This is a genomic window from Bacteroides sp. An51A (assembly GCF_002161565.1).
GTDB lineage: Bacteria > Bacteroidota > Bacteroidia > Bacteroidales > Bacteroidaceae > Phocaeicola > Phocaeicola intestinalis.
In genome coordinates this window covers 1-57,671 of the sequence record NZ_NFIC01000011.1, presented here as the reverse complement: position 1 = coordinate 57,671, position 57,671 = coordinate 1, and the positions used below count along the sequence as shown (strand labels likewise).

Annotated in this window: 42 protein-coding genes (1 of these 42 running past the window's edge); 33 read left to right on the top strand and 9 right to left on the bottom strand. The window is 47.4% G+C overall.

The annotated features are described in order from the left end of the window. Positions 1-2,112: the 5' portion of an alpha-galactosidase gene (locus B5G04_RS17345; RefSeq protein ID WP_087398186.1), read on the bottom strand. 105 nt of this gene lie to the left of the window's left edge; 2,112 of the gene's 2,217 nt are visible here — the first part of the coding sequence; it begins with the start codon at positions 2,110-2,112; its stop codon lies beyond the left edge, outside the window. 151 nt (positions 2,113-2,263) lie between these two features. On the opposite strand from B5G04_RS17345, the gene B5G04_RS17340 reads away from it, so the two are divergent. The 3 genes from B5G04_RS17340 (at position 2,264) to B5G04_RS17330 (ending at position 7,013) form a co-directional block, all read left to right on the top strand. Then, the gene (locus tag B5G04_RS17340) at positions 2,264-3,061 is read left to right on the top strand and encodes a M48 family metallopeptidase (protein WP_087398191.1); all 798 of its coding nucleotides are present in this window, start codon (positions 2,264-2,266) and stop codon (positions 3,059-3,061) included. Positions 3,062-3,179: 118 nt separating this feature from the next. Continuing rightward, entirely contained in the window at positions 3,180-5,981 is a 2,802-nt protein-coding gene (locus B5G04_RS17335) for a glycoside hydrolase family 2 TIM barrel-domain containing protein (RefSeq protein WP_087398185.1), read from the top strand. Positions 5,982-6,125: 144 nt separating this feature from the next. After that, positions 6,126-7,013: a helix-turn-helix domain-containing protein gene (locus B5G04_RS17330; protein WP_087209479.1), complete on the top strand. Its 888-nt coding sequence runs from the start codon at positions 6,126-6,128 to the stop codon at positions 7,011-7,013. Here B5G04_RS17330 and B5G04_RS17325 read toward each other — a convergent pair. After that, a complete protein-coding gene (locus B5G04_RS17325; RefSeq protein ID WP_158100129.1) occupies positions 6,967-7,224 on the bottom strand; it encodes a hypothetical protein in 258 nt (85 codons plus the stop codon). The genes B5G04_RS17330 and B5G04_RS17325 overlap by 47 nt on opposite strands. A gap of 333 nt (positions 7,225-7,557) precedes the next feature. On the opposite strand from B5G04_RS17325, the gene B5G04_RS17320 reads away from it, so the two are divergent. The 6 genes from B5G04_RS17320 (at position 7,558) to B5G04_RS17295 (ending at position 18,331) form a co-directional block, all read left to right on the top strand. Beyond that, positions 7,558-8,886 (top strand): beta-mannosidase, encoded by a 1,329-nt coding sequence (locus B5G04_RS17320; RefSeq protein WP_087398183.1) that lies wholly within the window; start codon positions 7,558-7,560, stop codon positions 8,884-8,886. Between the two features lie 154 nt (positions 8,887-9,040). After that, positions 9,041-12,286: a TonB-dependent receptor gene (locus B5G04_RS17315; RefSeq protein WP_087398182.1), complete on the top strand. Its 3,246-nt coding sequence runs from the start codon at positions 9,041-9,043 to the stop codon at positions 12,284-12,286. Positions 12,287-12,300: 14 nt separating this feature from the next. Then, the gene (locus B5G04_RS17310; RefSeq protein ID WP_087398181.1) at positions 12,301-14,070 is read left to right on the top strand and encodes a RagB/SusD family nutrient uptake outer membrane protein; all 1,770 of its coding nucleotides are present in this window, start codon (positions 12,301-12,303) and stop codon (positions 14,068-14,070) included. A 29-nt stretch (positions 14,071-14,099) separates the two neighbouring features. Continuing rightward, entirely contained in the window at positions 14,100-14,939 is an 840-nt protein-coding gene (locus tag B5G04_RS17305; RefSeq protein WP_087398180.1) for a hypothetical protein, read from the top strand. A gap of 167 nt (positions 14,940-15,106) precedes the next feature. Continuing rightward, positions 15,107-16,855, top strand: a complete 1,749-nt coding sequence (locus B5G04_RS17300; protein ID WP_087398179.1) for a DUF6057 family protein — start codon at positions 15,107-15,109, stop codon at positions 16,853-16,855. A 6-nt stretch (positions 16,856-16,861) separates the two neighbouring features. Beyond that, the gene (locus B5G04_RS17295) at positions 16,862-18,331 is read left to right on the top strand and encodes a PD40 domain-containing protein (protein ID WP_087398178.1); all 1,470 of its coding nucleotides are present in this window, start codon (positions 16,862-16,864) and stop codon (positions 18,329-18,331) included. A 324-nt stretch (positions 18,332-18,655) separates the two neighbouring features. On the opposite strand, the gene ccsA is transcribed toward B5G04_RS17295, so the two are convergent. Together ccsA and B5G04_RS17285 are read right to left on the bottom strand one after the other, a co-directional pair. Further along, a complete protein-coding gene (ccsA, locus tag B5G04_RS20040) occupies positions 18,656-19,792 on the bottom strand; it encodes a cytochrome c biogenesis protein CcsA (protein WP_239414140.1) in 1,137 nt (378 codons plus the stop codon). A gap of 113 nt (positions 19,793-19,905) precedes the next feature. Next, positions 19,906-21,039, bottom strand: coding sequence for a hypothetical protein (locus tag B5G04_RS17285; protein ID WP_087398176.1), 1,134 nt, complete (start codon positions 21,037-21,039; stop codon positions 19,906-19,908). Positions 21,040-21,227: 188 nt separating this feature from the next. Here B5G04_RS17285 and B5G04_RS17280 point away from each other — a divergent pair, with 188 nt between their 5' ends. The 9 genes from B5G04_RS17280 (at position 21,228) to B5G04_RS17240 (ending at position 32,809) form a co-directional block, all read left to right on the top strand. Next, positions 21,228-22,331, top strand: a complete 1,104-nt coding sequence (locus tag B5G04_RS17280) for a glycosyl hydrolase (RefSeq protein WP_087398175.1) — start codon at positions 21,228-21,230, stop codon at positions 22,329-22,331. Positions 22,332-22,464: 133 nt separating this feature from the next. Beyond that, positions 22,465-23,631 (top strand): glycoside hydrolase family 130 protein, encoded by a 1,167-nt coding sequence (locus tag B5G04_RS17275; protein ID WP_087398174.1) that lies wholly within the window; start codon positions 22,465-22,467, stop codon positions 23,629-23,631. Between the two features lie 161 nt (positions 23,632-23,792). Beyond that, positions 23,793-25,175 carry an MFS transporter gene (locus B5G04_RS17270; RefSeq protein ID WP_087398173.1) on the top strand — a complete coding sequence of 461 codons (1,383 nt, stop codon included), beginning with the start codon at positions 23,793-23,795 and terminating at the stop codon, positions 25,173-25,175. A gap of 105 nt (positions 25,176-25,280) precedes the next feature. Next, positions 25,281-26,471: an AGE family epimerase/isomerase gene (locus B5G04_RS17265; protein ID WP_087398172.1), complete on the top strand. Its 1,191-nt coding sequence runs from the start codon at positions 25,281-25,283 to the stop codon at positions 26,469-26,471. A 214-nt stretch (positions 26,472-26,685) separates the two neighbouring features. After that, a complete protein-coding gene (locus tag B5G04_RS17260; RefSeq protein ID WP_087398171.1) occupies positions 26,686-27,507 on the top strand; it encodes an alpha/beta hydrolase in 822 nt (273 codons plus the stop codon). 93 nt (positions 27,508-27,600) lie between these two features. Next, positions 27,601-28,212 carry a TetR/AcrR family transcriptional regulator gene (locus B5G04_RS17255; protein ID WP_087398170.1) on the top strand — a complete coding sequence of 204 codons (612 nt, stop codon included), beginning with the start codon at positions 27,601-27,603 and terminating at the stop codon, positions 28,210-28,212. A gap of 199 nt (positions 28,213-28,411) precedes the next feature. Further along, the gene (locus B5G04_RS17250; protein ID WP_022039070.1) at positions 28,412-29,233 is read left to right on the top strand and encodes a class I SAM-dependent methyltransferase; all 822 of its coding nucleotides are present in this window, start codon (positions 28,412-28,414) and stop codon (positions 29,231-29,233) included. A gap of 6 nt (positions 29,234-29,239) precedes the next feature. Further along, positions 29,240-31,042: an ABC transporter ATP-binding protein gene (locus B5G04_RS17245; RefSeq protein WP_087398169.1), complete on the top strand. Its 1,803-nt coding sequence runs from the start codon at positions 29,240-29,242 to the stop codon at positions 31,040-31,042. A 15-nt stretch (positions 31,043-31,057) separates the two neighbouring features. Beyond that, positions 31,058-32,809, top strand: a complete 1,752-nt coding sequence (locus tag B5G04_RS17240; protein WP_087398168.1) for an ABC transporter ATP-binding protein — start codon at positions 31,058-31,060, stop codon at positions 32,807-32,809. 145 nt (positions 32,810-32,954) lie between these two features. On the opposite strand, the gene B5G04_RS17235 is transcribed toward B5G04_RS17240, so the two are convergent. Next, entirely contained in the window at positions 32,955-33,782 is an 828-nt protein-coding gene (locus tag B5G04_RS17235) for a hypothetical protein (RefSeq protein WP_087398167.1), read from the bottom strand. Positions 33,783-34,014: 232 nt separating this feature from the next. Between B5G04_RS17235 and B5G04_RS17230 the strand changes: the two genes are divergently transcribed. Together B5G04_RS17230 and B5G04_RS17225 are read left to right on the top strand one after the other, a co-directional pair. Beyond that, complete coding sequence (locus B5G04_RS17230) at positions 34,015-35,313, top strand: L-serine ammonia-lyase, iron-sulfur-dependent, subunit alpha (RefSeq protein WP_162612733.1); 1,299 nt, start codon at positions 34,015-34,017, stop codon at positions 35,311-35,313. Between the two features lie 109 nt (positions 35,314-35,422). Next, positions 35,423-36,061, top strand: a complete 639-nt coding sequence (locus B5G04_RS17225) for an ATP-binding protein (RefSeq protein ID WP_022039064.1) — start codon at positions 35,423-35,425, stop codon at positions 36,059-36,061. Between the two features lie 150 nt (positions 36,062-36,211). On the opposite strand, the gene B5G04_RS17220 is transcribed toward B5G04_RS17225, so the two are convergent. From B5G04_RS17220 to B5G04_RS17210, 3 genes are all read right to left on the bottom strand, one after another. Then, positions 36,212-37,144: a transposase family protein gene (locus B5G04_RS17220; RefSeq protein WP_087395870.1), complete on the bottom strand. Its 933-nt coding sequence runs from the start codon at positions 37,142-37,144 to the stop codon at positions 36,212-36,214. A gap of 133 nt (positions 37,145-37,277) precedes the next feature. Further along, the gene (locus B5G04_RS17215) at positions 37,278-39,860 is read right to left on the bottom strand and encodes a putative LPS assembly protein LptD (protein ID WP_225226311.1); all 2,583 of its coding nucleotides are present in this window, start codon (positions 39,858-39,860) and stop codon (positions 37,278-37,280) included. 259 nt (positions 39,861-40,119) lie between these two features. Next, positions 40,120-40,656 carry an HDIG domain-containing metalloprotein gene (locus tag B5G04_RS17210; protein WP_022039656.1) on the bottom strand — a complete coding sequence of 179 codons (537 nt, stop codon included), beginning with the start codon at positions 40,654-40,656 and terminating at the stop codon, positions 40,120-40,122. A 56-nt stretch (positions 40,657-40,712) separates the two neighbouring features. Here B5G04_RS17210 and B5G04_RS17205 point away from each other — a divergent pair, with 56 nt between their 5' ends. The 7 genes from B5G04_RS17205 to rny all read left to right on the top strand — a co-directional run bounded on the left by B5G04_RS17205 (position 40,713) and on the right by rny (position 48,391). Continuing rightward, positions 40,713-41,888, top strand: coding sequence for a DUF1343 domain-containing protein (locus B5G04_RS17205; protein WP_087398189.1), 1,176 nt, complete (start codon positions 40,713-40,715; stop codon positions 41,886-41,888). Between the two features lie 131 nt (positions 41,889-42,019). After that, the gene (locus tag B5G04_RS17200; RefSeq protein WP_022039658.1) at positions 42,020-42,901 is read left to right on the top strand and encodes an EamA family transporter; all 882 of its coding nucleotides are present in this window, start codon (positions 42,020-42,022) and stop codon (positions 42,899-42,901) included. A 56-nt stretch (positions 42,902-42,957) separates the two neighbouring features. Continuing rightward, positions 42,958-44,577 (top strand): AAA family ATPase, encoded by a 1,620-nt coding sequence (locus B5G04_RS17195; RefSeq protein ID WP_087251073.1) that lies wholly within the window; start codon positions 42,958-42,960, stop codon positions 44,575-44,577. Then, the gene (locus B5G04_RS17190; protein ID WP_087210054.1) at positions 44,513-45,892 is read left to right on the top strand and encodes a VWA domain-containing protein; all 1,380 of its coding nucleotides are present in this window, start codon (positions 44,513-44,515) and stop codon (positions 45,890-45,892) included. Before B5G04_RS17195 ends, B5G04_RS17190 begins: the two co-directional genes overlap by 65 nt. Before the next feature lie 230 nt (positions 45,893-46,122). Then, positions 46,123-46,416, top strand: coding sequence for a hypothetical protein (locus B5G04_RS17185; protein WP_022039661.1), 294 nt, complete (start codon positions 46,123-46,125; stop codon positions 46,414-46,416). Between the two features lie 19 nt (positions 46,417-46,435). Then, positions 46,436-46,738, top strand: coding sequence for a cell division protein ZapA (locus B5G04_RS17180; protein WP_022039662.1), 303 nt, complete (start codon positions 46,436-46,438; stop codon positions 46,736-46,738). A gap of 114 nt (positions 46,739-46,852) precedes the next feature. After that, positions 46,853-48,391 (top strand): ribonuclease Y, encoded by a 1,539-nt coding sequence (gene rny / locus B5G04_RS17175; protein ID WP_022039663.1) that lies wholly within the window; start codon positions 46,853-46,855, stop codon positions 48,389-48,391. 154 nt (positions 48,392-48,545) lie between these two features. On the opposite strand, the gene B5G04_RS17170 is transcribed toward rny, so the two are convergent. Further along, entirely contained in the window at positions 48,546-49,382 is an 837-nt protein-coding gene (locus B5G04_RS17170; protein WP_087398166.1) for a patatin family protein, read from the bottom strand. A 178-nt stretch (positions 49,383-49,560) separates the two neighbouring features. Here B5G04_RS17170 and B5G04_RS17165 point away from each other — a divergent pair, with 178 nt between their 5' ends. The 6 genes from B5G04_RS17165 to B5G04_RS17140 all read left to right on the top strand — a co-directional run. Further along, positions 49,561-50,949 carry an aminopeptidase P family protein gene (locus tag B5G04_RS17165; RefSeq protein WP_022039665.1) on the top strand — a complete coding sequence of 463 codons (1,389 nt, stop codon included), beginning with the start codon at positions 49,561-49,563 and terminating at the stop codon, positions 50,947-50,949. A 107-nt stretch (positions 50,950-51,056) separates the two neighbouring features. After that, complete coding sequence (locus B5G04_RS17160; RefSeq protein ID WP_022039666.1) at positions 51,057-52,253, top strand: C1 family peptidase; 1,197 nt, start codon at positions 51,057-51,059, stop codon at positions 52,251-52,253. A gap of 178 nt (positions 52,254-52,431) precedes the next feature. Continuing rightward, the gene (gene recJ, locus B5G04_RS17155) at positions 52,432-54,156 is read left to right on the top strand and encodes a single-stranded-DNA-specific exonuclease RecJ (RefSeq protein WP_022039667.1); all 1,725 of its coding nucleotides are present in this window, start codon (positions 52,432-52,434) and stop codon (positions 54,154-54,156) included. Next, positions 54,153-56,057: an ATP-dependent DNA helicase RecQ gene (locus B5G04_RS17150; protein WP_087398165.1), complete on the top strand. Its 1,905-nt coding sequence runs from the start codon at positions 54,153-54,155 to the stop codon at positions 56,055-56,057. The genes recJ and B5G04_RS17150 overlap by 4 nt, the downstream gene beginning before the upstream one ends. 164 nt (positions 56,058-56,221) lie before the next feature. Continuing rightward, on the top strand, positions 56,222-57,262 hold the full coding sequence (locus B5G04_RS17145) for a choloylglycine hydrolase family protein (protein WP_239414141.1): 1,041 nt from the start codon (positions 56,222-56,224) through the stop codon (positions 57,260-57,262). 230 nt (positions 57,263-57,492) lie between these two features. After that, the coding region (locus B5G04_RS17140; protein ID WP_143270485.1) for a transposase at positions 57,493-57,671 on the top strand (179 nt) is incomplete at its 3' end.

Below are 57,671 nucleotides of genomic sequence, written 5' to 3'. Positions count from 1 at the left end.
CTTGCCCGAATACGCTTTCCCTTCGAACGGGAGAGGCTCGTTATCGATACGGTTCAACTCTTTGACCCAATACATCTTTGCCGGGTCGAGCCCTGCCATGCGCACACGTGGCAAATGCTGGTTATAAAACGTTTCCATCTTCCACCAATAGAATACCGCCTTGTCTTTCTCGGGCGAAGTGTACATCAGAGACGCCACCCCCAAGCGGTCGTAGGGAGAAACCAGACGGTAGATGTCCCCGAACTGCACTACGGGACGAATCATCTTGTAATCGGCTATTGCCTTCCGGCAAATCTCCTTCTCCTCCTCGGTCATGTTCTTTGGCTGGATTTCCATGCCCAGACGCCCGCTCATCGCCACATCGATACGGTACTTGATAGGAACGGTACGGAAGACCTGATGATTGGGAGCCGAACTGATGTGGGACGCCATGGCAATCGCCGGGAAGAAATACGAGGTGCCCCATTGCATGTAAATGCGCTGGAGGGCATCGGTATTGTCGCTCACCCAGAACTCGTCGAACCAAGGCAAGTACCCCCAGTTGGCACGTCCTCCGCCGCTGGCACAAGCCTGGATAGTAAGGTCAGGATATTTGGCACGGATACGGTTGCATACACTCTCGAAGCCACGATGATACTCGATGTACATGTGGCTTTGGTTGTCAGCGGTCAGGTAATTCGAACCGTGGTTCATAATCGCCATATTGGCGTCCCACTTGATATACTCGATTTCGGGATACTTGCTCATCAGGTCATCCACCACGCCGAACACGAAATCCTGCACTTCGGGATTGCCGAGGTCAAGCACCACCTGCGTTCCGCCACGTCCCAATACCGGGTCGCGCTGGGGGGCTTTCACTATCCATTCGGGATGCTTCTCGTAGAGTTCGCTCGTAGTATTCGACATTTCCGGTTCTATCCAGATACCGAATCCCACATGATGTTTCTTCGCATCACGGAGCAATCCCTCAATGCCTTCAGGAAGCTTACGGGTATCTACCACCCAGTCGCCCAACGAAGAATTATCGGTATTGCGCTGGTACTTGCCTCCGAACCATCCGTCATCCATCACAAACAATTCGCCGCCCATTGATTCGATGTCCGCCATCATCTGTTCCATGCCTTGCTGGTTGATGTCGAAGTAAACGCCTTCCCAGCTATTGAGCAGGATTTTGCGAGGCTTGTCTCCATGCGCCAGCTTATAAGTGCGTCCCCAGCGGTGGAAGTTCCGACTGGCTCCGCTCAACCCTTCGTCCGAATAAGTAAGGGCAAGCACTGGAGTCTTGAACGTCTCGCCTTTCTGCAAATGATACATGGAATTATCTTCATTGATACCGGCAAAGAACTGGTGGTATTCGCTATCATCGGTGTCAATACGGAGCTTGTAATTTCCTGTATAGCAAAGTGCCGCACCGATTGTACGTCCCTCATTCTCCTGCGGACGGCCGTCGAGCGAGAACATCACTTCGGCATGTGCCGTATGCGAATTGCGCACCCCGTCCTTGTTCTTTATCACTTTCATGCCCGGCTCCAACGGTTCCTGAACCAAACGCCCTTCGTTCGCCCACGAACCATACAGGCTGGAGAGCCATACATTGCCCCTGCGGATGGGCAGGTAAGCCGAAGCGAACTGGTTGAGCACTACGGGTTTCTTTTCTTCGTTCGTTATTTCGGTCCAGGTCTCAATGATGTCCACATCCTGATAAGCCCGGTAACATACGTTGACATAAAATGGATACACCTTATCTTTCAAGCGGACAGAAACTTCCTTTGTCTTATCCCCATCGGTCGTAGCCACGCTTTCCACCACCAGCTGGGTTGACATATTCCCGTCGGCATGGCATACCGAGAGTGCCGTTTCTGCCGGAGTATTCATTCCATACACCGGATAAGCGGCATGATTGCACGTACGCACCGCATCAATCTGTTTCAGGTCCGCATCACCCAGCTTCGTACCATAATATACATATTTCAATTCTCCCCCTTGCGGTGCGTCAATCACCAGCGAAGTTTCGGGAGTAGAGAGTCGCACAAGTTGCTCTTGCGCCCATACACCGGAAGCGAAAAGCGAAGCTCCGGCAACTAATAAGACTTTAGCTTTCATGTTTTTCATGATGAGTTGTTTTAAATGATATCGATGCAAAAATAGGCATATTCCACCAATGCGAATGATACTGTTTTATCTTTTTCATTACAGATAGTGCGGATTATTACAGAAAATGCTATATATTTGCTGAAAGAAACCTTAAAACGAATTACGGATGATGAAACAACTGCATTTCACCTTGCTCTTGCTTGCCGCCCTCCTGCTGGCAGGCTGCTCTACCGTCCCCCTGACCGGACGGAAGCAAATGCTTTTGGTATCGGATAGCGAAGTGCTGTCCTCCAGTCTTACCCAATACAACGACTATATCAAGTCGGCTAAGAAATCAGCCAATGCCGCACAAACCGCCATGGTGGTACGGGTAGGGAAAAAGATAGCCTCCGCCACCGAAGCCTACCTGCGCGCGAACGGCATGGCATCGGAAATCCAGAACTTCGCGTGGGAATTCAATCTCATACAAGACCCGCAAGTGAACGCCTTCTGCATGCCGGGCGGCAAGATTGTAGTTTATGAAGGACTGATGAAGCTGGTCTCGTCCGATGACGAACTGGCGGTAGTGGTAGGACATGAAGTGGCACATGCAGTAGCAAAGCATAGCAATGAACGCCTGAGCCAACAAGTAATGGCGCAATATGGCGCAAATATCCTCAATTCGCTGGTAAGCGACAAGAGTGCTGCAGTGCAAAAGGTTGCAGGCACGGTTTACGGCATCGGCGCACAATACGGCATGATGCTTCCCTTCTCGCGCAAACACGAATCGGAAGCAGACTATATGGGGCTGGTATTCATGACCATGGCTGGATACAATCCCGATGTAGCCGTTGGATTCTGGCAAAAGATGTCGGCAGGAAGCGGAGGGTCTGTACCCGAGTTTATGAGCACACACCCCAGCGATGCCACCCGTATCGCCGATATCCGGAAAGAACTGCCGGGCATCAAGGCGAAATATGGCAAATGATGAACATTTACTATTTGACAATTTACAATTTACGATTTACGATTTATCCCCTAATCCTATTTTGTACATTGCAAATAGAAATGAAATAAATTGTAAATCGTAAATTGCTAAATTGTAAATGAAACAACTCTTTCTTTCACTCGCAACCATGCTTTGCGCTTTGTGCGCACAAGCACAAGAGAGAGCCTTCCTTCCCCTGTCGGGCATCTGGGAAAGTTCGTTAGGCACTTGCCGGCTTCCGGGCACCACCGATGAAAACAAATTAGGCAATCCGGCACAGGCACCTTACGTTACCACCCAACTGACCCGGCTCCATTCGTATAGCGGACAAGTCACCTACGAGCGCGACTTTACCTTGCCCGAAGGATTTGCCGGAAAAAAACTCCGCCTGATTATGGAACGCACCAAGCCCAGCACGCTTTGGATAGACGGAGACAGCATCGGAAGCTTCTCACACCTCTATGCCCCTCATTGTTATGAACTTCCTTCCCTGAAACCAGGCAAGCACCATATTGTCCTGCGTATAGACAATTCTGAAACATCAGTACCGAAAGAAATACAAAGTTCACATGCTTGGACCGATGCCACACAAACCAACTGGAACGGTATCTTAGGCAAATTCGGGATAGAAGCCTACGATACACCTTATATAAATAAGGTACAAGTCTACCCATCTGTATCTGAAAAATGCGCCCGCATAACATTGGAGGTATGGTCCGACTATCCCTGTTCAGCAATTGTCAGTATCCAAGGAAAAGCATGGAATACCCCTACTACACACGTGCTTCCCACCTTCGAGAAAAACATAACCTTGCAACAGGGTGCCAATTCGTTTACCTTTACACTTGGCATGGGAGAGTCTCCGCTGCTATGGAGCGAATTTCATCCTGCCTTGTATGGACTGGACATTGCACTTAACAACGGGCACTCACACGACCAGCAACACATAGATTTCGGAATGCGTGAATTCGGTACAGAAAACACGCAATTTGTTTTAAACGACAAGAAAATATTGCTTCGCGGCAAACACGATGCCTGCGTCTTCCCTCTTACCGGATATGCACCAATGGATGTGGAAACATGGCGCAACATATTCCGTATAGCCAAACGATATGGCATCAATCACTACCGGTGCCATTCGTACACTCCTCCGGAAGCAGCCTTGAAAGCAGCCGATATAGAAGGTATCTATTTCCAAGTGGAACTTCCACTTTGGGGAGCCATACAGCGTAACAATATATCGTTGAACACATTCCTGAAACGAGAAGGCAACATGATATTGGACTGGCTGGGCAATCATCCTTCGTTCATGATGCTGGGACTAGGCAATGAGCTGCACGGAGACATTGACGTAATGCGCGAGTGGCTTGACGAGTTCCGCCGGAAAGACCTACGGCACTTGTATTGTTTCGGTTCGAACAACAATCTGGGTTGGCAAGGTCCGCAAGATGGAGAAGACTTTTTCGTAACGTGCCGGATAGGCGGAGGCGAAGGATATTCGACTCATGTACGCTCTTCCTTCGCATACGTGGATGCAGAAAAGGGAGGCATCCTGAACAACACCCGTCCCAATACAACCGCCAATTATGCACAAGCCATTGCCCGGTGTCCCCGTCCCGTAGTGGGACACGAGACCTGCCAGTTCCAGATTTATCCCGACTTCCAGCAGATTCCGAAATACAGAGGCGTGCTGTATCCATACAATCTGGAAATATTCCGTAACCGGCTGAAAGAAAATCACCTATACGACCAAGCCGAAGCTTTCCATCGTGCTACGGGACATTTCTCTGTGGCATGTTACAAAGCCGATATCGAATATGCCCTGCGCACACCCGGCTTCGGAGGTTTCCAAATGCTCGACCTGCAGGATTACCCCGGACAAGGCTCGGCACTGGTAGGCATACTTGACGCCTTTATGGAAAGCAAAGGCATTATAGACCCCGAAACCTTCTACGGATTCTGTGCACCGGTCGTACCGCTTGCCCGGCTCACCGATTTCTGCTGGCTGAATACCCAACCTTTACACATTGGTATCTCCCTTTCCAACTACGAAGAAAATGATTGGTCGACTCCCATTCATTGGCAACTGGTTTCTGATGACGGAGAATGGGAAAAACAAGGAACGATTACCTGTTCCGTTCCCCAAGGCGAACTAAAAGAAGCCGGTGACATCAATTTATCACTAAACGGACTGAAAAAGCCTCAGCGCCTCACCTTAAACCTTCGGACAGGTACTTACCACAATTATTACCATCTTTGGGTTTACCCCGATGAGCAGGAAAGTACAGAAGGAGTTTACGTCGATTCCCTACTTAACAAGCAGGTGAAAGCCAAGCTGGCAAAGGGAGAAACCGTACTCTTGCTTCCCCGCCACAAGGACATCGGGAAACAAAGCGTAGGAGGCATGTTCACACCCGATTATTGGAACTATGCCATGTTCAAGACCATATCGGAAAATGCAGGCAAAGAGGTTTCGCCGGGTACGATGTCGATATTGACAAATCCCGCACATCCCTTATTCCGCCACTTCCCTACCGAAGAACATAGTGACTGGCAATGGTGGAGCATCACCCGGAATTCGCGTCCGATGATACTGAACCACACAGACAAGGCATACCGCCCCGTAGTGCAAGTCATTGATAACATCGAACGGAACCACAAACTGGGTATCGTCTTCGAGTTCCGCATCGGAAAAGGAAAGCTTCTGGTATGCACCACCGACCTCAATGCCATTAAAGGCACACCCGAAGGGAACCAGTTCCGCACTGCCCTGCTCCGCTATGCAAAATCGGCACAATTCCAGCCCGACACCGTATTGACATGGGAAGAACTGGTCCGACTTTTCACCGAAAACATCGTCCAACGAGATATACAAGGAGTAAAGAATCAATCAGACTATAGTTCGAATGTGCTAATGTGAGAATGTGCTAATGTGAGAATGTGCTAATGTGAGAATGCATTGGCTCATTAGCAAATTAACACATTGTCACATTAACGAATTAACACATTGTCACATTAACGAATTAATGCATTGGCTCATTAGCAAATTAATAAATTTAAGACCATGATAGTAAAAGACAAAAACGTTATCCGCGAAATTACTCCTCTTTCGGAAAAAGACTGCTTCTACATTGCCGACCGAAGGAAAAGCGAATTCACTTATCCGATGCATTGCCACAAGGAATTCGAACTGAACTTCGTAATCAATGCCCCCGGAGTACAACGTATCGTAGGCGACTCTGCAGAAATCATCGGCGAATACGACCTGGTACTCATCACCAGTCCAGATTTGGAGCATGTATGGGAACAACATGATTGCAAAAGCAAGGACGTTCGGGAAATCACCATCCAGTTCTCACCCCAATTCATGAAAACTTTACTCAGCACCAATCAATTCGACCGCGTCATGAAAATGTTCGACAAGGCACAAAACGGACTGAGTTTCCCCATGCAAGCCATTATGAAAGTCTATGCCCTGATAGACGAACTGCCCGACACGAAAGGTTTCTATGCCGTAACTCGCTTCCTTACCCTTTTATATGAACTTTCCATGTTCACCGAAGAAGCACGCGTGCTATCCAGTTCTTCGTTCGCGAAAATCCAACAACACTCAGACAGTCGCCGAGTGCAGAAAGTACAAGACTATATCAACCAGCATTACAAAGAAGAAATCCGGCTGAACCAACTGGCAGATATGGTCGGAATGACCGAAGTATCGTTCAGCCGCTTCTTTAAACTCCGCACGGGCAAAAATCTGTCCGATTACATCATTGACATCCGTCTGGGACATGCCACACGCATGCTGGTAGACTCCACCATGAGCATCGCAGAAATCTGTTACGAATCAGGATTCAACAACCTTTCCAATTTCAACCGCATCTTCAAAAAGAAAAAACTGGCATCCCCTAAAGACTTCCGGGATAATTACAAGAAAAAACGGATTCTGATATAGAACTGTTTTGCATGTACCGTATGCCGATTGGAAAGAGTTGTTGAGAAGCTGTTTTGAATTTCTCCAAAAAGTTTTTCTTGGCTTGATGTATCCGTTTTCGTGTGTGCTTTGGGCGATTTTTTGGTCCTTTCCGCTCCTGTTCTTCGTCAGATAGCCCGCTATCTTCCTCATCACAGAAGCAAAAATGCCTCAAAAACTCATCCCAAATCATCGCACGATAAATTCAAAACAGCTTCTGAAAGGCTTCACCGTACTTCACATTCCAGTCCTCTTAAAATCCTAAGGTACAAGGACTGCAGTCCTACCCTATATAGGACTGTAGTCCTATTCCAATGGGACAGCAGTCCTGACTCGCTAGGACTCTTTACGCAATAAATTGCCTCCGCCCGTCAATCATTTCTATTCGCCTGCGCAAAGCATCTTTCCCTGTTATCCACCACTTCTATTTCATCAAAAATATCATCTTTTTATAGAATCGGATAAAATAGTATCAATTTCGTATTTCCGTATAGGCTATATTTGCAAAAAACAAATCTAATAGCTTATGTGGAAACAAATAATTTTATCCGTTTTAATTTTACCAGCGTTCCTCATCGGTTGTACATCCACACCGAAAGAGGTGTCTTCACCATTTATTCAAGTCAAGAACGGACAGTTCATCCGTAACGGACAACCTTATTATTATATAGGAGCCAACTTCTGGTACGGTGCCATCCTTGCCTCGGAAGGAACGGGAGGCAACCGCGAACGCCTGCACGGGGAACTCGACTCCCTGAAAGCCATCGGCGTGGACAACCTACGCATCTTAGTCGGATCGGACGGAAAGCGAGGCGTCCCCACCAAAGTGGAACCGACCCTGCAAGAAGCTTCGGGCATCTATAATGATACTATTCTGGCAGGATTAGACTACTTATTGGCAGAAATGGAAAAGCGTGACATGGTGGCGGTGCTCTATCTGAACAATTCTTGGGAATGGAGCGGAGGATACAGCCAGTACCTCGCTTGGGCAAGAGGAGACAAGGCTCCCGTGCCTGCCGTAGACGGATGGCCCGCCTTCATGAACTATGTAAAAGAGTTCGTGGTATCAGACAGCGCACAAGCATTGTTTGCCAATCACGTGAAATACATCCTCACCCGTACCAACCGGTACACCCACCGGAAATATACAGACGACCCGACCATCATGTCGTGGCAAATCGGGAACGAACCCCGTGCTTTCGCTTCCGACTCTATCCATAAAGCAGCCTTCGCCAAGTGGATGAGCAAGACTTCTTCCCTTATCCGCTCGCTTGACCCGAACCATCTTATTTCTACAGGAAGCGAAGGCAAACACGGATGTGAAGAAGACATTGCCCTCTTCGAGAAAGTCCATGCCGATACAAACATCGACTACATGAACATCCACATCTGGCCCTACAATTGGGGCTGGGCACCGAAGGACAGCCTTCAAGAGAATTTAGAAAAAGCCTGCACGAACACGCAAGCCTATATCAACGAACATCTGAATATAGCAAAAAAGTATCAGAAGCCGCTTGTACTGGAAGAGTTCGGCTATCCGCGTGACAGTTTTCAATTTGGTAAAAACATATCAACCCATGCCCGTGACGGGTATTACAAGTGTATCTTTGATTTAATAGTTAAACACGCAACCCATCAAAGCCTGTTGGCTGGTTGCAACTTCTGGGGCTGGGGCGGTTTAGCCGTTCCCTCCTCGGAACATGTTTTCTGGCAGTCCGGAGACGATTATACAGGCGACCCCGCCCAGGAAGAGCAAGGATTGAACTCGGTTTTCGCATCCGACTCCAGTACGATAAGCCTTATCCGCGAGGTTAACAAGAAGCTAACCCACAACCCGGAAAGCATTTCGAAATAACTATTGCAAATGTGTATCAGGATTGATAAAAAAGTATTAGCTTATCATATCATTCCCGATTAACTTTGCGAACGATAACGGTACAACATAGTTACCGGCACCCGCCGGTACTATATAAAGTAACCTTAAATATTAACAATTTATTCAAGCTATTATGAACAAGCATGCAAGAAGAACTGCACTCGTTGCAGGTATGTGTTTGTCCTTGACATGGATAAACAGTCCGCAAGCGTTGGCTGCCTCAAGTGACTTCTATGCCGCCCAACAGACCAAGTCGATTTCGGGCGTAGTAGTAGACGCAAGCGGCATACCTGTCATCGGAGCGAATGTACTTGAAAAAGGTACAACGAATGGTGTGATTACAGACCTGGACGGAAACTTCACATTGAATGTAAATCCGGGGGCTACATTGGTTATCTCTTTCATTGGCTATGTCAGCCAAGAAATTGTAGTAGGAGAGCAAAACACGTACAACATTACATTGAAAGAAGACACGGAAGTGCTGGATGAAGTCGTTGTAGTCGGTTACGGTGTACAAAAGAAGAAGCTGGTAACCGGAGCAACGGTTGAAGTAAAAGGTGAAGACATCGCCAAAAGAAACACCATCAGTGCCTTAGGAGCTTTACAAAACCAAAGTCCGGGTGTCAATATCCAAGCTGTTTCCGGTAAGCCGGGCGACAGTTACAAAATCAGCATCCGTGGTGCAGGTACCAACAGCTCTACCAACCCGCTTTACATCATCGACGGTGTGGCAGGCGGCGACATCAACTCGTTGAACCCAGCCGATATTGAACGTATCGACGTATTGAAAGACGCCGCATCTTGTGCCATCTACGGTGCACGTGCAGCCAACGGTGTAATTATGGTCACTACCAAACAAGGTAAAGAAGGCAAGGTGAGCATTGCCTACGACGGTAACGTCGGATGGCAAAGCATTTACAAGAAACCGGACCTGCTGACCGCCAAAGAATATATGGCAGTGCAAGACCAAGTTGCGTTCAACAACGGAGGCACTCCGTATGATTGGTCGAGATTCATCGATGCCGATTTACTGGAAGCCTATCGGAACGGAAGCAATCCGGGTACGAACTGGCTCGACCAGATTACAAACGATGGCGCCATTACCACCTCCCATTCATTGAACATCGCTGGCGGTTCGGAATTGTCTAAGTTTTCTACCGGATTCGGTTATCAATACCAAGACGGTGTTATCGGAAATATCGCTAAATCGGACTACCGCCGTTTCACTTTCCGTTTAAATTCTGAACACATTATCCTGAAAAACGATGACCATGACATCATCAAGTTCGGCCAGAACCTATATTACCAGCACGCACAGACTCAAGGTATCCAAATAGGTGACCAATACAACAACGCCATCTCGACCATGCTTCGTGCCAATCCGTGTGTTCCGGTATACAACGAAAACGGAGATTATTATATGTACGATGATTTAAGAAACTCAGGTACAGAAGGTTGGTTTGCATTCAATTCTTACACCAGCAATCCGGTAGCCCAAATCATGAATACCCAAAGCGGTAACAACAAGAGCAAGAATTTCAATCTGAATGCGGTAGCTTATTTCGAGATACAGCCTATCAAGAACTTGATTTACCGTTCACAAGCATTCTACAAACAGAATTCCAGTCTTTGGAAAGGCTATACCGCCGAATACCACTTGAATGACCAAGGCGATGCGGCAGACCAAAGTTCTTTATCGGAAAACATGACCATCGGATGGAACTGGGGTGTCACCAATACATTGAATTATAAGTTCGACATCAAAGATACACACAACTTTGATGTATTGTTTGGTACCGAATACTCACGCGAAGGTAACAACATGCAAGAAACTCTGGAAGCGACAGCCCGTGGAAACGTATTCACCGACTTCGGACATGCTTACTTCGATAATTTTACCGGACGTACGGGTGTAGCTACCGTAGGCGGTTATCCGGCAGATGACCATTCTATCATGTCATATTTCGGACGTATCAACTATGATTATCATGAAAAGTATATGCTTTCCGTTATCATGCGTGGAGATGGTTCTTCCAACTTTGCACCCGGACATCGTTGGGGCTTCTTCCCATCAGTATCTGCCGGTTGGGTCATCACCAACGAAAAGTTCATGGAGAAAACGACGAATTGGCTCGATTTCTTGAAACTGCGTGCAAGCTGGGGACAAAACGGTAACGAAAATATCGGAGCCTATATGTATTCTGCAACTTATTCTTTCGGTGATTTAGGACAATATCCATTCGGTAGCGATAAGGGTTCAGCAACTCAAGGCGGTTATCCGACCCGTCTTTCCAATTCTGATTTGACATGGGAAACCTCCGAACAAACCAATATCGGTATCGATGCCCGTTTCTTAAGAGGAAGATTGAGCTTTACATTTGATTGGTATAACAAGAAAACCAAAGACCTGCTTATTCAAGTTCCGGTTTCTTCTATCAACGGATTTACCACTCAAGCTGCCAATGCAGGTAGTGTAGAAAACAAAGGTATTGAGCTTTCATTGGGTTGGAACGACCAAGCCGGAGATGATTTTACATACGGAGCAAGCATCAACATGTCATACAACAAAAACGAAGTAACCGAAGTGAACAACGGTTCCAGATTTGTAGAAGGCGGTAGCGACAACTTGGCACAGAATACCGGTTTCATGGCACGCATGCAGGTAGGACATCCTATCGGTTATTTTTACGGATATAAAACTGAAGGTGTCATGCAAAACCTGAACGATGTACAAGCATATCTGGACAAGAATTGTGGCGGAAACGCAGCCAATTCATTGCAGGGAACTTCTATCAAACCGGGTGACTTGAAATTTGTAGACGTAAACGGCGATGGTGTCATCAATACAGATGATAAAACCGATTTGGGAAATCCGCACCCCGATGTAACGGTCGGCTTGAACCTGAATGCCGCTTATAAAGGATTTGACATCTCTATCTCGGCATACGGAGCATTCGGCCAACAAGTAATGCGTTCTTACCGTAAATTCACAGACGGTCAATATGAAAACTACACCTCTGAAGTGTACGAATACTGGCACGGAGAAGGCACTTCCAACCGTTATCCTCTGCTGTCACCCGGAAATGTAGGAGTAAACTGGCAAAGCATCTCTGATATTTATGTAGAAGATGCCGATTATGTACGACTGCAGAACCTGACCATCGGATATGACCTCAAGAGAATCTGGAAGACCTGTCCGTTGCAACAACTCCGCGTATACTTCAGTGCGCAGAACCTGTTTACCATCAGCGGATATAAAGGAATGGATCCCGAAAACGGTATGGCTTTACACAGTGAAGAACCGTGGGTAACCGGCGTTGATGTAGGCAACTATCCGCAACCCAGAACTTATATGGTAGGCGTTAATGTTAAATTTTAATGAGAAAGAATACAATGAAAAAATTTATTAATATATTAGCTACAGCAGCCATTGCCTTAGGGGGAGTCACTTCGTGTACCCTTGACGCAATCAACTATGTGGAAAAGACACCAGAGAATTTTCCCATTACCTCAACGGATGCTTCCCAGGCACTTGCCGGTATCTATCAAAACCTGAGCCAAGTTTGTGCTAACCCGCAAATGTCTTTCTTCTATTTGTCAACCTTGGCAAGTGACGACAACTTGGGCGGAGGCGGTACAAACGATAAGCTGATGCAAGCCATGGACTTGCTGCTGAACTATCAGAACGACATGACCCACCAGTTCTGGACCGACCGCTACCAAGGAATCAACCGCGCCAATGCATTGCTTTCGGGCGTAGAGAATATGCAATTGGAGGATGCGGAAAGACAACAGGTAATCGGCGAAGCCAAATTCTTGCGAGGCTTTTTCTATTACGAACTGGCTTCGCAATACGGAAGAGTGCCTTTGGTACTGACTACAGAAGTGGCAGAACCGACCCAACCTACTGCCGCAGAATTATGGGGACAAATCCTAATGGACCTTCGCGACGCGGCAGAAAACATGCCTTCCACCCGCAAATCAGACGGGCATGTCGATAAATTTACGGCAGAAGCCATGTTGGGACGTGCCTGGTTATTCTACACCGGCATGTATGGAAACGGCGATGATTTAGCAGCCTTGACCAGCACTACTTACAATCCGCTTACGGAAGTAGCTTTGCCGGACGGTTCTACCTTGACCAAACAGGATGTTATCGGATACATTGACGACTGCGTAAACAATTCCGGTTATTCTTTGGTACCTGATTACCGTAACTTGTGGGCTTATACCAACCGTTGCACGGTAGAGGATTATGACTATACCAAAGGACAAGAACTGAAATGGGTGGAAGACGACGCGGCTGTCAATCCGGAATCCATGTTTGCCATCAAGTTCAACAAGCTGGCAAGCTGGCAAACCACCATCGGTTATGCCAACGGTTATGCCCTGCATTTCGGTATCCGCGGCGGACAAGACTATGCCAATACATTCCCCTTCGGTCAAGGTTGGGGAGCAGGACCGGTAGCTCCTAATCTGGTCAACGACTGGAACGCAGCCGAATCCGGAGATATGCGTCGGGATGCTTCTGTACAAAATGTGAATGATTTGCCTAACTATACATTTGGCGGTGGAAGCTGGGCCGACTTTGTTCAAGAAACTGACTATTACGCCAAAAAGCAAGCTCCTATTTCCGCACGATACACCGACGGCACTGGCGCTACCCAATATGCTCCTGTATTCGAATACGTGATGTATGGCGAAAACGGTTGGCAGAACGACAACCTGATGCAAACCGGTAACATTCACGATTTGGTTCTGATACGCTTTGCCGACGTTTTACTGATGCAATCCGAATTGAAAGAAGATGTAGGAGGAATCAACCAAGTACGCGGCCGTTCCGGACTTGCGCCAATAGGTTCTTACTCATTAGAAGCTTTACAGAAGGAACGCCGTTGGGAATTGGCATTCGAAGGTGTACGCTGGAACGACATACGCCGTTGGCACATCGCAGCCGCAGCACTCGAAAAGCAAACTAACCAGCCGGTCTACTACTTAGGAACCCCCAGCACCAATACCGCACACAATGGAGGCTATGCAGCACGTTACAATGCTACAGCAGGCTTCTTTAAGATACCTGAAACTGAAATTTCATTGGCTAATGGCGGCTTAACCCAAAACGAAGGGTGGACAGACGCAAGCAGCGAATACGGAACCTGGTAATCATCTAACAATAACTAAAGAATTAGAATATGAAAAAAATACTATTTGCGTTACCTCTCTTGCTTGCCATGCTGCTCGCTGCATGTGACGCATCAACCGATGACATTCAACCGGAAGCAAGCGTAACGGTTGAAGAATTGACCAACAGTTTCCAACTTGTACCCAAAAGTACGGGAAACAACAACATTACGGTACAATTATCTCCCGTACACTACGTAAAAGTGTACCGGGCAGACAACGATGCACTTTTGGCTGAAGGGACCAACCCATCTTTCCAAGTAACACCGCCGACTACGGATTTAGGCGTGTACATCACCACCATCAATCATGACGGCAGCATTACGAAATCTGATACAAAAAACATAACCATAACCGAATATACCGACTTGCCCGCTATATTCGAACAAGTATTCGGACTGGAGAATGGAGTATATGGCACTACAACCTGGACCTGGGATGACACAAAAGAGCGTTATTGGGGAAATGGAAGCTGGGGAAGCGATACCGCACCTGCCTGGTGGGGAGCGCCCAAAGACGCCGACATTGATGAGCAAGCCGAAGGGAAAGGCATGCCACAAGACGGAAGCGGAGCTTGGTTCACATTGAGTCTGAACGGTGTAGAAACCAGCCGCGGTGAAACCGGAAGTGTAAACGTCACCGATGCTGCTGCCGTAGTAGGTTGGAGCATAGGCACCATGACTTTCTCAGGCACTGTACCTTTGCTTGGCGTACTGCCTAATGACGGAAACCAACGCTGCTATACCTACCAAATTATCCAAGCGGATGGAGAACATCTAGTATTGGCAGCCCAATCTATCGGCACCAATACAGAAGGCTGGTTCTTCTGCTTCAAACGGATTGAAAGATAAACGCTCATACTAAGGTTACATTAATATTCTACTTAAAGAGACTGAATTGGAAATTCTAACAAAACCCTTTCAGTCTCTTTTTGTTCAAGAAACTTATTGATAATACAAGGAAGATGCGTATCTTTGAAGTGTTATAAAAAACGACCGACCTTTTTTAACGAGAAACTATGTGGAAGAACGACCGATTTATAGTTAAAACATGCTTTATAATCCTGGCACTGCTATTTTGGAAAGGATATTATGCTTTCCATATCACTTATCAAGAACAGTTCCAGCTTTTCCTGCTCACCTCTGATTACTGGATTGACAAATGCCTTCATCCGGGAGGCATCTGCGAATATGCGGCTGAGTTCCTGACCCAACTCTTTCGCAACCAATGGGCAGGCGCAATTATTCTTACCTGCGTATTGCTATGCGTACAGGCATTGACATACAAGCTAATGCCTGCCACCCGAAGAAAAGACTGGTTGTATTTATCCTACTTGCCTGCCATTCTCTCATGGTGCTTCCTGTGCGATGAAAACAATATGCTGGCAGGCATCATTGCATTAGTGACCACCTTAGCCATAGCACTCATTCCCCGCTCTATACAGAATGCGCCGTTACGTTGGGGATGCATCATACTGCTGACACCTTTTGTTTATTGGATAGCCGGAGGAATCCATTGGCTCTTTGCTGTATTGACCCTTATTCAGGAACTTTTACTTTGGAAGCCCTATAAAAAAGCGGTACGTATAGCTGGAAGCCTGTTGTTTTTATGCATCGCTTTCCTATGCCCGTACATCACCTCTTTTTATCTGCAATACCCCGTTATCCGCCTGATGACCGGCATCGGTTATTACCGCTATCCGACAGGAATCCCGCTTAACGGCATACTGGCTTGTGCCTCGGTATGCCTGGCTTTACTCTTATCTATCTGCCTCCCTCCGATAAAAGAAAAACGGAAACGAATTGCAAAAGGAATGCAAATTGCCGCATTAGGCATCTTAGGCTGGCTCGGCATTTATTACGCTTGCGACTGGCAAAAAGAAAAAGTAATGTCTTACGACCATTATACATACACCCGGCAATGGGACAAAATCATCAGAATGGCAGAAAAGGAAACACCATCCACCCCGCTTGAGGTAGTATGCCTGAACCTTGCATTAGGAAAAACCGGCCAATTGGGTGAACGCATGTTCCAATTCTATCAAAACGGGACGGGAGGTCTGCTTCCCGACTTTATACGTGATTTCAATTCTCCGCTGATTGTAAACGAAGTCTATTACCATTTAGGAATGATCAATACTTCCCAACGGTTCACCTTCGAAGCCATGGAAGCTATTCCGTCTTTCCAGAAAAGCGCACGCTGCTATCAAAGGCTTGCCGAAACCAACATCATTAACGGCGATTATGCCGTTGCCGAAAAATACTTAAAAGCCTTACAACACACCTTATTTTATAAAGAATGGGCAAACGATGCCTTGTCTTACCTGCATGACGAAAAGAAAATCAACGCCCATCCCGAATGGGGACGTTTGCGTTCTTACCTTTATAAAGAAGATTTCCTGTTCGACGAAAGTCAAAAAGACATTATTTTAGGAATCTTGCTGAACAGCAATCCAAATAACCGGATGGCGTTCGAATACCTCTTGGCATACGAGTTGCTAAATAAAGACATCAATGCATTCTTACGGTATTATCCGTTAGGAAAAGACATGGGATACACCCAAATTCCACGCAGCTATCAGGAAGCCTTGTCGTATGTATGGACACAGCAACACAGTTCGTTCAAAGGAATGCCTTGGAGCATCTCGCCTGTCGTACAACAAGAAATCACCGAATTCGCAAGAGCTTACGTACATAATCCATCGAACGAATCATTCTTCAAGCAACATTTCGAACACACTTATTGGTATTACCTATTATTCAGATAAACAGATATGAAACAGATAATTACACAATTTGCATTCGGAGTCGGCTTCCTTCTTCTGACAGCATGTACCGAAAAAGTGACCTCTCCTCAACCGGTTAACGGATATCCGCCCATCTATCCGGATTATACCGAAGTGACCATTCCGGCGACTATCGCTCCCATGAACTTCTCAATAACCGATAAAACCTACGAAAAAGCGGATGTAATCGTAAAAGGGACACAAGGGAAAGCACTCCATGTAAACGGGAAAACCATTTCTTTCGATGAAGACGAATGGCATCAACTGGCAGAACAAAACAAAGGAGACAGCCTGATGTTCACCGTATCGCTCAAAAAAGGCGGAAAATGGTTTCAATACCGCAGCTTCCCGATGTATGTCAGCGAATATCCGATTGATTACGGCGTGGCTTACCGCCTGATAGCGCCCGGATATGAAGTATACAGCAAAATGGGAATCTACCAACGAAACCTGTCTAATTTCGAAGAAAAAGCCGTAATAGAAAATACACTGGTACCCGGTATGTGCGTTAATTGCCATACCATGAACCAGACACAACCCGAGAAGCTGAGCCTGCACGTGCGCGGCATGAACGGAGGCACCCTTTTTGCCCAAAACGAAAGCATAGAAATGCTGGACACGAAAACCGACTCAACCTTATCAGCCTGCGTTTACCCATATTGGCATCCTTCAGGCAAATACATCGCTTATTCGACCAACAATACCCGGCAAGGTTTCCACGCCGTGAAAGAAGAACGCATCGAGGTCATGGACAACGCATCGGATATTGTCATTTACCATCCGGAAACACACAGACTATTGCTTCAGCCCGCCCTGCAAAGCCCAAACGCATTCGAGACGTTTCCTGCCTTTTCGCCAGACGGAAAAAACCTCTACTTCTGTAGTGCGGAGGCAAAATCCATGCCGGAAGAATACAAAAACGTAAAATACAGTTTATGCCGTGTTTCCTTCAATCCTGAGACCGGACATACCAGCGAGAAAGTGGATACATTGGTTTCATCGAGCCAAACCGGAAAAAGCGTTTCGTTTCCCCGCCCTTCTTACGACGGACGTTACCTGATGTTCACCCTATCCGATTACGGGAATTTCTCTATTTGGCACAAAGAAGCCGACTTGTATTTGCTTGACTTAAAAACCGGAGAATACCGTCCGATAAAAGAAGCAAACAGCACTGATACGGAAAGTTTTCATAACTGGAGCAGCAACTCACGCTGGTTTGTCTTCAGTTCCCGGCGGGATAACGGGCTTTACACTTATCTCTATTTCGCAAGCATTGACGAAAAAGGGAATATCACTAAACCGTTCATGCTGCCACAACAAAACCCGCTTGATTATTATACCGATTTGGTCTATTCCTACAACGTACCCGACTTCATCAGTAGTCCTATCCAGCTCAATGTAAACGAGCTAAGAAGTAAAATTACCCAACCGGAACGCATCAAGCTGAAAGCCCAATAAGAGGAATAAGTACTGTTCATAATTAGCTTATATGATAACATTCACTACAGAGGGCACAGAGTAACACGGAGGAAAATGTTTAAAACCATCTGTCACACCGGCGTGACAGGTAGCATCATTGCAAGACACAGCCGGTTGCGGAAGCCTGCGGATATAGGTGCGGCGGCAAACGCATATAGGCTCATCCGCTGTAAGATTATTAATCTTCAGGCTGCAAGATTATTAATCTTACAAGCGGAAGATTAATAATCTTACACCAAACGAAGCTATCTGCGTTGAAGCAAGAAGATAATACAAATAAACGATTAAGTATAGTAAATCGCCTCAACGATATACATGAAGACTTGCTCCTTGAGCCGAAGGAAGATAGTTTACTCCCCACCAACACATCTGCAGCAAGATAAAAGAAATCAATAAAACCGACAAAGCCAAACGCTTTTTTGAAACATATCCGCGGCGCAGATGGATATATCCCAAATATGAGAACCATGCAACCGCAGCCCAAGTCTCTTTCGGGTCCCACGTCCAATAATGTCCCCAAGCCTCTTTCGCCCACACGGCTCCGGTCAACATCCCTAATGTCATCCATGCCACACCCATATAGACCAATTTATCACAAAGCCTCATCGTACCAACATCGTTTTCACACTTTTTCGAACACAAAAGATACAGCCCTGTCAGCGCAGAAGCCCCCAACAAGATATAGGCTAACACATAAAAAAACACATGCGGAATGAACCACGGGCTCCGCAACACCGGAGGCAAAGCATCACCCGACAACTTCGGAATAACAATATCCGAACAAGCAAACACCGCTACAAGCAATCCTCCGACAGCCGCTATGCATACAGATTTCCAACGTATGTTTTCACGCCACCCCGTAAAAGAGAAAAACAACAAAACCAATCCTCCCAATGCCATGACTCCCATACCTATATATACAAAAGGCAGCCAAGGGTCAAATAGAAGTTCAAATATAGAAACACCTGTTGCATCTCCCTTATTTTTATCAAAGCCTATCTGATAAATCTTCCATCCCATCACATCCGCCGGTTGGTTTACCTCTACCCTTTTATTGGGCATTCCATCCTCACAAGGATAAACATTCACTTCCGAGACAATACGGTCCGAGGGCAATTCACCTGCTTCCAAACGCTTCAACTCGATAGCAAAAGGGAGCTCACGCAGATGTCCTGAGCTGTCAACGCCTTCCCGTTTTTGTTCGCCAACCCCAATAACCATCGTCAAGCTTTGCCGGGCGACGCTGCCCAAAGAAGCACACACCAATATGATAAACAACCCGAAATGACAACAAAAAAGGAAAAACTTCCGTTTATGCAACAAAGCACCAACCTGACGCAAAGAGACCCAACCTAAAATGCACGCCATCCATCCGTATGCAATTGAAAAAGGGATAAACAATTGCATCCCATTTTCAGATACTTTCCCTACTAATCCCATCCATATAGTCAACCCGACCACACAAGCCAAGCAAGACAACGCGGAGGCATATCCTGTAAGTTTGGGAAGAAACGGACTCCGCTTACACCTTTTATATACTGAGGGAAATTTTCTTAATTTTTTTGCCTGCATATACAAATGCCTTCCATTTCAACCAACAATTCGGTCCGGCAAATATCCGTGACAAGATAAACAGCAGGAACATCCGGAAATTCCGCCTCTACTATCGAACGGATTTCCTCATAAAATGCCTTATCTTTGATATAAACCCGCAAGTTGCACAAATCAAGCGAAACCGCAGGGCACGCATGCCGTTTCAGATTCTCTTTTGAAATCAGGTAACGGATGTTTTCTATCGTTTGCCGTGCCTGCTGTTGCGGAGACAAAGCATTCGTGCTTTTCTCTCCCCGTATCGAAGCGGTTCCCGATATGAAACAATACCAATCACCCGCAAACTCCACCAGCTTGGCCCGCTCAAACTTAGGCGTAGTTTTCAACGCATTCCGGTTCGAATCAACCAGTACTTCCGAAGAATAAGCATGCGCGGCTATTTGCAACGGATTGTTTAACGCATAAATTCCCCCTTCTTTCCCGACCTTGTTCTTCAATGCAATACCCCCCACAATGATACCATTGAAATGCGCTCCGATACCTGTTGCCGCAGGATAGCCATAACACCATTGCACATCTTGATAGAACAAAGAACGGGCATCGTTATACGCCTGATAATTTTGTATCGTTTCCCGATATCCGGTAATACTTCCTATATAATTCCATTGGCGCACAATATCGCTGACTTCAAAACCTAATTCATAAAGCAGGCGCTGGAGTTTATCAAATATTTCTTTGCTCTGAATGGATACAGCCTGTGTGAAATCAGAAGAAGGAATCCCTTCTATTTCTACCAACACTTGTGTATCATCTTCTATACATTGATAATGGATAGAATCATAAACCCCGCTTATCCGCCTTGCGGCATCCTCCACCTCATAGACTTCTACGCAAAGAGACGCAGAAGAAACCAATAATTCGGGTACTAATGTAACCAGTACGCTCCTGCCAACTTCTTCATACACAACATCTTTAATACATTGTAAGATAAAAGGATACCCATCATTCGGGCAAGAAGCAAAAAAGACCAATCCGGAAATCTTATTTTTTCGAGTTTCTGCCAACAAGGCATGCACCGCCGATTTTACATCAGACAAAGGAATGGCAGTCTGTAAATAATAAATATGTGATACCATAAAACAACTTTCTCTAAAAAAGACTATTCAAATCTCGCACAAAAATACGATTTTTATCTATATACAAAAGACTTTTCTTGCCCCGCTTTCGAAAAATGAAGAAACGTACACATATATGCTAAAATCGTATTATTAAATGGCACCAAAGTTTGCTACCTTTGCATCAGTAAACAATCAAACTAAATATTATGAAAATACCCCAATTAATCATTTCAACATTTCTTATTGGAACTTGCATCACCGCTTGCAGTTCACAACAAAAAGAAACACCTAAACCGACGCGCACACCCGAAGCGCTCGCGATGCTCCAGACACTGAAGACACTTCCCGAGCAAGGTGTGTTTATGTTCGGACATCACGATGATCCCGTGTATGGCATCCGCTGGGACGGAGATGAAAACCGCAGCGACGTGAAAAGCGTGTGTGGCGACTATCCCGCCATGATGTCGTTCGACTTGGGACATATCGAACTGAACGATAGCGTCAATCTCGATAAAGTATCGTTCGAACGCATCCGACGTGAAGTGGTAGCACAATACGAAAGGGGCGGTATGTCCTCCTTCAGCTGGCACCTCGATAATCCGCAGACCGGAAAAGACACATGGGATGTATCCGATTCTACCGTTGTGCGTTCCGTTTTGCCCGGAGGAGCCAACCATGAGAAATTCATCACATGGCTGGACCGTGCCGCCGATTACATGAACTCCATCCGCACAGCAGACGGCACCAAAGTGCCCGTCCTCTTCCGTCCGTGGCACGAACATACCGGAAGCTGGTTCTGGTGGGGACAGAAACTCTGCTCTACCGAAGAATATAAAGCATTGTGGAGCATGACTTACAACCGCATGAAAGAAAAAGGTGCCGACCAGTTGCTTTGGGCATATTCGCCCGGCATTGAGCCGAACGACACGACCGAATACCTGGAACGCTATCCGGGAGACAGCATCGTCGACCTCATCGGCGTAGATGCCTACCAGTTCGAAAGAGCCGCCTACGAACAGGCACTCGACAAATCACTGCGGATAATGACCCAGATAGGCAAGTCGCACAATAAAGCCATTGCCGTTACCGAGACCGGATACGAGACCATTCCCGATTCTACATGGTGGACCGGAACACTGATGCCTATTATCCAGAAATATCCCATCAGTTACGTACTGGTATGGCGCAATGCCCGCGAAAAGGAAAACCACTTTTATGCACCTTATCCGGGACAAGTATCGGAACAGGACTTCGTGAAGTTCTACAACGACCCGAAAACTCTTTTTGCCGGAGATATGAAAAGTAACTAATTTAAATTGAACACAGAGACACAAAGACACAGAGAATTAAAGCAAACTTTGTGAACTTTGTATGCTCAAAATAAAATGCTGTGCCTTCGTGCCTCTGTGTTCATTTCCATAATAACCATAAACAACCACGAATATGACCTCATTTGAAGAAAAAGTAAAAGACCTCATTGCCCGTCACGAGGCACTCATCACACGTAAGAACGAACCTGTAGCTGAAAGCAATGGCGTGTACACACGCTATAAATACCCCGTCTTGACCGCAGCGCATACCCCTATCTTCTGGCGTTACGACCTTGACGAGAAAACCAATCCTTACCTGATGGAACGCATCGGCATGAACGCCGTGCTTAACTCGGGAGCGATTAAATGGAACGGGAAATACCTGCTCGTAGCCCGCGTGGAAGGTGCTGACCGCAAATCGTTCTTCGCCGTAGCGGAAAGCCCCAACGGGGTAGACAACTTCCGCTTCTGGGATTACCCTGTAACCATGCCCGATGACGTTATCCCCGCCACCAACATCTACGACATGCGACTCACGGCTCACGAAGACGGCTGGATATATGGTATCTTCTGTGCCGAACGCCATGACAACAATGCTCCGGCAGGCGACCTCTCTTCTGCTACAGCCACTGCAGGCATCGCCCGCACCAAAGACTTGAAGACATGGGAACGCCTGCCCGACCTGAAATCGAAGAGCCAGCAGCGTAACGTGGTGCTTCATCCCGAATTTGTCAACGGCAAATACGCCCTCTACACCCGTCCGCAAGACGGATTCATCGATGCCGGAAGCGGAGGAGGAATCGGCTGGGCACTGATTGACGACATCACGCATGCCGAAGTGAAGGAAGAGAAAATCATCGACCTCCGCTACTACCACACCATCAAGGAAGTGAAGAACGGCGAGGGACCGCACCCTATCAAGAGTCCGAAAGGCTGGCTGCATTTGGCTCACGGCGTACGCGGATGTGCTGCCGGGCTGCGCTACGTATTATATATGTATATGACTTCTTTGGAAGACCCGAGCGAACTTATCGCTTCGCCGGGCGGCTACTTCATGGCTCCCGAAGGTGAAGAACGCATCGGCGATGTATCAAATGTATTGTTCACCAACGGCTGGATTGCCGATGACGACGGCACGGTGTACATCTATTACGCTTCTTCTGACACGCGGATGCACGTTGCGGTATCTACCATCGACAAGTTGGTAGACTACTGCATGAACACGCCTCAAGACGGCTTGACTACTACCGCTTCGGTAGAAACGCTGAAACGGCTCATTGACAAGAACCTTGGGAAATGAATAAGACATTGAACACAGAGGCACAGAGACACGGAGGAATTGTCAATTCTCAATTTGAAAAACTCTGTGTCTTCGTGTCTCTGTGTTCCATTTCATTTTTTCACAAACCAATCATAAATTCCCTCTGTGGTGAACCCGATAATTAAAACATAAAGAAAACCATGATAAAACTCAAAGAAAAAATCGGATACGGGCTGGGCGACATGGCTTCCTCGATGTTCTGGAAGCTGTTCGGAGCCTACCTGATGATTTTCTATACCGATGTATTCGGACTTCCGGCAGCCATGGTGGGCACAATGTTCCTCGTCACCCGTGTGTGGGACTCGGTATTCGACCCTGTCATCGGCATCATCGCCGACCGTACGTCGAGCCGTTGGGGAAAGTTCCGCCCCTACCTGCTCTTTCTTGCCGTCCCGTTCGGACTTATCGGCATACTGACTTTCTATACACCTCCTTTTGGCGAAGCGGGTAAATTAGTCTACGCCTACATCACCTATTCGCTGATGATGATGGTCTATTCGGGCATCAACGTGCCCTACGCTTCGCTCTTAGGCGTCATGAGCCCCAACCCGAAAGAACGCGGCACGCTTTCTACTTTCCGCATGATGTTCGCCTACATCGGAAGTTTCATCGCCCTGCTGCTGTTCATGCCCATGGCAAACGCTTTCAGCGGACACAGTACGGACATAGCCGCCCAACAACATGGCTGGCTGATGGCTGTAATGGTCATTGCGGCAATGTGCGTCTTGCTTTTCTTCGGCTGCTTCTCGTGGACCAAAGAACGGGTAAAACCTATCAAGGAAGCGAAAAGCTCATTGAAGGATGACATACACGACCTCTTCCATAACCGCCCGTGGTGGATTCTGTTCGGAGCCGGAATCGCCTCGCTGGTGTTCAATTCCATCCGCGACGGAGCGGCGGTGTACTACTTCAAATATTACATCGTGGAATCAGACTTCCACGTCATCAGGCTTTTCGGGATGTCGTTCGTGCTGAGCGGACTCTTCCTCTCTGTAGGCCAGGCTGCCAATATCATCGGCGTAGTCTTGGCGGCTCCGGTCAGCAACAAGATAGGCAAGAAAAACACCTTTGCCATCGCCATGCTCCTTGCCACCGCACTCAGCATCATCTTCTATTGGTTCGACAAAAGCGACCTCGTATGGATATTCGTCTTCCAATGCCTCATCAGTATCTGTGCCGGAAGCATCTTCCCGCTCCTGTGGTCGATGTATGCCGACTGTGCCGATTATTCCGAACTGTGTAGCGGAAACCGTGCCACAGGACTTATCTTCAGTGCCTCGTCGATGAGCCAGAAGTTCGGCTGGGCAATCGGCACGGCAGTAACGGGCTGGCTGCTCTCCTACTTCGGATTCCAAGCCAATGCCGAACAGAGTGCCGAGACCATCCACGGCATCAAACTGTTCCTCAGCTGGTTGCCCGGGGCTGCAGCATTCGTCTCAATGCTCTTCGTCATCGGTTATCCGCTGGGCGAACAGAAGATGAAAGAAATCATCGGCAAGCTGAACGAGAAACGGAAATCCTAACTTTCATTCTCACCACAGATTACACAGATTTTTTAATTGGATAGGAAGCTGATAAAATCTAAATTGAAAATCTGTGTAATCTGTGGTGAAAAAAAACGATACACCATGAATCAACTTATCAACCAGCTCCGGAACGAAATGCACTCCGAGCTTGAAAACAACATCCTTCCGTTTTGGATGAACAAAATGGAAGATAACGAAGAAGGCGGCTTCTACGGACAAATCACCGGCGAAGACGAATTGAAACCTGAAGCATCGAAAGGCGCGATACTGAACGCACGCATCCTGTGGACGTTCTCGTCTGCCTACCGCCTGCTGAAGAAACCCGAATACTTAGAAACAGCTACCCGTGCCAAACGCTATCTGATAGACCGGTTCTACGACCCGCAGTACGGCGGCATTTACTGGGAACTGGACTATAAAGGCAATCCGCTCGATACGAAAAAACAAATCTATGCCATCGGGTTTGCCATTTACGGACTGAGTGAATACGCCCGTGCTACAGGTGATGAAGAAGCCTTGGCGTATGCCCAACAATTATTTGATGTCATCGAACAACACAGCTTCGATTCCGAACAAAACGGATATGTGGAAGCATTGACCCGCGACTGGCAACCCATCGAAGACATGCGCCTGAGCGACAAGGACGAAAACGAAAAGAAAACGATGAACACGCACCTGCACATCCTGGAACCTTACACCAACCTCTACCGCGTATGGAAGGACGAACAGCTGGAACGACAACTACGGAACCTGATTGAAGTATTCATCACCCGCATCCTCGACCCACAGACCGGACACCTCAACCTGTTCTTCGAAGAAGACTGGACCAACAAATACCGCATCTATTCGTACGGTCACGACATCGAAGCCTCATGGCTTATCCACGAAGCGGCATTGGTACTGGGCGACCCGGAAGTGCTGAAACGGATAGAGCCCATCATCATCCGGATAGCTCAAGCCGCCGATGAAGGACTAAATCCCGATGGAAGCATGATATACGAAAACTTCCTCGACAAACAAAAGATAGACCGTGAACTGCACTGGTGGGTACAGGCGGAAAACGTAGTAGGACACATCAATCTCTACCAGCACTTCGGCGACACGGAAGCTCTCGACACCGCCGCCCGTTGCTGGGAGTTCATCAAGACGAAACTGATAGACTACAAACAAGGCGAATGGCACTGGAGCCTCCTGCCCGACGGCACCGTAAACCGCCGCGATGACAAGGCTGGATTCTGGAAATGTCCTTACCACAACGGCCGCATGTGCATGGAGGTCATCGAACGCTTCTGACTTTTTCACCACAGATTACACAGATTTTCAATTTAGATTTTAAAGTCTATACAAACAGTCAGTTCAGAAACGCAGATTAACACAGATTTTCGCAGATTATTTTAATTTACTATTTTTCGATTTACGAAGTACGATTTAAAGTTCAAATAGTAGATAGTAAATTGTCAAATCGTAAATTACAATAATCTGCGTTTCTAATAATTCAACAAAAACCATGAAACGATTAAGTTTAATTCTTTTGGCGATGCTGTTAGGCAGCATTGCTTGGGGCACAACCCTGAAATATACCGAAGTGCACGACATTCCCTACAAGGAATCGGAAGAAGCCTACGTGAAAGAACGCTGCAAGTTAGACATCTATTATCCCGAAGACACGACGGGATGCCCTGTTGTCGTATGGTTTCACGGAGGCGGACTGACACAAGGCAACAAGTCTTTCCCGTGGAAACTGAAAGAAAAGGGCATGGTGCTTGTCGCCGTCAACTACCGTTTGCTTCCCAAAGTGGAAATCAACGAATGCCTTGATGATGCAGCGGCAGCCGTGGCATGGGTATTCCGCGAAATCGGGAAATACGGAGGAGACAAACGGAAGATTTTCGTATCGGGACACTCGGCAGGAGGCTATCTGACCGCCATGATAGGCTTGGATAAGAAATGGCTCGCCAATTATCAGACCGATGCCAATGAGATAGCAGGACTCATCCCGTTCAGCGGACAGATGATCAGCCATTTCGCTTATCGGGACATGAAAGGCATCGGAAACCTGCAACCGACCATTGATGAGTATGCCCCACTCTTTCATGTCCGGAAAGACGCTCCTCCCTTGGTATTGATTACAGGCGACCGCAACATCGAGCTTTTCGGACGATACGAAGAAAACGCCTACATGTGGCGGATGATGAAACTGACCGGACATGCCGAAACCTACCTCTACGAGATAGACGGACACGGGCACGGCTCCATGGCAGAACCGGCTTACCACATCTTAGAGCAACACATCCGGAAAATTTTAGGGAAACCGGTGGATAACAACTGACCAAGAATACCCCTACCACAAATCCCTATAAATAGGTATTGCCGGATTATTTCAAGCCTTGTATTTTTGCAGAAAGAAAAAACAGAAAACATCATGCAAGTGCTGAAAGAAGACATACGCGACCGTATATTGGCTATTGCCAGGCAGCAATTCGCGCAGAATGGATATTCCAAAACTTCCATGCGTGAAATAGCCGGACTGGCAGGAGTTGGGGTCGGAAACATCTACAACTATTTTGCGAACAAAGACGAGCTGTTCCGTGAAGTGGTCCGTCCGGTCTTGTATGCCTTGGAAGCCATGTTGCAGGAGCATCACGGCATACGGGGCGAGGATATTATGATGATGCGGTCGGAAAAGTATCTGAAGTCCTGCATCGATGAATATGTTTCGCTTATTAACACGCACCGCGGGCTGATGGAAATTCTGTTGTTCCGCGCACAAGGCTCTTCATTGGAACATTTCCGCGAGAACTACACCGACCGTTCTACGGAACTGGTCAAGGCATGGTTCACGTCCATGCGGCAGAAGCATCCCGAAATCAATACGGCAGTGTCCGATTTCATCATCCACCTGCATACGGTATGGATGTTCACCCTGTTCGAAGAACTGCTGATGCATTCGGTTCCCCAACAGGAAATGGAAACCATCTTGCACGACTATATTCTTTTTGAAATTCAAGGCTGGAGGACAATCATCCAAATATGAGATACAGACAACGTACATACGAACATTCAACCGTATTGGAACGGTTGGCAAGGAGGAAATCTTCACGGAGGTTTCCTCCTTTTTTTATGAACATTTCTGAATATCGTTCGCTTTTGCGCACTTTTCTCACATTCGGCAAAGCAAGTAAACTCGCTTTGCTCTCACTCAATCGAAACGTTTACTATTAAATTACAATATAATGAAACAGAAACACGAATTTAAGAGCATTGTGGCGGAGACGTTGCTCATTCCGCTATACATGAGAGCGAAAGAAAGCCGCCGTGTCAATCCTATTCTGGATGACAAGGCAGCGGAACGGTTGGCAGACAGCTTGGAATACGATTATTCCCAATTCGATGGGGCAAAGCTGAGCGAAGTGGGCTGCGTGGTGCGCGGCTGGTATTTCGACCGTGCCGTAAAACGGTTTATCGATACGCATCCCCGTCCGGTAGTCGTAAATGTAGGGTGCGGATTGGATACCCGTTTCCAGCGTATCGGCAACCCCAAAGCTGTTTTTTATGACTTGGACTTGCCGGAAGTCATGGCACTACGTCGGGAATTGATACCCGAACAGACAGGTAATGTTTATATCGCAGCTTCCTTACTGGAAACCGACTGGATGGACGAGCTACGTCGGAAACATCCCGATGCGGAATTTATTTTCATTGTGGAAGGTGTGCTGATGTATTTTTACGAGAAGCAGGTAAAAAGTTTCCTGCATCACGTGGCAAGCCGTTTCGGAGGTGGAGAGTTGTGGTTTGACGTATGTGGCACCATGATGAGCCGGCATGGTGTAAAGCCCGATTCACTCCGCCATCATGAGGCGCAAATCCGTTCGGGATTGAGCGACGGACATCTGGTGGAACAATGGGAACCGGCTTTGCAACTCATCGAACAAGCTAACTACATGAAGTTTTTCCGCTCACGCTGGGGATTCTTCTTCGGACAAGTATTAGGGCGCATTCCTTGGCTATGTTATAAATTCAGTTCATTACTCGGATATAAAATCCTATCAAAATAATATACAATGAATCAAACAAAAAAGAAAGAAGGTCTGTCCCGGCTGTTCGAGATAGCGGGACAGAAGAAAGGGCTGCTCGTCATGGCAGGCGTGTTGTCTGCTGGCAGCGCGGTGTGTATGCTCGTGCCCTATTGGGCGGTTTATGAAGTTTTAAAAGAATTGCTGACACATGGAGGAAATCCCGCCGCTTCGGACGGAGCCGTCATGATACGCTGGGGCTGGATAGCGTTTGGGGGACTTGTCGGCGGACTGGTATTGCTGTATGCCGCCTTGATGTCTTCCCATATTGCGGCTTTCCGCATACTCTATGGATTGCGTGTCCGCCTGTCCGAACACATCGGCAGGCTTCCGTTAGGGTATCTGAACAACACGTCCACCGGGGCCATCAAGAAAACGATGGACCAGAACATCGAAAAGATAGAGGGGTTCATCGCCCATACCATCCCGGACTTGGTGAACGTGGTAGCCACGGTGGCGGTGATGCTTGCCATCTTCTTTTCGCTGGATGCGTGGCTGACGGCCGTATGCCTGGCGGTCGTAGTGGTCAGTCTGTTTCTTCAATTCTCTAATTTCATGGGCAAAAGGGCAAGGGAGTTTATGGGCATCTACTACGACGCACAGGAAAAGATGAGCGCGTCCGCCGTGCAGTATGTGCGGGGGATGCCCGTGGTCAAGATATTCGGGCAGAGTGTCCGTTCGTTCCGTCAGTTCAATGCCGAAATCCAAGCATATAAGACCTTTGCCTTGAAGTGCTGCGATACTTATCAGAACGGAATGATTGCCTTTACGGTTCTGCTCAATTCGATGGTGACGTTCATTCTCCCCATGGGCATCCTGCTAATGCAGGCCAGTCCGCAATCCTTGTCGCTGGCGGTGGTATGGCTGTTTTTCATCATCATGGGGCCGGGCATGGCTTCTCCCGTCTATAAACTGACATTCCTGGGAGGCAACACGCGCGACATCGATGAGGGTGTAAAACGCATCGACCGCATCTTGGGAAAAAAGCCTGTACCGGAAGCGGAGCACCCACAAGTACCTACATCCTACGATGTGGAGTTCCGCCATGTATCATTCTCCTACGAAAACACGGAACAGGGAACGCGGACGGAAGCCTTGCGCGATGTCAGCTTCACGGCACCGCAAGGAGAGATAACGGCGCTTGTCGGTCCGTCGGGGAGCGGCAAGTCTACGATAGCCAATCTGATTCCCCGCTTTTGGGATGTGGAACAGGGAGAAATACGCATAGGCGGCGTGGACATCCGCCAGATAGCCACGGAGAAGCTGATGGACATGGTGTCTTTCGTATTCCAGGACACTTTCCTGTTTTACGACACGCTCTATGAGAACATTGCCGTCGGCTCTCCCACTGCCACGCAGGAAAAAGTGATAGCCGCAGCCAAAGCTGCCCAATGCCATGACTTCATCGAACGGTTGCCGCAGGGATACGACACGCGGATAGGCGACAAAGGTGTGTATCTCTCCGGAGGCGAAGCGCAACGGATATGTGTGGCACGTGCTATCCTAAAGAATGCCCCGATACTGGTGCTGGACGAAGCCACGGCTTTCGCCGACCCTGAAAACGAGTATAAGATGCAGATGGCTTTGCAATCTTTGATAAAAGACAAGACGGTCATCGTAATAGCGCACCGCCTCTCTTCCGTTGTTTCCGCAAGCCAGATTATCGTCATGAAAGAGGGACGGATGGCGCAGTGCGGAAAACACGAAGTCTTGTCCGTCACAGAAGGTGTATATAAGAATATGTGGGATGCCTATACGAGTGCTTACCACTGGACGTTGAACAAAAATTGAAAAGGAGAACAAGATATGAACGCAATCAAAAACATTACCATCGGACATACCGAACGGCTTTACAAGCCAGTCGGATACACCATGCTTGCCAACTTGGTCAATATCGTGCCGTTCTGCCTCTCTATTGAAGCGGTACGCATCATCTTCAGTGCCTTTGACGGGAGCGGACAGCCGCTTGACACCACCCGCCTTTGGTGGATATTCGGCATCATGGCTGCCTATATGTTGGTCATGGCAGTGGCGGAACGGGCATCCTATCGTGCCAATTTCCGAGGAGCCTACGAAATGAGCGCATCGGGACGCTTATCGCTGGCTGAACATCTACGGAAACTTTCGCTGGGATTCCTGTCCAGACGCGACCCCGGCGATTTGTCTTCCATGCTTATTACGGACTTCATGATGGCGGAAACCGGTATCTCGCACCACTTGCCCCAACTGATGGGTGCCGTGGTCATGCCCGTACTGGCTTTTGCTTCGCTGGTCTGGATAGACTGGAGGATGGCAGTCAGCATGTTTGCCGCGCTTCCGCTTGCCATGCTTGTATTGTGGGCAAGCACAGGTGTACAAAGGAAACTGAGCGGCAAGCAGATTCAAGCCAAAATAGATGCCGGAAATCGGCTGGAAGAATACCTGCAAGGCATCCGGGTGATGAAAGCCTACAACCTGCTGGGCGACCGTTTCGTCCGGTTGCGTGATGCCTTTGCCCAGCTTCGCCGTGCCTGCATCCGCCAGGAAGCTTTGTTAGGTCCGTTCGTTTTGCTAAGTATCACAGTGGTTCGTGCCGGACTGACGATGATGGTTCTGTGCGGAACTTATCTTCTGCTAGGGGGCAAGCTTTCCATACTCGTATTCGTACTGTTCCTCGTAGTCGGTTCCCGTGTGTTCGATCCGCTGACTTCCGCCCTTACCAATTTCACCGAGTTCCGTTATTTCTCCATTGCCGGAGGACGCATCCTTAGCCTGATGAACGAACCGGAAATGAAAGGGGAACGGCAATCTCCGGTGGCTGGCGACATCCGGTTCGAGCACGTATCGTTCGCTTATCAAGATAAAGAAGTGTTGCACGATGTAACCGTTACTCTTCCCAATAATTCACTGACAGCTCTTGTCGGTCCTTCGGGAAGCGGGAAAAGTACGGTAATGAAGCTTTGTGCCCGTTTCTACGACCCACAGAAAGGGCGTATCTTCTTCAACGATGTTCCGATGGATGAAACAGATCCCGAAAGCCTGATGAGCCACATATCCATGGTATTTCAGGATGTTTATCTGTTCCAGGACACCCTGCGCAACAACATCCGTTTCGGCAAAACCGATGCGACGGAGGAGGAAATCATCGCCGCAGCCAAGAAAGCCTGTTGCCACGACTTCATCATGCGCTTGCCTCAAGGCTATGACACGATGGTAGGCGAAGGAGGCTGCACCCTGTCGGGCGGTGAGAAGCAGCGCATATCCATAGCCCGTGCCATTCTGAAAGACGCGCCAATCATTCTACTGGACGAAGCGACCGCTTCGCTCGACCCCGAAAACGAAGTGGAAGTGCAGAAAGCCATCGACACGCTCATCAAAGGACGTACCGTGATAGCCATTGCCCACCGACTTAAAACCATTCAGAACGCCGACCGGATCATTGTTCTGGACAACGGGCAGATACAGGAAGAAGGTACGCACAATGAACTTATCCGAAAGAAAGGGCTGTATGCACACTTATGGAACATTCAGGAAAATATATCGGGCTGGAAACTCGCCGGTCGGGCAGATAACCCTTAATTATATGCGCAAATCCATAACCATGCATTGAATAAAAGGCTGTTGTTATTATCTTCTTCTCTCAACGCAGATAGCTTCGTTTAGTGTAAGATTATTAATCTTACAGAGGATGAACTTATATGATTTGCAATGCCGGAGAACGTATTCAGTCTAATACGTTCTCCGGCATTGCCACTGTGCTCAATATGCCCGTTATCACGTAGTCCGTATCCGGCACGGTCAGCAGCAACGTGTAGCGCGCCGGAGGAAGGCTTTTGGCCTGGGCATCGGCGATGAGCGCTTCCCAATCCACGCCTAAATATGTTTCAATGATTGTCAGGCTTGCCGAGGAGGTGGCGTCCGCCCCTTGCATTTCGATTCGGAAGTCGTGTCCGGAAACGCTTTCCGCAAAACTCCCATCGGCACTGGAAGGATAAGACAAGCGCAGGTAAGGGGCTGTACCTTCTTCTGTCTGCTTCACAAGAAATTCATACGTGCCCGTTGCCGCAGGCGTGCTATCCGGCTGGTCCTCCGAGTAGAAATAGCAGTCGCGGGCTTCGTTGTTTACCAGATAGAGCGTCATGTCTTGTTGCAGTGCAGGGTGGTTGCTCGCGATGATTTCGTATGCGATATAGCAATCCGTCACCTTCACTTCCACCGTCTCTTTGTCGCCCGTCACGTTGTCGGTCAGGGTAAGTGCGGTGGTTCCTTTCCGCTTCCCCATGAGATGTACGGTTCCTTTCACTTCATCGGCACCAAGAATTTCCTCATAGGTGGCTTGCAGCACGGTTTCATCTGCTATGGCCAGGCTGACATCGCCGCTGCCGTTCGTGATGTAGATTTGGGTATCGCCCCGCGCCAGTCTTGTTTCATAATAGGTCTTTCCCAAGTCGAATGGGGTGACGGATCCGCTTCCGTTGTTGTCATCATCGCTGCATCCCACCAGACTGCATACGGACAGGAGCAACGCTCCCAATAAGCATCTTGTTTTCATATCCTTGTCAATTAGAAATGGTTTTAGTTGCGAAGATAGTGAAAAGCAGTGAAAATGCAATGGATTGTATAAATTCACCGTCCTTTTGTCACGCCGGATTGCAAATCCGCATGGCATGCGTTGTTTTTCACGCGAAAAGATTTTCCCCTCCAGCCTGCACATTCTCTGCAAAAAAAATGTACTTTTGCAACACGAATCAAAAACAAGACAAACAGACAAACAAATGGAGAGCATCATCAGCAAATCTGAAAGAGAGCAAATCATCGCTCTGATGAAAAGAGAAGTGGTTCCTGCCATCGGCTGTACCGAGCCTATTGCAGTAGCACTCTGCACAGCAAAAGCTACTGAGGCTTTGGGCTGTACACCCGAACATATCAACGTCTATCTGAGTGCAAACATCCTGAAAAACGCGATGGGCGTAGGCATACCGGGTACGGGAATGATAGGTCTTCCCATCGCCATTGCATTGGGCGCACTCATCGGCAAGTCGGAATACGGACTGGAAGTCTTAAAAGACTGCACACCCGAAGCTGTAGAAAAAGGAAAGGAAATGATAGCACGTCCCCAGTGCATCAACATCGCTTTAAAAGACGACATCGAGGAAAAACTATACATTGAAGTGACCTGTACAAACGGGAACAATGTAGCGACCGCCATCATCAGCGGCGGACATACCAACTTTGTCTACTTATGCCGTAATGGAGAAGTGCAGCTCGACAAACATACCGGCACCACCTCGGCCGAAGACGAAGAAACGGTCGACCTCACTTTACGCAAGGTGTTTGATTTCGCCACCACTGCCCCCATCGATGAAATCCGCTTCATCCTCGAAGCCAAAAATCTGAACAAGGCTGCCGCCGAACAATCACTCAAAGGCTGTTATGGACACGGATTGGGACGTATGTTGTGCACTAACAAGAATGAAGAAAAGATTATGGGAAACAATACCTTCACCCACATCCTCTCGTACACCTCTGCCGCATGCGACGCCCGTATGGCAGGTGCAATGATACCTGTAATGAGTAATTCAGGAAGCGGAAACCAAGGCATATCTGCCACCCTTCCCGTAGTCATCTTTGCCGAAGACACCCATGCCACCGAAGAACAGCTCATTCGTGCGCTGACGCTAAGCCACCTCACCGCTATTTACATCAAACAGAGCCTGGGCAAGCTTTCGGCACTCTGCGGATGTGTAGTGGCAGCTACCGGAAGCAGCTGCGGCATCACCTACCTGATGGGAGGCAGTTACGCACAGGTGATGTACGCCGTGCAGAATATGATTGCCACCCTCACCGGAATGATATGCGACGGGGCAAAGCCCAGCTGTGCCCTGAAAGTAACCAGCGGCGTATCTACTGCCGTGATGTCTGCCATTATGGCTATGGACCAGAAGTGCGTCACTGCCGTAGAGGGCATTATCGAAGAGAACGTGAACCGGAGCATCCGCAACCTTACCCTCATCGGCTCGAAAGGCATGAACGAGACCGACAAGATGGTGCTCGACATCATGACCCACAAACATTGTGATTAATCAGGTACTAGGAACTAGTTGACTAGGTACTAGGTTTTCAGATACCAAACATGCTCAAAGGTATTTAAAACCTAGTCAACTAGTACCTGGTCAACTAGTCAACTAAAAAATGACACATCCGGCAGACTACATACAGCGGCTTATCAGCGAAGGCGAACACGTACATCAGGACTTCAAGTTCGAAATCTCCGATGCCCGGAAGATAGCCAAAAGTATCTCCGCCTTTGCCAATACCGAAGGAGGACGACTGCTGGTAGGAGTAAAAGACAACGGAAAGATAGCCGGCGTGCGCTCCGAAGAAGAAATCTACATGATAGAAGCTGCAGCCCAACGTTATTGCCAGCCGCCCGTCGACCTGCATACCTATATATATAAGGTAGAAGGAAAAGATGTGCTGGAAGTGGTAATCGATGAAAGCCCGCGAAAACCCGTCTACGCCCTCGATGCCGAAGAACGGCGGTGGGCATACGTCCGCATCAAGGACGAAAACATTCTGGCAAGCCCTATCCACCTGAACATCTGGCAGCACAACCGGCACGAGGAAAAGGTCATCATCGCCTACACCCAACGCGAACAACAAGTACTGAACCTGCTGGCACAACATCCTTGCCTCACCCTCAACCAATGCCAACGCCTCACCCGGATGAACCGCAAGCTAATCACCAACCTCCTTGCCGACTTTATCCGCTTCGGACTGGTAGAGCAGGTATTCCATGAACACACGTTCTATTTCCGGTTGAAAGAGTAATGCCGTTATACTTCTCGCGGCATTAATTGGTGCATTTTGTCGCTTGTCACCTTAAATCCACATGACTGCCTTGCTTGTAAGATTATTAATCTTCATGCCGAAAGATTATTAATCTTCACGCTGTAAGATTAATAATAGAGTTTATGTAAATTAGTTATGATAGTTCCAAGGGTTGATTTTAATTCTGAGATTATGCAGTGCCATACATGTGGAAAAGATGTTTTCTACAAAGTTGTTTGCCCTGAGCCTGCACTCGTCTTTGACGATGCGCATGACTTTCGCGCTTCCTATGACATGTTCTATACGCACCCTGATGGCGGAAACTTTCTTGTTGTATTCCTTGTCCTGCCTGGAAAGCTCTTTCCCTTTGGGCTTCTTGACCGGTTGTATGATTTCCACCCCCTCAGGCTCATAGCCTTGGTATCCCGTATCTTGATACAAGGTGCAAGGCACAGGAAAAGAATACATTGTGTCAGCCATCTTCTTGTCGTGGGTCTTGCCCGAAACGGTCTGACTGACAAATATGACCAGACAAGCCATCGTTACAATGACGGCGTTCTTGACCGTGTGCCGTTTTTTCTTGCCGCTGTAACGCTCCTTTTGCATGTCCCGGTCTGCCGGACGGGGAATCTCCCGTTCCGTCCCGTCATGAAGAAGTACCGGCTTGTCTCCCTCTTTGGAAAGTTCCGCCAGCCGTTCGGCAAGCTCCTTGTCGGTTTCTGCGGGGACAAGACCTTTCGCTTTAAGGGACAGACGAAGGATTTTAGTCAGGCAATGGATGAATATGTTGCAGTGCTTCTGGTTCATTCCGAAACAGGCCGCATGATATTCCTGCAACGGGTTGTTTTTCAAATAAACCAAAATGAAGAACAGGCGGTCGGATATGCTGGGAAGGGGGCTGTTCTTGTAGATGGAAGGACTGCGGCGTTTTCCGCTACGGCGTTCCCCGGTCATTTCATACTCGGACAAATAGTCCTCATGCGCAGCCTCGAAATAAGGGAGAAGCGCACAAAACTGTTCATGGCTAACTCCCGTCAAGGCACGGAAACTTTTGCTGTTGTCTTTATGGTCGTGGTAATTCATGTTGCAAAGGTACGCGTATGCGCGATATATAACAAATCTAAATTACATAAACTCTAATCTTACAAACAATGCTGCTTATGGCGGAGAAACCAAAGCTTGCTTGTCATGGCGGATATTCACTACTATTAATTATTTAGTACCACGTCACCTGGCTACCCGTATTGCTTCGCTGGTCCCACTTCAAGGCATCGGTCAACATACTGGAGTTGGCACGGATAGAGAAGTTATACGATGTGAACGGACCGAACACCAGGCCACAACTCATATTGAAGCAGTGCAGGTCGCGGGTGATATTTACCGTAGTCATAGACATTTCTTTCGAGGTAAAGTCGTAACCACTCGAATACGTGATATTCCAACGGCTTCCTATCTTCACATTTCCCGAAATGTTCAACGAATGGGTCAAGGCATACGGATAACGCATTTTCTTGATATTGATTTTACCACTGGTATTCTCGCGGATGCTATAACTGTAACTCAGGCTCAGGCTCCACGGCATATTGAATGCCAGATAACCGTCAGGGTCAAGTTTGGCATCTTCCGTCTTCCGGTTGGCTGTATTGTTTGTCTGGTCTGTACTTTCGCTATCCTCTTCGTCGCTATCCTCCTCTTCATCTTTTTTGTCCTTGTCTTTCTTGTCCTCGTCATCTCCTTTACCGAACAGTTTCTTGAATGTGTCATTGTTCAGAGTATATGAGAACGAGCCACTGTATCCCTGAAAACGTCCGAAACGTCCGTACGACCATTCCGTGCGGTCGCTGGTCACTACATTTCCGTTTTCGTCAAATTTATAAGCATACGTGGCAAAGGTAGCATTCATATTAAAGGTATAACTCTTGGTCAGCTTCAGACGGGCACTCATCGTCAGGTTGCTCCAGCGCTTTTGGGCTATATCATACGACAGATTTGCCGTCAGGTCATCAATCAGACTGATTTTCTTGTACCCCGTCGTATCCTTATCCGATGCCATCTTCATTTCCAGATTGTTTTTCAATGAGAATGCAACGGTTTGTGAAACCCCTTGTCCCGGTACACCATACGGCATACCTTCGAAAGGAGAATATTCTGTAGTCCGCACTTCACCGTTTTCGTCTGTATAGGTATAAGTTTCATAATAACCGAATTTTGATCTTCCAAAATCAGGCGTATACGTATAGCTCACAGTTGGCGTCACCACGTGACGGATGGTAATGTCCTTGCTCTTCCAAAACAACGGTTTGTACATACCATACAGTTTGGTGTTCATCGACAATGACATATTATAATCATACACACGATTAAAACCGTTGATGGTGTCACGCACCTCTTCACGCCGCTGTTCATCATAGCTGCGCATGATTTTCTTGGTATACCAACGCTCTGTATAGTCGAACGAAGGAGTAATGTTTATATAATTAAATAAGGTAAAGTTCGCCTCAATCGGGATATTGTGGCGCATACCGGTCTCCCATTGCGAGAACGGAGTTTTAAACAGCAGGTTATCCTTGGTATCCACACTATTGGTCAAGGCACCCGTATATTGGAACGAAATTTTTTCGTACCAACGCTCGTTGCCCGCCGCCTTCTTGCGCTTGAAGGGGTAAATACGGCTCAACGAAATGTTTACATCAGGCAGTGTCATATTCAGCGAAGAGTCGCGAGTGTTCTGCGTAATGTTGAACGTACTCGAAATATTCAATCCGATTTCAGGGAAATTGCGTGAGTAACTGATACTGGACGCTTTCGTATTATTGCTATACGAAGAAGGGTCGTACAACGTACTCAAGCTGGAACGGTCGTAACTGCTGGTCGCAAAGTTCACACTTGCCGAGAACGAACTGTTCGGGTTTGCCTTAGAGTCCTGCCGGTGGCTCCACTGAATACGGAAGTCTTTCGACACGGCATAGTCGGGCATATTCTTCTCGCCTGTCTTTGTCACCAGATAGCTGGCATTAAAGTAACCGCTGTACTTATACCGTTTGTTATAATTCGATGCCACCGAAAGCCCCCACGAACCTTTGGTATAAATTTCACCCAACAATTTCAGGTCCATCTTGTCGCTGATGGCAAAATAATATCCTCCGTCACGCAGGTAGAAACCACGGTTCATTTCGTCACCATACGTCGGCATGATGAATCCCGAAGAATAGCTGCTGCTGAAAGGAAAGAAACCGAACGGAATGGCAAGCGGCAACGGTACATCTTCTACCACCAACTGTGCCGGACCGAATACCACGTCTTTCTTAGGGCGCACCTTCGCCATCGAAAGCTTCAGGTAGAAGTGCGGATGCTCATGATTGTCGCACGTCGTATACTTGCCTTCCGTCATATAGATTTCATCATCCGCCCCTTTTTTGGCATTCACGCTGGTCACATAGCCTTCGCCTTGTTGGGTGATGATATCGTTGATAAAACCTTTCTTGGTCTTGAAATTATAACGCATCGTTTTCGATTCGTAAGGTGTCTCTCCATCCTTGAATATCGGAGTGCCCGAACTTACACCAGCCGTATCCACCACTCCTTCGGCAAATACCGTACTGCTATCCATATTCATCGAAATCTTTGCCGAAGTCAGTTCGATGTTCTGATAATTCACCTTACCGTTACCATACAAATGGGCATACCCTCCCTTTGTAAAGACTATAGAATCACTTGCTTCGTAAATTACCGGAGCGTCCAGCGGTTCTTTTTTCGAACTGTCGGCTGCCAGCGAATCGGCCATAAGGCTGTCTCTCATCAACGAATCAAGCTGTAACGAATCCGCTTGCAAAGAATCTGTACGAAGCTCTGTATTGTTTTTTCGTGCGCGCTTTCCCTTGGCACGCTGAGCCTCAGCGTACAATGAGAAAAAGCAGCTCACGAAAAACAGAAGCAAAAACGAGTATGTGGTTTTCTTAAATGACGTCATTCACTCTTTTTTTACACAATGCGCTGCAAAAGTAAGCATTATCCTGTAAATAAACACAGAAGCCTTTGTTTTTAATGTATTTTTAAGACTATAAAAAAAGCTCGCACCAATGGTCGAAACGCACGGCACCTTCTTCTCCGTGTTTAGCAACACTCTTGCGTGCCTTATCAAGGCTCTTTTCCTTGTCTAGTTTGGTCTTCGAAAAAAACTTGTCTGCAAAACAGATTATCTGTTCTTCCATACTCACCGGCAACATGTCACGATGTGGCAAAGGTAAACCACGGTCGAGGATATTCTGCAGAGAAAGACCGGCACCGGTATGCCGTTCGCATACCAGAGCATGACGCGGAAAACCTTCCTTACGCACCAAATCTGCTCCCAAATATCCGTGGCAGATATACGGATAAGTACCAAAACACTGAATGTCAGGAGCATCGGTCTGGAATATGCCAATATCGTGCAGCACCGCCGCCTCACCAATAAAAGCCAAGTCTAGATTCAGTTCAGGATGTTTCTGTGCCAAAGCCAGCGCCTTGTCGGCAACCGAACGGCTATGTACCAGCAGGATATGCTTCAATTCATTATCTTCCGGATAAAATTTATCAATCAATGCGAATGGATTCATATACTTATTTTATTATATTTGTAACACGCGAAATTACAAAAAAATATTCATCCGTTATGAAATATCGATTATTATTCCTGTTTTTCATCTGTTGGAGCGTGTCAACTGCCCTCACCTCACTCTATGCCCAAGTACGTACTGGAGCCGAACAGACCGGACTGTACCTGCACTTGCTCAGAGGGAAACATGTATCACTGGTAGTCAACCAGACTTCTCTTATCGGAAAGACGCACTTGCTCGATTCCCTGTTATCGCAAAACATACAAGTAACATCCATCTTCGCTCCCGAACACGGAATACGGGGAGAAGCAGATGCCGGAGCCATCGTCAAAGATGGAAAAGACGCACGCAGCGGCATTCCGGTTCTCTCTCTTTATGGCAAGGACAAGAAACCCCGAAACGACCAATTAAAAGATACCGATATCATCGTATTCGATATTCAGGATGTAGGTGCACGCTTCTTTACCTACATCAGTACTTTATACTATGTGATGCAAGCTTGCGCCGAAAACGGGAAAGAACTGATTGTATTGGACCGGCCGAATCCGTGCGACTATGTAGACGGACCTGTATTGCAACCGAAGTTCAAGAGCTTCGTAGGGATGCTTCCCATTCCGGTATTACACGGATGTACGGTAGGAGAAATCGCCCAAATGATCAACGGCGAAGGGTGGTTGGGGAATGGCTTGCATTGCAGACTGAGAATAATCCCTGTCGCAGGCTGGCATCACGGACAGCCCTATTCGCTTCCCGTCAAGCCCTCGCCTAACCTGCCCAACGATCAAGCCGTCGCACTTTATGCCTCCCTTTGTCCTTTCGAAGGTACATCGGTAAGTATAGGACGCGGTACCCCTTTCCCATTTCAAGTAATCGGGAATCCCACGCTCAAGACCTGCACATTCCGTTTTATGCCTCGCCCGTTAAAAGGTTCGGATATGAACCCGTTGCATAAAAACACCTATTGTTACGGTTCAGACCTGCGGCACACAGAAGCACCTGAAGGCTTTTCTTTAAAATACATCCTTGAAATTTACCGGCTTTACCGGAATAATCCAAAAGGCTTCTTCACCCGTCCCCATTGGTTTGACCTGCTGATGGGCACCGACAGTGTGCGGATGGACATACTGAAAGGAAAATCTGAAGCTGAAATCCGTACAGCATGGCAACCCGCCCTCCAGCAATATAAAACCATGCGGAAAAAATATCTTCTCTATCATGATTATACTAATTGAATCCGCAAACATCCCATACGATACGCCCCTACAGCCAATTGGGTAAAGTGCGGATATGCATAAATCTTTATTGCCCATATTGCCTGTTCGCCGGAGAAATGACTACCTTTGCACCGGAAAACAGTTAAACGATGAAAGAAGCTTTACTTAAACTCCACCTGTCGGTGCTGATAGCAGGTGGTACGGGAGTGTTCGGGCGTGTGATTACGCTGAACGAAGGACTGCTGGTGTGGTACCGGCTGCTGCTTGCCACACTGATGTTTTATGCCGTGTTGTTTGTTTTAGACAAATTACGCAAGGTGCAACGGCGGGATGCGGTACGGATTGCTGCGACGGGTGTGCTGCTTGCCTTGCACTGGCTGTTCTTCTACGGCAGCATCAAGGCATCGAATGTGTCTATCGGAGTGGTCTGCCTCTCGCTGATGAGCTTCTTTACCGCCCTGTTCGACCCGCTTATCAACCGACACCGGGTATCGGCAAGCGAGGTGCTGTTCAGCCTGATAGGTGTGGCGGGCATCGTGCTGATATTCCATTTCGATACCCGTTACCGTGTGGGCATCCTGATGGGCATCCTCTCGTCGGCACTGGCTTCGCTCTTCACCATCTGCAACAAGCGGGTAGCGTCTGATTATCCGTCGGGCACTGTGCTGCTCTATGAAATGGGAGGAGGTTTCGCAGGGCTGAGCCTGCTGCTGCCCTTCTACCTGCATTTCTTTCCGGTTACGTCGCTCGTGCCTTCTGCCGCCGACTGGGGGAGCCTGCTGGCATTGGCTTCGCTCTGTACGGTATGCCTGTACATCCTGCAGATACAGGTTCTGAAGCGGATTTCGGCGTTCACGTTCAACCTGACCTACAACCTGGAGCCTATCTACAGCATCATCCTTGCCATGATTATCTTCGGCGAAGCGAAAGACCTGAACGCAAGTTTTTATGCCGGGCTGGGGATGATATTCCTGTCGGTGGTGATGCAGACCCTGCGGATAATAACAAAAGTAAAAAAACAAAAGTGTTAAAGCCAACAGGCAAAATGCCGGTTTTACAGAAGCACCGGCTTAACTCCTTTACAAATATGGAAAATCTGACACAACGCATCCGGCTATTGCTGGAAGCATTAAACGAACGAGTATTCGGCAAAGAGCATATCATAAGCCTGTCACTACTATCGGCAGTGGCAGGCGAAAGCATCTTCCTGCTCGGTCCTCCGGGAGTAGCAAAAAGTATGGTGGCGCGACGATTGAAGCTAGCATTCCGCAATGCGGGTTCATTTGATTACCTGATGTCGCGCTTCAGTACCCCCGATGAAATCTTCGGTCCGGTTTCCATCTCGAAATTGAAAGACCGCGACACGTACGAACGGATGACAGAAGGCTATTTGCCTACTGCTACCATTGCTTTTCTGGACGAAATCTGGAAGGCAGGACCAGCTATACAGAATGCCCTGCTGACCATTCTGAACGAGAAAATATATCGCAACGGCAACCATACTTTCCGGGTACCGCTGAAAGGGCTGGTGGCTGCCTCTAACGAATTGCCTGCCTCAGGACAGGGACTGGACGCCTTGTGGGACCGCTTCCTGGTGCGGATGCTGGTGACAGGCATAACCGACCAGTCTGACTTCGACCGTATGATAGCTTCGCCAGACGAAAGCGAACCTTGTGTTAATACCGCCTTGCAAATAGAAGAACAAGAATATGAGACATGGCAAGGCAAAATCGGCTCAATCAGCATCCACTATTCCATTTTCGAAGTGATACATACGCTGAAAGAAAAAATAGAAGACCACAACCACAAACTACAGAATGCCGAATCAACGGAGCAACCTCTGTATGTGTCCGACCGCAGGTGGAAAAAACTGGTGAAGCTGCTACGTACATCGGCTTTCCTGAACGGTTCGGACACCATACGCCTGACCGACTGCCTGTTGTTACGCCATTGCCTGTGGAACGAGGTATCACAGCTGGAGGAAATAAATGAGATGGTAACAGACGCCATTCGGATGAGCGCCGAAGGGTATCTGTTGAACCTGCAGGGCTTGCACAGGGAGATGGAAGCTCTGAAAGACGAGCTGTCATCGGCAGCAGCCGTGCACGAAAACCGAGATCCGGGACTGCTGTTGGTCGACTCGTATTATCACCAGATAGACAAAGTGCGGCTGGCAGGAAGATTGCTGATGTTTGCATCCGACTATCAGTCGCTCGACACCATCGGGAAACTGTTCTACCTGCACAAAGACAAGTATAAGAGCCAGTGTTTTATCTTAAAGCGCTACGACCTGTCGATGCGGAACAAGGTGCCGCAGCATAAAATCTATTCGCTGCGCAAGGGCAACCGCTCGGTCTTTATCAATGATTACGAATATCCTTTGGTGTGTGTGCCCGGTTGTGAACCGCTGCCCCCACAAGCCGCAGGGACGGACAAGGAAAAGCTGGAGGAACGCTTCTGCCAGCTGAACGACTTATTGCTACGGGTGGAAGGAGGATGCAAAGACTTTTATACACAAGAATGGGCATATGCAGACCGGCACCTGTTCCTGAACGAGCAGGAACGAGACATCATACGGGGATTGCTGGAACATCAGCAGACATCGGTAGCAGATTATCGGAACGAACTAAACGAACTGGAACATGCATATCGGGAAGAGAACACGGAATATCCGTCTGAAAGCATTGAAGGCAATCTATTTGGCTGAGCTTCGTCAGCGTTGCTCCAAACATCTGCAGGAAGCGTTACATAAACGTATCGTGTTCCCTGCCGAACTGGAGGACGCCATATGGCAGTATTACCGCAAGACATCTCCATCGCTCCAGGAGTTTTACTCCCGCTATACGCCCGAATGGGAGATGTTCTACGATGCTGAGTCTTTGTCGCCCGGCGATTTCCTACTTTTTCTGAAGCGGATGCTCCCGGCTTTCCGTAAGCGCTATGCACTTACCGAACTGGATGTGCCGTATTACATCGGAAAACTGGAACAACCGGCCAGCACAGATGCCGGGCGGAAAAACTTACAGGAGTTTTTTCTAAACAAGTGGCACCGCCTGCTTACCGCCAAGGAATACGATTACCAGTATCATCACATCGCCTCTTTATGCAACAGTTTTGCACTGCTGAAGGCAAGTACAGGCATGAAGACCGAGACCAACCTGATAAGTTCGCGCATCCGCTGGCTATTGTACAACCATCCGGAACTGTACCGGAAGGTGATGCATTACGAGAAAACAATGGAACAGAACCGGCACATACACGAACTGGTACGGGTACTGGGCAAAAGAAGCCAGGGAGAAAAGAAACGCTTCGACCCCTTATCGGGAGCACAAAAAGAGCAGTTGGTGCGTCATGCCACACAAAGCGACATCGAAGGCATTACGCTGGGCAACGACCTGAATCACCTGTTACCCATAGAGTATTGCTATTTTGCCGAAGAAACACTACGTCCCGTCTTTATGCAACGCTACACGGAAAAACGCTTGCAGATGTTCGACAGCCGTTCGCAAGAAGACCGTTCGGCGGCACAGCCGGGCAAGAGGGAAGTAAGCGGACAAGGTCCCTTTGTCATTTGCCTGGATACATCCGGATCGATGGAAGGCAAGCGGGAGCAACTTGCCAAATCGGCCGTACTCGCCATTGCCCGCCTTACCGAAAGCACACACCGCAAGTGTTACATCATCAATTTTTCGGAAGAAACCGAACATCTGCTGGTAAAAGACCTGTATACCGACTTACCTGTGCTGGTAGAATTTCTGAACCATAGTTTCGGGGGAGGCACCAGCATGGAACAGGCCGTAGACGAAGCGGTGCGAATGATAAACAGCAACGGATGGCACCGTTCGGATGTAGTGATGATTTCCGATTTCGAAATGCCCCCCATATCTGAAACACTGATGAAACAGATTTTGGGACTGAAACGTAAGGAAACGGCTTTCTATGCCCTGGTGTTCGGAACACGTCCCGAAATGGATTACCTGAACCTGTGCGACCGCTGCTGGAACATGGACATTCCGGGGTAACACGAACTGTCCTGCGCTTCGCTCACAGGAGTTAAAAGACAATAGTTCTGTTAGGATTTCCATTAGTAAAAGTATTGGTTTCTAACTCCCTGAAATAACTCCTTATGGGTGAAATGCGGGCATTCATATAATGTTATAAAAACGCAAAATCCACTTTTTCTGAAAATATAAGCGCAAAAATTTTTGAGTTTCTGAGCAATCCATTATATTTGTGTAGAATTTGGCAAAAAATGACGGAAGAAGACAAAAGGCTACTGAATACGTTTGAAGGAAGATTAAGAAACCTGCTGTTCCTGTTCGAAGAACAGAAAAAGGAAATAGCTTCACTCCGGCACCTTTTGGAAGAAAAGGAAGCTGCTATCGCACGTATGGAAAGTGACCGGAAAGAACTGGAGTCAAGATATGCCAATTTGAAAATGGCCCGTATAATCAGTATCAACGATACGGAACTCAATGATACGAAGAAAAGGTTGACGAGGCTGGTGCGTGAAGTCGAAAAATGTATCGCTTTGCTGAATGAATAAGCCCAAAGGTAAACGAGTCATGAAAGACGACAAATTAAAAATACATCTGCGGATCGACAACGAACTATATCCCTTGGTCATTGACCGCGACAAGGAAGAACTATATAGGAAGGCGGCTAAGCAGATTGACTATAAACTAAACAAATATCGCAGTATGTATCCGGAGTTCAGCCTGGCCAAACACTGGGCTATGACTGCACTGGAACTCTCTTTTGAGAATGTATCCTTGAAAGACCGGAATGATACACAGCCGTATGCAGAAAAACTGAAACAGCTGGCTGATGATATAGATGAATGCATTCATCCTAAACCTGACGATTAGGAGACAGGAAAGTTTAGTATAGAACAAGGAAGATTTTACGCACAACTGGAATGCCGGAACAAACCGACAGGAAAGTATGTGCGTTTTTTATTTATATTTTTAAACTAAATAGTAATGTTTACAACAGTAGTAATATTCACGGTTGTTGCTTTCCTGGTAGGAGGAGCAATTTCGTACGCTTTTTTCAAGTTCGGCCTGAAATCGCGATACGATAAAATTATAAAGGAGGCCGAAACAGAAGCAGAAGTAATCAAGAAAAACAAGTTGCTGGAGGTCAAAGAAAAATTTCTGAACAAGAAAGCCGAGCTGGAAAAAGAAGTAACAGCACGCAACCAGAAAATCCAACAGGCTGAAAACAAACTGAAGCAGCGCGAAATGGTATTAAGCCAAAAGCACGAGGAACTGCAACGCAAACGGAACGAAACCGAAGCCATCCGCGAAAACCTTGATGCGCAGCTGGTGGTTATCGACAAGAAGAAAGAAGAACTGGATGCCCTCCAGGCACAAGAACGTAAAAAACTGGAAGCCTTGTCGGGACTGTCTGCTGAAGAGGCTAAAGAACGGCTCGTCGAATCGCTGAAAGAAGAAGCCAAAACGGAAGCACAATCGTATATCAACGACATCATGGATGATGCCAAAATGTCGGCAAACCGCGAGGCAAAACGCATTGTCATACAAACCATCCAGCGCGTAGCAACCGAAACCGCCATTGAAAACTCTGTAACCGTATTCCATATCGAATCGGACGAGATAAAAGGACGGATTATCGGACGGGAAGGAAGAAATATTCGTGCCTTGGAAGCCGCTACGGGAGTGGAAATTGTAGTTGACGATACGCCCGAAGCCATTGTCCTTTCGGCGTTCGACCCCGTACGCCGAGAAATAGCCCGTTTGGCATTACACCAACTGGTAACCGACGGACGTATCCATCCGGCACGCATCGAAGAAGTGGTGGCTAAAGTGAAAAAACAGGTAGAAGATGAAATTATCGAAACCGGTAAGCGGACAACCATCGACCTGGGTATCCACGGTTTGCATCCCGAACTGATCCGTATCATCGGTAAGATGAAATACCGCTCTTCGTATGGACAGAATCTGTTGCAACATGCACGTGAAACAGCCAACCTGTGTGCCATCATGGCATCCGAACTGGGACTGAACCCCAAAAAAGCCAAACGTGCCGGCCTGTTGCACGATATCGGCAAAGTGCCCGATGAAGAACCCGAACTGCCCCATGCACTGCTGGGTATGAAACTGGCTGAAAAATATAAGGAAAAACCAGACATCTGCAACGCCATCGGCGCCCACCACGATGAAGTGGAAATGACCAGCCTTCTGGCTCCTATCGTACAGGTATGCGATGCCATCTCTGGAGCACGTCCGGGAGCACGACGCGAAATTGTAGAAGCTTATATCAAACGTCTCAACGACTTGGAACAACTTGCCATGTCTTATCCGGGCGTAACCAAGACGTATGCCATCCAGGCAGGCCGAGAGCTTCGTGTCATCGTAGGTGCCGACAAGATAGACGACAAGCAGACCGAAAGCCTGTCTACCGAAATCGCCAAAAAGATACAAGACGAAATGACATATCCGGGACAAGTCAAGATTACGGTTATCCGCGAAACACGCGCCGTAAGCTTCGCGAAATAGTCATTACTGCTCTCAAAACCCCAGTAATTAGAAAGAGTTAGAAGAATTTAAAGGAGTTAGAGGGAGTTAAATGCCAATAGCACAGAAGTATTGGCTTTTAACTCCCTCTAACTCCTTTAAACAACTTCTTGTAGGCAAATGCGGAATCACCCCATTAACCCACCACTTTTTCGGCACAACGCAAACCTTCTTCATAAAGCGCGGTCAGTTTCTGAATGTCTTTATCTATCCGGTTTACTTTCACGGGCGCTTCGGGACGGATGGCTATGATACGCCCTTCATCTTCCAGCCTCTCTATCATTTCCAACTGCTCATTGTATGCCTGACACCGCCGGCTCAACGCTACACGCAAACGAGGATAGCGCGTATAGATGATACGCGGTATGCGGATATCTTTTTCCGTCTTCCGATAGCCCCGGTTCCGGGTAAGCACAACCACATTCTTGGCATATCCTTGCGAAACAGCACGCATCACCGGAATAGAATCGACAATACCTCCATCGAGCATGGGACTCCCGTCTACCCACGTTATCGGACACACATAAGGCAAGCTGCTCGATGCTTTGGCAATTGCCAGCAGGCGCCCGCGGTCGTGTTTCTCTTCCAGATAACAGGGCCTGCCGGTGACACAATTAGTGGTCACCATCTCAAAACGTGCAGGGTTACGGAAATATGCTTCGTAATCGAAAGGCAATATCGTAGCAGGAAACTTTTCATACAGCAGATGCTGGTCAAGAATGCTGTGCTGGTGCCACAGATACTTCAACCCGATGTAACGGTATTTAGCCAGCATCTCGATGTTGCTGTAACGTGCCCTGCCCGGCTGGTGCGATAAATAAGACAGACCGTTGCATGCACCAGCCGAAACGCCGACAACATAAGGAAACTCTATGCCTTTCTGCATAAAATAGTCGAGCACACCGCAGGTGAACACCCCACGCATGCCTCCTCCTTCCAATACTAAACCCATTTTTGAATAATCCATAGCCATAACCTTTCTTTTATTTGAATCCGCAAACATCCCCTACAGCCAATTGAGCAAAATGCGGATATTCATTTCTTTTATTTGCTACAAAGATACATTTTTCAGAATATAGAGAGAACTTTTCAATTTAATTTTCTACTTTTGCAATACTTACTACAAAGGTATTACCAAAAACCATAACAATATGTTCGAATCTACCGTATATAGCAAACGCCGTCAGGCGTTAAGGGACAAGGTCGGCAATGGCCTGATCCTGATATTGGGAAACAATGAGGCACCAGCCAATTATCCCGACAATACCTATAAATTCCGTCAGGACAGTTCGTTTCTTTATTTTTTCGGACATGCCCATCCGGGATATGCAGGAATACTTGATGCAGATTCCGGCGAAGATTACTTTTTCGGCGATGACGTCACGATGGACGATATCATCTGGATGGGTCTCCAACCCAGCGTAAAAGAACTGGCTGCACGAGTAGGAATAGACAAAAGTTTCCCCTTCGGTAAGCTGAAAGAGGTGATAGGCAAAGCCATCGCCCAACGTCGGAAAATTCATTTCCTGCCTCCTTACCGCTACGACAACATGCTCTTGCTGGAAGACCTGACCGGCATCCGTGCCTCACTGGTCAGACAGCACAGCTCGCTTGAACTCATCAAGGCGGTAGTAGCCTTACGTTCGGTAAAAGAACCCTGCGAAATAGAAGAAATCGACAAAGCCTGCAACATCGGTTATGAAATGCATACCGCAGCAATGAAACTTTGCAAACCGGGTGTATCCGAACAATACATCGCCGGTGTACTGGACGGCATTGCCGCATCTTACGGCAATATGGTATCTTTCGCCACAATCTTGAGCCAGAACGGACAGACCTTGCACAACCATGACCATAGCCAGATACTTCAGGCGGGCAGACTGATGCTGACCGATGCAGGAGCCGAAAGTACGACCAACTATTGCTCGGACCATACACGTACCATCCCGGTAGGAGGCAAGTTCACCAGCCGCCAGCGTGACGTGTACAGCATCGTGCTGGCTTGTCACGACCGTGCCCTGGAACTGGCACGTCCGGGTATCACCTACAAATCGGTCCATCTGGAAGTGTGCCGTGTACTGGCACAAGGGCTGAAAGACCTGGGACTAATGAAAGGCAACGTAGAGGATGCCGTAGCAGCAGGAGCACATGCCCTGTTCATGCCCCACGGACTGGGACACATGATGGGTATCGATGTACACGACATGGAAGACCTGGGACAATGTTACGTTGGTTATGACGATGAAGTACGTCCTTCCGAACAGTTCGGCCTGGCATCCTTGCGTATGGGACGACGCTTACAGGAAGGCTTCGTCATCACCGACGAACCGGGTTGCTATTTTATCCCCGACCTGATAGATAAATGGCGTGCCGACAAAATGCATACCGACTTCCTCGACTTCAATGCCATTGATAAGTATAAGGATTTCGGGGGCATCCGACTGGAAGACGATATCCTGATTATCCCCGGCGGTTCGCGCTTCACCGGTGAAAAACATATCCCCATCACCATCGAGGAAGTGGAAGAAATCATGAAGTAATTAATAATTAAATAATGAACAATTAATAATTAATGGTGAATAGCGGAAATCGAAAGCATCCGCCGTTATTAAGTATTAATTATTAACTATTAACTCTATAAATAACAATGAATAAACTTATCGCAATTTTAGCAATGGGCATCTGCTTTAGCAATGTATATGCCAAAGGTCCTAAGAAAGACAAGACAGAAGAAGAAGGATTTGTATTTACTACGGTAAAAGAAAACCCGATTACTTCCATCAAAGATCAAAACCAGTCGAGCACGTGCTGGTCGTTCTCTACCCTCGGTTTCTTCGAATCGGAACTGCTCCGGTTGGGAAAAGGAGAGTTCGACTTGTCGGAAATGTTCGTTGTACATCATACGATGGAAGACCGTGCCGTAAACTACGTGCGTTATCACGGCGATGCTTCCTTCTCGCCGGGCGGAAGTTTTGAAGATATCGTATACTGTTACGAAAACTATGGAATGGTGCCCCAAGAAGCCATGCCGGGCATCATGTACGGCGATTCACTCCCGAACCACAACGAACTGGATGCCGTAGCTTCAGGGTATGTAGATGCCATAGCCAAAGGCAAATTGAAAAAATTAAGTCCAGTCTGGAAAAACGGAGTATGTGCCATTTACGATACTTACCTGGGCAAATGTCCGGAACAATTCACCTATAAAGGCAAGACCTACACACCGCGAACCTTCGCCGATGAAGTATTGGGATTGAATATGGATGACTATGTTTCGCTGACCTCGTACACACACCATCCGTTCTACAAACAGTTCAGCATCGAAGTGCAAGACAACTGGCGCAACGCTTTGTCGTATAACCTTCCCATTGACGAACTGATGGCAGTAATGGAAAACGCCATCAACAATGGATACACATTCGCCTGGGGAGCTGATGTAAGCGAACAAGGCTTCACACGCAATGGAGTTGCCGTATGCCCCGATGTGGAAAAAGGCGCCGAACTGACAGGCTCGGATATGGCACATTGGCTGGGTTTGAGCCCTGCAGACAAACGCAAAGAGCTTACTGCCAAACCGCTTCCGGAAATCACCGTAACCCAAGAGATGCGCCAGGAAGCTTTCGACAATTGGGAAACGACCGACGACCACGGCATGGTCATCTACGGCATCGCCAAAGACCAGAACGGAAAAGAATACTTTATGGTAAAAAATTCATGGGGCACGGAAGGCAAGTACAAAGGCATCTGGTATGCATCGAAAACTTTCGTCGCTTATAAAACTATGAATATACTGGTACATAAAAAAGCAATCCCGGCAGATATAGCCAAAAAACTGGGGCTGTAAATCAATAATATAGAATATTTATAAATAATTAAACGGCTGGTTCCTGAAAATAATTCGGGAATTAGCCGTTTTTTTCTTGCTTTTTTCTTACTTTTACAAGTTGAAAGAGCAGGGCATATTTTCAGTATTCATACCCCGCTCCTTTGAATGCAGAAAAAGAAAGAAAAAAAATATATAAATGAACTACAAATGGAACTATCAACCTCCTACACTCGAAGAACGGGAAGCAGCTAAGGCTCTGGCGAAAGAAATTGGCATCAGCCCAATTCTTTGCCGGCTGCTCTTACAAAGAGGTATTACCTCGGCTGGTGAAGCCAAACGCTTTTTCCGCCCGCAACTGAACGAGCTGCACGACCCGTTTCTCATGAAAGACATGAGTCTAGCCGTGGAGCGCCTGAATAAAGCCATGGGACGGAAAGAGCGCATCATGGTGTATGGAGACTATGACGTGGACGGCACAACCGCCGTTGCACTGGTATACAAATTCCTCCAGCAGTTCTATTCGAACATCGACTATTACATCCCCGACCGTTATAACGAAGGGTATGGAGTATCGAAAAAAGGAGTGGATTATGCGTACGAAACCGGCGTAAAGCTGATTATTGTGTTGGATTGTGGCATCAAAGCGGTAGAGGAAATCGCCTATGCCAAGGAAAAAGGTATCGATTTTATCATCTGCGACCATCATGTACCCGACGATACATTGCCGGTCGCGGTTGCCATCTTGAACCCGAAACGGTTTGACTCGACTTATCCTTACGATCACTTGTCGGGTTGTGGAGTGGGCTTCAAGTTTATGCAAGCCTTTGCACTGAACAACGGGATAGAGTTTCATCAACTGACTCCTCTGTTAGACTTGGTAGCAGTAAGCATCGCATCTGATATTGTACCCATCATGGGAGAAAACCGGGTACTGGCTTATCATGGCTTACGCCAACTGAATACCAACCCCAGCGTAGGACTGAAAGCCATCATCGATGTATGTGGCTTGTCTGACAGGGAACTCAACATGAGTGACATTATCTTTAAGATAGGTCCCCGCATCAATGCGTCCGGCCGTATACAGAATGGAAAGGAAGCTGTAGACCTGCTCACGGAAAAAGATTTCCCCGCAGCATTGGAAAAAGCAAATCAGATCAACCGGTATAATGAAACACGGAAAGACCTGGATAAGAATATGACGGAAGAGGCAAACAAGATTGTCGACCATTTGGACAATTTGTCCGAACGGCGATCTATTGTCATTTACAACGAAGCCTGGCACAAAGGAGTAATCGGTATCGTTGCATCACGTCTGACGGAAATCTATTACCGACCTGCTGTTGTATTGACACGAACCGATAATCTTGCCACCGGCTCTGCACGTTCGGTATCGGGATTTGATGTATATAAAGCCATCGAATATTGCCGGGATTTGCTGGAAAACTTCGGCGGACATACATATGCCGCAGGGCTTTCGATGAAAATAGAAAACGTACCGGAGTTTACCCGGCGTTTCGAAGAGTATGTAACCGACCATATCCTGCCTGAACAGACCAGTGCCACCATTGATATCGATGCCCAACTGGATTTCAGGGATATCACCCCGAAATTCTTCTTCGACTTGAAGAAGTTCAATCCTTTCGGACCTGAAAACCCGAAACCGGTATTTTCTACGCTGAACGTTTACGATTATGGCACGAGTAAAGTAGTAGGACGTGACCAGGAGCATATCAAATTGGAATTGGTAGACAACAAGTCAAACAATGTGATGAACGGAATCGCATTCGGACAAAGTTCACAGGCTCGTTATATCAAGACCAAACAATCGTTTAATATCTGCTATACCATTGAAGAAAACACTCATAAACGAGGAGACATTCAGTTACAAATAGAGGATATTAAACCGAGCAAACAGACATGACCGATTATAAAAGCATATTGAAACACTACTGGGGATATGACAATTTCCGAGGCATACAGGAAGACATTATCTCCAGTATAGGTAGTGGACGTGACACGTTGGGGCTGATGCCTACGGGCGGTGGAAAGTCCATTACCTTTCAAGTGCCTGCCCTGGCGAATCCCGGACTATGCCTGGTCATCACTCCGCTGATTGCCCTGATGAAAGACCAAGTACAAAACCTGCGAAAACACGGTATCAAGGCACAGGCAGTCTACTCGGGTATGACGCGTGAGGAGATTGTCATTGCACTGGAAAACTGCATCTTCGGTGACTATAAGTTTCTATACATTTCACCCGAACGGCTCGGCACCGAAATCTTCCAGAACAAGTTGCGCAGTATGAAAGTAAGCATGATAACAGTAGACGAATCACACTGCATTTCGCAATGGGGATATGATTTCCGTCCTGCCTACCTGAAAATAGCCGATGTGCGCAAACTCTTGCCCGATGTACCCGTACTGGCACTGACAGCTACAGCTACCCCCGAAGTGGTAAAGGACATCCAAGTACGGCTTGCCTTCCGCGAAGAAAACGTATTCCGGATGAGTTTCGAGCGCAAAAACCTTGCCTATATTGTCCGCCGCACAGAAGACAAAAGCGGTGAATTGCTACATATCCTTAACCAAGTGCAAGGTTCTGCAATCGTCTATACACGAAACCGGAAACGCACCAAAGAAATATCACTATTCCTAAACCAGCACGATATCAGTGCCACTTTCTACCATGCCGGACTAGACAACAAAACCAAAGACTTGCGACAAAAAGGCTGGCAGGCAGGTACGTATCGTGTAATGGTGGCTACCAATGCCTTCGGGATGGGCATTGATAAACCGGACGTGCGGCTGGTTATTCATATCGATTTTCCAGATTCACCGGAAGCCTATTTTCAAGAAGCCGGACGTGCGGGACGTGATGGACAAAAAGCATACGCGGTCTTACTGTATGCACAAAGTGACAAGACTATTTTGAAAAAACGGATAAGTGATGCCTTTCCAGAAAAAGACTATATCCGCCAAGTATATGAACACATCAACTACTATTTCCAGATGGCCATGGGTGATGGCAGAGGATGTACTTTCGCTTTCAACATCGATGAGTTCTGTCAGCGCTTCAAGCATTTTCCAGTTCGCGTAGACAGTGCCCTGAAAATACTGACCCGCGCAGGATACCTGGAATATACCGATGAACAAGACAATGCCTCCCGTCTTATTTTCACCCTGCGCCGCGATGAATTATACCGTATGGAAGAGCATAACCAGGATACAGAAAAACTGCTCCGCATTATCCTGCGCTCGTACACCGGCCTGTTCAGCGATTATGCATACATCAATGAAGAAACTTTAGCCCAAAGAAGCGGACTTTCACGCCAACAGGTATATGATACGCTCATCCTTTTGACCAAACGACATATCCTACACTATATACCGGGCAAAAAGACTCCTTATATTATATATACACGCGAGAGGCAAGACACGAACCGTATTGTATTAAACAAAGAAGTATACGAAGACCGGAAAAGAAGTTATGAAAAACGCATACAGGCAATGTTGGAATATGCCGAGAGCAACGACCAGTGCCGAAGCCGGATGCTGCTGCATTATTTCGGTGAAAATAATGAACATAATTGCGGACAATGTGACGTATGCCTTGAGAAACATACATCCGGATTAAAAAAAGGTGAATACGAAGACATTGCCTCCGATATAAAAAACTTGCTGAACAGACATCCCCACACCCCACAGGAAGTGATTCATGCCTTGTCTGTACCCGAAGAAAAAATTCTGAACGTACTGACGTACCTGCTTTCGGAAGAACGCATCAAGCAAGAGAACGGAAAACTCTATCTGATGAAAACTTGAACCATTTAACCACATAGATTGTTAATAAGTTTATAAGTCGGGAAACCCTTTAAGAACGCTCAAACTCAAAAACCCAAAAACTTAAAAACTTAAAAACTCAAAAACTTAAAAACTCAAAAACCATGAAAACACCATCCATCATTTCAATCTTAGCCTTCGCCGGCATGCTCAACGTATCGCTCCCGGCAAATGCCTGTACAGGAATCACCCTAACCAGCCAAGACAGTACCACCATCGTAGCCCGTACCATCGAATGGGGAGGCAGCGACCTGAACAGCCAGTATATCATTGTACCACGAGGCTATACAATGCATTCGCTTACTCCCGATGGAAACAAAGGCATGACATTTACTGCACGTTATGGTTATGTAGGGCTTGCAGTAGAACAAAAAGACTTCATTGCCGAAGGTATCAATGAAGCCGGCTTATCTGCCGGACTATTTTATTTTCCCAATTATGGAGAATACGAAACTTACAACCCTGCCCAAAAAGATACCAGCATAGCCGACCTGCAACTGGTTGCTTGGATATTGGGCGAATGTGCTACACTGGAAGAAGTGACAGAAAAAGTAAACGAAGCACACATCATCAGTATCGACCCGCGTGCTTCTACCGTTCATTGGCGGTTTACCGATGTCAGCGGACGACAAATTGTACTGGAAATCGTTCAAGGAAAAGCCCGGTTTTACGAAAACGACCTAGGCGTACTGACCAATTCACCCGGATTCGAATGGCACCTGACCAATCTTAATAACTACGTGAACCTCTATCCCGGTTCAGCTCCTTCCCAATCATTGGGCGATACGCGACTGGCTTCTTTCGGGGCAGGAAGCGGATTCCTCGGTATCCCAGGTGATGTGACTCCTCCTTCACGTTTCGTAAGAGCTGCATTCTATCAAGCCACAGCACCCAAACAGGAAAACGCACTAAAAACGGTTCTTCAGTCATTCCAGATATTGAACAATTTCGACATTCCCGTAGGCATTGAATTTACCGGAGGAAAAATCCCCGCCGACATTCCCAGTGCTACCCAATGGACTTCGGCTACAGACATGAAACACCGTATTATTTATTACCGTACGATGTACAACAGCGAGATACGTAGTATCCGACTCAAAGATATTGATTTTTCAAAAGTCGCCTATCAAGCCGTCCCACTGGATGAAGTAAAACAACAACCTGTTCGAATCCTACAAATCAAATGAAACCTTGTGGGATGCAAGAGGATTAAAAATACTCATATCAGGCATACATACAATGTAATTATCTGATACTGAATATGGGATTATCTTCTCCGCTAGAGAAGATAATCCTCTTCAATCTAAGAAACTGTTTTGAATTGATTCAAGAATAATGTTATAAGCATCTTCAGATCTCAAATCAGCTGGTCAATTGGAAAAATGTTATATCTTTAAAGGTACCAAACAATAAAGTTATGACACAGTATCCAACCGACCTGACTGAAAAACAGTGGCAAGTTATAAAAAATATTTTAGAGCCGCAAGCGAGGAACCGAAAACATCCGCTTAAAGAGATAATGAATGCCATCCTTTATATCAACAAGACCGGCTGCCAGTGGCGTATGCTTCCTTCTGACTTCGCCCCTTGGCAAAC

Excerpts from the sequence above, each read along its gene's own strand:
- B5G04_RS17325 (WP_158100129.1), bottom strand. The coding sequence starts at position 7,224 with ATGATTTGGGATGAGTTTTTGAGGCATTTTTGCTTCTGTGATGAGGAA.
- B5G04_RS17195 (WP_087251073.1), top strand. The coding sequence starts at position 42,958 with ATGGAAAATCTGACACAACGCATCCGGCTATTGCTGGAAGCATTAAAC.
- B5G04_RS17220 (WP_087395870.1), bottom strand. The coding sequence starts at position 37,144 with ATGAATTACCACGACCATAAAGACAACAGCAAAAGTTTCCGTGCCTTG.
- rny (WP_022039663.1), top strand. The coding sequence starts at position 46,853 with ATGTTTACAACAGTAGTAATATTCACGGTTGTTGCTTTCCTGGTAGGA.
- B5G04_RS17150 (WP_087398165.1), top strand. The coding sequence starts at position 54,153 with ATGACCGATTATAAAAGCATATTGAAACACTACTGGGGATATGACAAT.
- B5G04_RS17260 (WP_087398171.1), top strand. The coding sequence starts at position 26,686 with ATGAAACGATTAAGTTTAATTCTTTTGGCGATGCTGTTAGGCAGCATT.
- B5G04_RS17235 (WP_087398167.1), bottom strand. The coding sequence starts at position 33,782 with ATGAAAACAAGATGCTTATTGGGAGCGTTGCTCCTGTCCGTATGCAGT.
- B5G04_RS17280 (WP_087398175.1), top strand. The coding sequence starts at position 21,228 with ATGAAAATACCCCAATTAATCATTTCAACATTTCTTATTGGAACTTGC.
- B5G04_RS17165 (WP_022039665.1), top strand. The coding sequence starts at position 49,561 with ATGTTCGAATCTACCGTATATAGCAAACGCCGTCAGGCGTTAAGGGAC.
- B5G04_RS17310 (WP_087398181.1), top strand. The coding sequence starts at position 12,301 with ATGAAAAAATTTATTAATATATTAGCTACAGCAGCCATTGCCTTAGGG.
- B5G04_RS17180 (WP_022039662.1), top strand. The coding sequence starts at position 46,436 with ATGAAAGACGACAAATTAAAAATACATCTGCGGATCGACAACGAACTA.
- B5G04_RS17145 (WP_239414141.1), top strand. The coding sequence starts at position 56,222 with ATGCTCAACGTATCGCTCCCGGCAAATGCCTGTACAGGAATCACCCTA.
- B5G04_RS17300 (WP_087398179.1), top strand. The coding sequence starts at position 15,107 with ATGTGGAAGAACGACCGATTTATAGTTAAAACATGCTTTATAATCCTG.
- B5G04_RS17185 (WP_022039661.1), top strand. The coding sequence starts at position 46,123 with ATGACGGAAGAAGACAAAAGGCTACTGAATACGTTTGAAGGAAGATTA.
- B5G04_RS17330 (WP_087209479.1), top strand. The coding sequence starts at position 6,126 with ATGATAGTAAAAGACAAAAACGTTATCCGCGAAATTACTCCTCTTTCG.
- B5G04_RS17200 (WP_022039658.1), top strand. The coding sequence starts at position 42,020 with ATGAAAGAAGCTTTACTTAAACTCCACCTGTCGGTGCTGATAGCAGGT.
- B5G04_RS17275 (WP_087398174.1), top strand. The coding sequence starts at position 22,465 with ATGACCTCATTTGAAGAAAAAGTAAAAGACCTCATTGCCCGTCACGAG.
- ccsA (WP_239414140.1), bottom strand. The coding sequence starts at position 19,792 with ATGGGATTAGTAGGGAAAGTATCTGAAAATGGGATGCAATTGTTTATC.
- B5G04_RS17190 (WP_087210054.1), top strand. The coding sequence starts at position 44,513 with ATGCATATCGGGAAGAGAACACGGAATATCCGTCTGAAAGCATTGAAG.
- B5G04_RS17270 (WP_087398173.1), top strand. The coding sequence starts at position 23,793 with ATGATAAAACTCAAAGAAAAAATCGGATACGGGCTGGGCGACATGGCT.
- B5G04_RS17250 (WP_022039070.1), top strand. The coding sequence starts at position 28,412 with ATGAAACAGAAACACGAATTTAAGAGCATTGTGGCGGAGACGTTGCTC.
- B5G04_RS17340 (WP_087398191.1), top strand. The coding sequence starts at position 2,264 with ATGAAACAACTGCATTTCACCTTGCTCTTGCTTGCCGCCCTCCTGCTG.
- B5G04_RS17295 (WP_087398178.1), top strand. The coding sequence starts at position 16,862 with ATGAAACAGATAATTACACAATTTGCATTCGGAGTCGGCTTCCTTCTT.
- B5G04_RS17170 (WP_087398166.1), bottom strand. The coding sequence starts at position 49,382 with ATGGCTATGGATTATTCAAAAATGGGTTTAGTATTGGAAGGAGGAGGC.
- B5G04_RS17245 (WP_087398169.1), top strand. The coding sequence starts at position 29,240 with ATGAATCAAACAAAAAAGAAAGAAGGTCTGTCCCGGCTGTTCGAGATA.
- B5G04_RS17215 (WP_225226311.1), bottom strand. The coding sequence starts at position 39,860 with ATGAGAGACAGCCTTATGGCCGATTCGCTGGCAGCCGACAGTTCGAAA.
- B5G04_RS17320 (WP_087398183.1), top strand. The coding sequence starts at position 7,558 with ATGTGGAAACAAATAATTTTATCCGTTTTAATTTTACCAGCGTTCCTC.
- B5G04_RS17160 (WP_022039666.1), top strand. The coding sequence starts at position 51,057 with ATGAATAAACTTATCGCAATTTTAGCAATGGGCATCTGCTTTAGCAAT.
- B5G04_RS17205 (WP_087398189.1), top strand. The coding sequence starts at position 40,713 with ATGAAATATCGATTATTATTCCTGTTTTTCATCTGTTGGAGCGTGTCA.
- B5G04_RS17240 (WP_087398168.1), top strand. The coding sequence starts at position 31,058 with ATGAACGCAATCAAAAACATTACCATCGGACATACCGAACGGCTTTAC.
- B5G04_RS17210 (WP_022039656.1), bottom strand. The coding sequence starts at position 40,656 with ATGAATCCATTCGCATTGATTGATAAATTTTATCCGGAAGATAATGAA.
- B5G04_RS17315 (WP_087398182.1), top strand. The coding sequence starts at position 9,041 with ATGAACAAGCATGCAAGAAGAACTGCACTCGTTGCAGGTATGTGTTTG.
- B5G04_RS17285 (WP_087398176.1), bottom strand. The coding sequence starts at position 21,039 with ATGGTATCACATATTTATTATTTACAGACTGCCATTCCTTTGTCTGAT.
- recJ (WP_022039667.1), top strand. The coding sequence starts at position 52,432 with ATGAACTACAAATGGAACTATCAACCTCCTACACTCGAAGAACGGGAA.
- B5G04_RS17265 (WP_087398172.1), top strand. The coding sequence starts at position 25,281 with ATGAATCAACTTATCAACCAGCTCCGGAACGAAATGCACTCCGAGCTT.
- B5G04_RS17225 (WP_022039064.1), top strand. The coding sequence starts at position 35,423 with ATGACACATCCGGCAGACTACATACAGCGGCTTATCAGCGAAGGCGAA.
- B5G04_RS17335 (WP_087398185.1), top strand. The coding sequence starts at position 3,180 with ATGAAACAACTCTTTCTTTCACTCGCAACCATGCTTTGCGCTTTGTGC.
- B5G04_RS17255 (WP_087398170.1), top strand. The coding sequence starts at position 27,601 with ATGCAAGTGCTGAAAGAAGACATACGCGACCGTATATTGGCTATTGCC.
- B5G04_RS17305 (WP_087398180.1), top strand. The coding sequence starts at position 14,100 with ATGAAAAAAATACTATTTGCGTTACCTCTCTTGCTTGCCATGCTGCTC.